52 protein-coding genes and 1 riboswitch (1 of these 53 only partly in view) are annotated in these 57,671 nt (G+C 48.2%); of the genes, 30 read left to right on the forward strand and 22 right to left on the reverse strand.

Annotated features, from left to right (window positions below; all coding sequences use genetic code 11):
• Positions 1-96: 96 nt before the first annotated feature.
• From GIW82_RS12695 to GIW82_RS12705, 4 genes are all read left to right on the forward strand, one after another.
• A complete protein-coding gene (locus GIW82_RS12695) occupies positions 97-1,158 on the forward strand; it encodes a M42 family metallopeptidase (protein WP_154750320.1) in 1,062 nt (353 codons plus the stop codon).
• Between the two features lie 272 nt (positions 1,159-1,430).
• A complete protein-coding gene (locus GIW82_RS12700) occupies positions 1,431-2,780 on the forward strand; it encodes a PQQ-dependent sugar dehydrogenase (RefSeq protein WP_154750321.1) in 1,350 nt (449 codons plus the stop codon).
• A 57-nt stretch (positions 2,781-2,837) separates the two neighbouring features.
• Positions 2,838-3,008, forward strand: coding sequence for a hypothetical protein (locus GIW82_RS14770; RefSeq protein ID WP_195914048.1), 171 nt, complete (start codon positions 2,838-2,840; stop codon positions 3,006-3,008).
• 212 nt (positions 3,009-3,220) lie between these two features.
• On the forward strand, positions 3,221-3,532 hold the full coding sequence (locus tag GIW82_RS12705) for a hypothetical protein (protein WP_154750322.1): 312 nt from the start codon (positions 3,221-3,223) through the stop codon (positions 3,530-3,532).
• A 315-nt stretch (positions 3,533-3,847) separates the two neighbouring features.
• Here GIW82_RS12705 and GIW82_RS12710 read toward each other — a convergent pair whose 3' ends face one another.
• The gene (locus GIW82_RS12710; protein ID WP_154750323.1) at positions 3,848-5,278 is read right to left on the reverse strand and encodes a sodium:solute symporter family protein; all 1,431 of its coding nucleotides are present in this window, start codon (positions 5,276-5,278) and stop codon (positions 3,848-3,850) included.
• A gap of 129 nt (positions 5,279-5,407) precedes the next feature.
• Positions 5,408-5,989: a hypothetical protein gene (locus GIW82_RS12715; RefSeq protein ID WP_154750324.1), complete on the reverse strand. Its 582-nt coding sequence runs from the start codon at positions 5,987-5,989 to the stop codon at positions 5,408-5,410.
• A 174-nt stretch (positions 5,990-6,163) separates the two neighbouring features.
• Here GIW82_RS12715 and GIW82_RS12720 point away from each other — a divergent pair, with 174 nt between their 5' ends.
• The 3 genes from GIW82_RS12720 to GIW82_RS12730 all read left to right on the forward strand — a co-directional run bounded on the left by GIW82_RS12720 (position 6,164) and on the right by GIW82_RS12730 (position 8,241).
• The gene (locus GIW82_RS12720; RefSeq protein ID WP_230309390.1) at positions 6,164-7,237 is read left to right on the forward strand and encodes a right-handed parallel beta-helix repeat-containing protein; all 1,074 of its coding nucleotides are present in this window, start codon (positions 6,164-6,166) and stop codon (positions 7,235-7,237) included.
• 312 nt (positions 7,238-7,549) lie between these two features.
• On the forward strand, positions 7,550-7,903 hold the full coding sequence (locus GIW82_RS12725; RefSeq protein ID WP_154750326.1) for a fluoride efflux transporter FluC: 354 nt from the start codon (positions 7,550-7,552) through the stop codon (positions 7,901-7,903).
• Positions 7,900-8,241, forward strand: a complete 342-nt coding sequence (locus GIW82_RS12730; RefSeq protein ID WP_154750327.1) for a fluoride efflux transporter FluC — start codon at positions 7,900-7,902, stop codon at positions 8,239-8,241. Before GIW82_RS12725 ends, GIW82_RS12730 begins: the two co-directional genes overlap by 4 nt.
• 105 nt (positions 8,242-8,346) lie before the next feature.
• On the opposite strand, the gene GIW82_RS12735 is transcribed toward GIW82_RS12730, so the two are convergent.
• Complete coding sequence (locus GIW82_RS12735) at positions 8,347-9,375, reverse strand: AbrB family transcriptional regulator (RefSeq protein WP_154750328.1); 1,029 nt, start codon at positions 9,373-9,375, stop codon at positions 8,347-8,349.
• 570 nt (positions 9,376-9,945) lie between these two features.
• On the opposite strand from GIW82_RS12735, the gene GIW82_RS12740 reads away from it, so the two are divergent.
• From GIW82_RS12740 to GIW82_RS12780, 9 genes are all read left to right on the forward strand, one after another.
• Positions 9,946-11,205 (forward strand): S8 family peptidase, encoded by a 1,260-nt coding sequence (locus GIW82_RS12740; RefSeq protein WP_154750329.1) that lies wholly within the window; start codon positions 9,946-9,948, stop codon positions 11,203-11,205.
• 89 nt (positions 11,206-11,294) lie between these two features.
• Positions 11,295-12,524 carry a helix-turn-helix domain-containing protein gene (locus GIW82_RS12745; RefSeq protein WP_154750330.1) on the forward strand — a complete coding sequence of 410 codons (1,230 nt, stop codon included), beginning with the start codon at positions 11,295-11,297 and terminating at the stop codon, positions 12,522-12,524.
• A 6-nt stretch (positions 12,525-12,530) separates the two neighbouring features.
• Complete coding sequence (locus tag GIW82_RS12750) at positions 12,531-12,695, forward strand: hypothetical protein (RefSeq protein WP_154750331.1); 165 nt, start codon at positions 12,531-12,533, stop codon at positions 12,693-12,695.
• A gap of 231 nt (positions 12,696-12,926) precedes the next feature.
• On the forward strand, positions 12,927-13,562 hold the full coding sequence (locus GIW82_RS12755) for a DUF4181 domain-containing protein (protein WP_154750332.1): 636 nt from the start codon (positions 12,927-12,929) through the stop codon (positions 13,560-13,562).
• Positions 13,563-13,992: 430 nt separating this feature from the next.
• The gene (locus GIW82_RS12760; protein ID WP_154750333.1) at positions 13,993-14,730 is read left to right on the forward strand and encodes a YqcI/YcgG family protein; all 738 of its coding nucleotides are present in this window, start codon (positions 13,993-13,995) and stop codon (positions 14,728-14,730) included.
• A gap of 243 nt (positions 14,731-14,973) precedes the next feature.
• Positions 14,974-15,747, forward strand: a complete 774-nt coding sequence (locus GIW82_RS12765; protein WP_154750334.1) for an alpha/beta fold hydrolase — start codon at positions 14,974-14,976, stop codon at positions 15,745-15,747.
• Positions 15,748-16,145: 398 nt separating this feature from the next.
• Positions 16,146-17,372 carry a GGDEF domain-containing protein gene (locus GIW82_RS12770; RefSeq protein ID WP_195914049.1) on the forward strand — a complete coding sequence of 409 codons (1,227 nt, stop codon included), beginning with the start codon at positions 16,146-16,148 and terminating at the stop codon, positions 17,370-17,372.
• Between the two features lie 333 nt (positions 17,373-17,705).
• Positions 17,706-18,704 (forward strand): YhdH/YhfP family quinone oxidoreductase, encoded by a 999-nt coding sequence (locus tag GIW82_RS12775; RefSeq protein WP_154750336.1) that lies wholly within the window; start codon positions 17,706-17,708, stop codon positions 18,702-18,704.
• A gap of 33 nt (positions 18,705-18,737) precedes the next feature.
• Entirely contained in the window at positions 18,738-19,007 is a 270-nt protein-coding gene (locus GIW82_RS12780; RefSeq protein ID WP_154750337.1) for a hypothetical protein, read from the forward strand.
• Positions 19,008-19,414: 407 nt separating this feature from the next.
• Here GIW82_RS12780 and GIW82_RS12785 read toward each other — a convergent pair whose 3' ends face one another.
• Entirely contained in the window at positions 19,415-20,464 is a 1,050-nt protein-coding gene (locus GIW82_RS12785) for an aromatic acid exporter family protein (RefSeq protein ID WP_154750338.1), read from the reverse strand.
• Between the two features lie 213 nt (positions 20,465-20,677).
• On the opposite strand from GIW82_RS12785, the gene GIW82_RS12790 reads away from it, so the two are divergent.
• Positions 20,678-22,075: a vWA domain-containing protein gene (locus GIW82_RS12790; protein WP_195914051.1), complete on the forward strand. Its 1,398-nt coding sequence runs from the start codon at positions 20,678-20,680 to the stop codon at positions 22,073-22,075.
• Between the two features lie 122 nt (positions 22,076-22,197).
• Here the strand turns inward: GIW82_RS12790 and ribH are convergent, their stop codons facing one another.
• Genes ribH through ribE form a run of 3 tightly spaced genes read right to left on the reverse strand, consistent with a single transcriptional unit; the run spans position 22,198 to position 23,954 of the window.
• A complete protein-coding gene (ribH, locus tag GIW82_RS12795; protein ID WP_154750340.1) occupies positions 22,198-22,665 on the reverse strand; it encodes a 6,7-dimethyl-8-ribityllumazine synthase in 468 nt (155 codons plus the stop codon).
• A complete protein-coding gene (gene ribB, locus GIW82_RS12800) occupies positions 22,662-23,306 on the reverse strand; it encodes a 3,4-dihydroxy-2-butanone-4-phosphate synthase (RefSeq protein ID WP_154750341.1) in 645 nt (214 codons plus the stop codon). Before ribB ends, ribH begins: the two co-directional genes overlap by 4 nt.
• Before the next feature lie 15 nt (positions 23,307-23,321).
• Positions 23,322-23,954, reverse strand: a complete 633-nt coding sequence (ribE, locus tag GIW82_RS12805) for a riboflavin synthase (protein WP_154750342.1) — start codon at positions 23,952-23,954, stop codon at positions 23,322-23,324.
• A gap of 336 nt (positions 23,955-24,290) precedes the next feature.
• Positions 24,291-24,453: riboswitch (FMN riboswitch) on the reverse strand.
• Positions 24,454-24,591: 138 nt separating this feature from the next.
• Between ribE and GIW82_RS12810 the strand changes: the two genes are divergently transcribed.
• Positions 24,592-25,428: an NAD(P)H-hydrate dehydratase gene (locus GIW82_RS12810; protein WP_154750343.1), complete on the forward strand. Its 837-nt coding sequence runs from the start codon at positions 24,592-24,594 to the stop codon at positions 25,426-25,428.
• A 126-nt stretch (positions 25,429-25,554) separates the two neighbouring features.
• Here the strand turns inward: GIW82_RS12810 and GIW82_RS12815 are convergent, their stop codons facing one another.
• Positions 25,555-26,835: an ammonium transporter gene (locus tag GIW82_RS12815; RefSeq protein ID WP_154750344.1), complete on the reverse strand. Its 1,281-nt coding sequence runs from the start codon at positions 26,833-26,835 to the stop codon at positions 25,555-25,557.
• Between the two features lie 12 nt (positions 26,836-26,847).
• Positions 26,848-27,189, reverse strand: coding sequence for a P-II family nitrogen regulator (locus GIW82_RS12820; RefSeq protein WP_154750345.1), 342 nt, complete (start codon positions 27,187-27,189; stop codon positions 26,848-26,850).
• A 307-nt stretch (positions 27,190-27,496) separates the two neighbouring features.
• Here GIW82_RS12820 and gltB point away from each other — a divergent pair, with 307 nt between their 5' ends.
• The gene (gltB, locus tag GIW82_RS12825) at positions 27,497-32,083 is read left to right on the forward strand and encodes a glutamate synthase large subunit (RefSeq protein ID WP_195914052.1); all 4,587 of its coding nucleotides are present in this window, start codon (positions 27,497-27,499) and stop codon (positions 32,081-32,083) included.
• A 21-nt stretch (positions 32,084-32,104) separates the two neighbouring features.
• Positions 32,105-33,592 (forward strand): glutamate synthase subunit beta, encoded by a 1,488-nt coding sequence (locus tag GIW82_RS12830; RefSeq protein WP_154750347.1) that lies wholly within the window; start codon positions 32,105-32,107, stop codon positions 33,590-33,592.
• A gap of 15 nt (positions 33,593-33,607) precedes the next feature.
• Here GIW82_RS12830 and GIW82_RS12835 read toward each other — a convergent pair whose 3' ends face one another.
• Both GIW82_RS12835 and GIW82_RS12840 read right to left on the reverse strand, forming a co-directional pair.
• A complete protein-coding gene (locus GIW82_RS12835) occupies positions 33,608-33,949 on the reverse strand; it encodes a hypothetical protein (RefSeq protein WP_154750348.1) in 342 nt (113 codons plus the stop codon).
• A 77-nt stretch (positions 33,950-34,026) separates the two neighbouring features.
• A complete protein-coding gene (locus GIW82_RS12840) occupies positions 34,027-35,262 on the reverse strand; it encodes a dicarboxylate/amino acid:cation symporter (RefSeq protein ID WP_154750349.1) in 1,236 nt (411 codons plus the stop codon).
• A 109-nt stretch (positions 35,263-35,371) separates the two neighbouring features.
• On the opposite strand from GIW82_RS12840, the gene GIW82_RS14775 reads away from it, so the two are divergent.
• From GIW82_RS14775 to GIW82_RS12870, 6 genes are all read left to right on the forward strand, one after another.
• On the forward strand, positions 35,372-35,572 hold the full coding sequence (locus tag GIW82_RS14775) for a hypothetical protein (protein WP_195914053.1): 201 nt from the start codon (positions 35,372-35,374) through the stop codon (positions 35,570-35,572).
• 113 nt (positions 35,573-35,685) lie between these two features.
• Positions 35,686-36,678, forward strand: coding sequence for a GNAT family N-acetyltransferase (locus GIW82_RS12845; RefSeq protein WP_154750350.1), 993 nt, complete (start codon positions 35,686-35,688; stop codon positions 36,676-36,678).
• Between the two features lie 104 nt (positions 36,679-36,782).
• Entirely contained in the window at positions 36,783-37,751 is a 969-nt protein-coding gene (locus GIW82_RS12850; RefSeq protein WP_370456230.1) for a glycosyltransferase family 2 protein, read from the forward strand.
• 619 nt (positions 37,752-38,370) lie between these two features.
• Positions 38,371-38,559: a hypothetical protein gene (locus GIW82_RS12860; protein WP_154750353.1), complete on the forward strand. Its 189-nt coding sequence runs from the start codon at positions 38,371-38,373 to the stop codon at positions 38,557-38,559.
• Between the two features lie 86 nt (positions 38,560-38,645).
• A complete protein-coding gene (locus tag GIW82_RS12865; RefSeq protein ID WP_255475172.1) occupies positions 38,646-39,398 on the forward strand; it encodes an AAA family ATPase in 753 nt (250 codons plus the stop codon).
• 404 nt (positions 39,399-39,802) lie between these two features.
• Positions 39,803-40,873 carry an NAD/NADP-dependent octopine/nopaline dehydrogenase family protein gene (locus GIW82_RS12870; RefSeq protein WP_154750355.1) on the forward strand — a complete coding sequence of 357 codons (1,071 nt, stop codon included), beginning with the start codon at positions 39,803-39,805 and terminating at the stop codon, positions 40,871-40,873.
• A 233-nt stretch (positions 40,874-41,106) separates the two neighbouring features.
• Here the strand turns inward: GIW82_RS12870 and dfr are convergent, their stop codons facing one another.
• From dfr to GIW82_RS12925, 11 genes are all read right to left on the reverse strand, one after another.
• The gene (dfr, locus tag GIW82_RS12875; protein ID WP_154750356.1) at positions 41,107-41,601 is read right to left on the reverse strand and encodes a DfrD/DfrG/DfrK family trimethoprim-resistant dihydrofolate reductase; all 495 of its coding nucleotides are present in this window, start codon (positions 41,599-41,601) and stop codon (positions 41,107-41,109) included.
• Positions 41,602-41,748: 147 nt separating this feature from the next.
• On the reverse strand, positions 41,749-42,036 hold the full coding sequence (locus GIW82_RS12880; RefSeq protein ID WP_154750357.1) for a hypothetical protein: 288 nt from the start codon (positions 42,034-42,036) through the stop codon (positions 41,749-41,751).
• A 460-nt stretch (positions 42,037-42,496) separates the two neighbouring features.
• Positions 42,497-43,420: a hypothetical protein gene (locus GIW82_RS12885; protein WP_195914054.1), complete on the reverse strand. Its 924-nt coding sequence runs from the start codon at positions 43,418-43,420 to the stop codon at positions 42,497-42,499.
• Between the two features lie 119 nt (positions 43,421-43,539).
• Complete coding sequence (locus tag GIW82_RS12890; protein WP_154750359.1) at positions 43,540-43,935, reverse strand: DUF6262 family protein; 396 nt, start codon at positions 43,933-43,935, stop codon at positions 43,540-43,542.
• Positions 43,928-46,066, reverse strand: a complete 2,139-nt coding sequence (locus GIW82_RS12895; protein ID WP_154750360.1) for a tyrosine-type recombinase/integrase — start codon at positions 46,064-46,066, stop codon at positions 43,928-43,930. Before GIW82_RS12895 ends, GIW82_RS12890 begins: the two co-directional genes overlap by 8 nt.
• A 31-nt stretch (positions 46,067-46,097) precedes the next feature.
• Positions 46,098-47,276, reverse strand: a complete 1,179-nt coding sequence (locus GIW82_RS12900) for a tyrosine-type recombinase/integrase (RefSeq protein WP_154750361.1) — start codon at positions 47,274-47,276, stop codon at positions 46,098-46,100.
• A gap of 265 nt (positions 47,277-47,541) precedes the next feature.
• Positions 47,542-48,669: a DNA/RNA non-specific endonuclease gene (locus GIW82_RS12905; RefSeq protein WP_154750362.1), complete on the reverse strand. Its 1,128-nt coding sequence runs from the start codon at positions 48,667-48,669 to the stop codon at positions 47,542-47,544.
• 179 nt (positions 48,670-48,848) lie between these two features.
• Entirely contained in the window at positions 48,849-49,238 is a 390-nt protein-coding gene (locus GIW82_RS12910) for a hypothetical protein (RefSeq protein ID WP_154750454.1), read from the reverse strand.
• On the reverse strand, positions 49,238-50,650 hold the full coding sequence (locus GIW82_RS12915; RefSeq protein ID WP_370456231.1) for a sensor histidine kinase: 1,413 nt from the start codon (positions 50,648-50,650) through the stop codon (positions 49,238-49,240). Before GIW82_RS12915 ends, GIW82_RS12910 begins: the two co-directional genes overlap by 1 nt.
• Positions 50,647-51,318 carry a response regulator transcription factor gene (locus GIW82_RS12920; protein WP_154750363.1) on the reverse strand — a complete coding sequence of 224 codons (672 nt, stop codon included), beginning with the start codon at positions 51,316-51,318 and terminating at the stop codon, positions 50,647-50,649. Before GIW82_RS12920 ends, GIW82_RS12915 begins: the two co-directional genes overlap by 4 nt.
• A 76-nt stretch (positions 51,319-51,394) precedes the next feature.
• Positions 51,395-53,494, reverse strand: a complete 2,100-nt coding sequence (locus GIW82_RS12925; RefSeq protein WP_154750364.1) for an MMPL family transporter — start codon at positions 53,492-53,494, stop codon at positions 51,395-51,397.
• 397 nt (positions 53,495-53,891) lie between these two features.
• On the opposite strand from GIW82_RS12925, the gene GIW82_RS12930 reads away from it, so the two are divergent.
• The 4 genes from GIW82_RS12930 to GIW82_RS12945 all read left to right on the forward strand — a co-directional run.
• Complete coding sequence (locus tag GIW82_RS12930; protein ID WP_154750365.1) at positions 53,892-54,701, forward strand: TspO/MBR family protein; 810 nt, start codon at positions 53,892-53,894, stop codon at positions 54,699-54,701.
• 354 nt (positions 54,702-55,055) lie between these two features.
• Entirely contained in the window at positions 55,056-55,742 is a 687-nt protein-coding gene (locus tag GIW82_RS12935) for a hypothetical protein (RefSeq protein ID WP_195914055.1), read from the forward strand.
• Between the two features lie 242 nt (positions 55,743-55,984).
• Positions 55,985-56,662, forward strand: coding sequence for a CaiB/BaiF CoA transferase family protein (locus GIW82_RS12940; RefSeq protein WP_370456232.1), 678 nt, complete (start codon positions 55,985-55,987; stop codon positions 56,660-56,662).
• A 596-nt stretch (positions 56,663-57,258) separates the two neighbouring features.
• Positions 57,259-57,671, forward strand: partial view of a dienelactone hydrolase family protein gene (locus GIW82_RS12945; RefSeq protein ID WP_154750367.1) — the 5' portion only. Its footprint extends 52 nt past the window's final position; only the first 413 of its 465 coding nucleotides appear in the window; it begins with the start codon at positions 57,259-57,261; its stop codon lies beyond the right edge, outside the window.

The following is a 57,671-nucleotide window of genomic DNA, read 5'->3' on the forward strand; positions in this document are numbered from 1 at the left end:
TACAATCTATGTAATGACTTCATCCTCTTGTATGAAGGAATATTTCTGAGAGATTTAGTATCCATCCTTTAAAAAAGATATAGAAGGACGTGCCCCATGAAAGAACTACTAAAAGACCTAACCGAAATAACCGGCCCATGTGGATTCGAAGAGGAAGTGGCGATTTATATTGCGAATCGGCTAAGAGGATCCGTCGACTCGCTGGAAGTGGATCATGCAGGGAATTTGATTGTAGTGAAGAAGGGCAAGAAGCCGGGGCCGCGGATTTTGGTAGCGGCGCATATGGATGAAGTGGGCTTTATCGTGAAGAAGGTTGAGGCCAATGGACTGCTGCGCTTTGAGAAGCTGGGAGGACATGATGATCGGGTGCTGTTGTCGCAGCGCGTGCAGATCCGGACGGCTGCCGGGCTGCGGACCGGGGTGATCGGGACGATTTCGGCTCATATGATAAAGTATGATGATCCGGCAAAAGTGCGGAAGCATCAGGAGTTGTACATAGATGTCGGCGCTGCGTCGGCGCAGGAAGTGAAGGAGCTGGGCATTGGCATCGGCGACCCGGTTTCGTGGTTCCCGCATTTTGATTTCCTGACGGAGACGCGCGTTGCCGGGAAGAGCTTTGATGACCGGGCGGGTTGCGCGGTTTTGGTGAAGGCGATGGAGGAGTTGGGAGCGGAAGATTTCGACGGCGAGTTCGTCGGGATTTTCACGGTCCAGGAAGAAGTCGGGCTGCGGGGAGCGCGTGTGGCCGGCCAGCAGCTGACGGGGGATGTCGCGCTGGCGCTGGATACGACAGCGGTCAGCGATACACCGGAAGGCATGATGGATAACACATTGGCGCTCGGCGTTGGAACAGGGATCAAAGTGATGGATTTCAGTTTGATCGCGAACAAGAAAGTGAGAGAGCATCTGGTGAGTCTTGCGGAGGAGCATGGCATCAACTACCAGCTGGAGATCTTCCCGGGCATCGGGACCGATGCAGGCGAACTCAGCCTGGCGCATTCCGGAGTCCCGAGCGGCGTCTTGTCCATTCCGTCCCGCAACGCGCATTCGTCCAATGAAGTGATCGACCTGAACGATCTGGAGGCGACGAAAGAATTGCTGAAGGTGTTTGTGCAGAATATGCGTTATGCGAAGGATTATAAGTTTAGGATTGGGTGAATAGCGTCGTGCTTCAAATCGAATACTGCTGCCGCAAAAACCTGAAGACGCCGCCCCTATTCAAAGGAGCGGCGTTCTCTTATATTCAAGAACCATAAAGTAAAAGCAAACCATTACTTATTATCTGATAATTGTGATAGCATTGGTTTCAAAGGGTTTTCATATTTTTAATCAAGATCTGAAAGTCTTCACCAATTTTTGATGCTGAGCTTTGGAGGAATGAACTTCCATTTAGATTCAGTAAAATATTTCAGAAATGGGGAGGAAAAAAGATGACGAAGGTTTCGTGGTCAAGGTTCATGCTCTTTGCGATGCTGATGTTGGTATTGGTTCTGGCGGCCTGCAGCAATGATGATGCTTCGGACGACGCAGCAATCGAGCCCCCTGCAACGGAAGAAAGTGCCGGCGATTCGGAGGAAGAATCGACGGATGAGTCGGATGCGGGGACAGAGGAAAGTACTGATGAAGGTGCTGAGGAAAATGAACCTGCAGAGACCGAACCGAAAGTGACGGAGTTCGAGCCGGCATTTGCGGAACAGACGAGAGCGCCTGCAGTCGTGACGGAGACAGAATTGAATGTGGAGGTTGTGGCGGAAGGTCTTGATGTGTCGTGGGGGATGGCGGAGTTTGAGCCGAACCGCTTGCTTGTGACGCAACGGGATACAGCGGAACTTCTCATCGTCAATCTTGATGAGTTCGCTGTGTCAGAACCGATCGCAGGGACGCCTGAAGTGAATAACAGTGGTCAGGGCGGGTTGCTGGATGTCACCATTGCGCCTGATTTTGAAGAGTCAAGGATGGTGTTCCTAACGTTTTCTCAGGATGTTGAAGGAGGAACGGTGACTGCTGTCGGGAAAGGAGCTTTGTCGGAAGATGAGACTTCACTTGAAGGGTTCGAGGTGATTTTCCAGGCGACACCGGCATATGACGGCGACTTGCATTACGGGGGGCGTATCATCTTTGATGAAGAGGGCAATCTGTTCCTGACGACTGGTGAGCGTTCGGACGATCCGATCCGGGAACGTGCGCAGGATTTGGATGCCTACCTCGGCAAAGTGATTCACATCACGCAGGACGGGGAAGCGGTGGAGACGAATCCGTTTATCGATGATGAAGAAGCGCTGGATGGCATTTACAGCTACGGGCACCGGAATATTCAAGGTATAGACTACCACCCTGAAACAGGCGACTTGTGGATTGTTGAATTCGGTCCGCAGGCTGGGGATGAACTGAATATCATTGAACCAGGCAATAACTATGGCTGGCCGGTCGTTTCTTATGGGATCGAGTACACTGGTGAATTGATCAATGATGGGATTTCAGAACACGAAGCGCAGGGCTTTGTGGAACCGAGATATTACTGGGATCCGACAAGTGCGCCGAGCGGCATGTCCTTCTATGACAACGACGCAATTCCTGAATGGGAAAACAATCTGTTCATCGGCGGCTTGGTGTCGAGCTACATCGCGCGTGTCGTGATTGAAGATGACACCATCGTCGGGGAAGAACGCCTGTTGACGGATGAAGGCGAGCGTTTCCGCGATATTCTTGTAACTCAGGACGGCGCGCTTATTGCGATTACAGATGGTGGGAAGGTTTATAAGGTTTCTGCAGCGGAGTAAGACGGGTTTCAGAGGGTATACTCTTTGCGAGAGATAGTTTAAGGAGGGGACGTTTTCATGAGCCAACTTTTTGACACGTTAAAAGAAAAAATCCGCAATGCTGACATGGGGGAAGCGAAGGAAATCATCACTCAGGTCAAGCGGGCATATGACGACGGCAAGATTGACGAAAATGAAAAGAACGAATTGATGGACCTGGCAAAATCCAAACTCGGCGGCTTGTTCTAGGAGCCGGACGGAAATAAGTTTCGGCATCCTTGTGGAAGGGGGCCGAAGCTTTTTTGTTGTTGAGCGATTAAGATAGGCGCGTATAAATTAAATCAGCTCAGCTAGATTGTTGTTTTGGAGCTGAAAATTATACTTTTTTGATCTTTTGGCTGGTAATAGAACGTTTGTTCTGTTATAGTAAAAGCATACCATTATGGAAGAGGTGTATGTAGATGGTGCTTGCGATCAAAGAAGTGAACGGCTATGAAAGAGGAAAAAAATATACGGAAGAGCTTGAGTTTTCGTCCTGCTTTAAAACCGATGAACATCGGATCGTCGCGTTGACTGACACGGCCGGGAATGTTTTCTACTGGACGACGACAGTGGATTCGCCTGAATACCGGAGCTTCCGCAGAAAAGCCACTTATACATTCAAGGTCAGTTATATTTCCACCATATCCGGCCCTTCCAAACCTAAGGTCGTTATAGCGGAATTGAAAAGTACGGCAGCTGAGAACAGTATGTATGCCAATTGGGCAATTTAGCTTAATATATAGATGCAAAAAGAACCTTGAGGTGCTCAAGGTTCTTTTTTGATGCTATGTGAATGGCGGGATTCGATAGTGGGAGCAAAAAGGCGGAATCGCTGATAAACGGTTGAAAATCGCTGATAACTCTCAAAAAACCGCTGATAAACTAGCGAAAACCGCTGATAAACTCTTAAAAATCGCTGATAAACGCCGAAAAATCGCTGATAAACCATCCAGATAAAGAGCAGAGAAGCTGCCGTGCCTTTTTGCGTGAGCTAGAGGGCATGGCTTTTCGTGATGGAGAGAGCCTTTAAGGCGCATAACTCGTTTTTAGTTCATTTCACCGGCAAGTTTTGCATTCGGATCCTTCGGCAAAACCAGCGATATGACAACCGTCAATACAACGGAAGCGAGAACGCCCCACAGAATGCCGAATGCCAATGACACGACGGAGCCGGAGATGATGCCGATGCGGCCGCCCCAGACGGAGACGCGGCTGTTTCTTGTGCCCATTTCAAACGAAGCGCTGCGCTTTTCTTTCCAGAGCAATCCGACGATCAATACCGGGATGACGCCGCCGCCTGTCATCGAATAGGCGAGGGAGAACAGGCCGATGATCGAATCGGACAGGAGTGCTGCGGCGATGGAGAAGATGCCGACGAGTGCGACGGAGTAACGCGTCAATCTGACGTAGTAGGCGTCTGATTTCTTTTTCATGTTCGGGATGATCAGGTCGTTCACGATGACGACTGATGCGGAATGAAGCAGGGATGATGCGCTCGAGATGGCCGCCATGAAAATTAGAGTGAAGAATGCGAGTGCTGCGACCATTGTCATTTCTTCGAGAATCAGCCAGGAGATGGCGTTGTTCGGATCGAGGTCCGGATTTTTCGTTTTGACGACCATTCCGCTGATTGTCGCCATGATGGTGAAGATGATTGCGATGATGCCACTGTAGAGCATCGCCCGGCTCGCTGTTTTCGGACTGTCAGCCGCAAAACAGCGCTGCCAGTACATTTGGGCCGCAAGTACGCCGAATGTGCCTGTTACGAAAAGCGTGAGCACTTCCATGATGGAGAGGTTGAATTCCATCAGTCCCGATGCGCCGACGTCAGCGAGTCCTGTCTGCAAAGTGGAGAGGCTGAAGTCGATTTCACTGAACACCTGGAAATAAAACCAGATGGCCAATCCGACAAGAAGCACGCCCTGGATGAGATCCGTCCAGACGACTGAATAAATGCCGCCGATTGTCGTGTAGACGATAAATACGAGTGAAAAAATGATGATCATCATTAGCGGGTCAGCCCCGGTGAAAGTGGCAAACAGCGCTCCGAGCCCCATCGCCTGTCCGCTCACCCACGCAAGCATGATAGAGGAGGTCAGAACGGCGATCAATGTTCTTGAAATCCGGTCCCGCAGGATGAGATCGTTCATCAATTCCGCCAGCGTATGATAGGTGAACCGCGCTGCGAAACCTGCGAACACGAGCGCAAACAGCACTTTGGCTCCTTGCTCGCCGATGACGAACGGAATGTTCGCGAAGCCGATCTTATACCCTTCAGCGGAGTGTCCGATGAAATTGCCGACTCCCATGATCGTCGCAATGTCCGTAAATAAGATCAGGAAAAAAGGCAATGTGCCGCCGGCGATGGCATAATGCGTAAAGCTGATGCCCGCTTTTTTTCTGAACTTCAGCGACATGGCGATAAAGAAGAGGCATGCTGTAATCATCACCGTCCACGTCCAAAATGTCAGTCCCATTCAATTCCTCCTTTTTTTCAGAATAGTCTTTTTAATAATAACAAAGAAATCCCTGGATTAAAAATAACGTTTCCTGAACAGTGCATCTGCATTTCTCCAAAATAAAAACGACCCCAAAAGGAGTCGCCCTCAATTATTCTCACTTTTAATCCTCCGCACCGCTTTTATAATGGTCGCCTTCGGAATGTCAGGATATTTCTGTTTGATCTGGTCGATGCAGGTGATCAGATTTTCTTTTTGGAGTAGCGAACTGATTTCGTATTCGATCGTTGCGGGCAAGCTATTGTCGATTGCATTGTCAGCGGCCTGTTCACCGTCTTTGGTTTGCAGGTGGTGGACCAGGAAAATCAATGAAGTATGCAGGAAAACGATCAGGACTTTTGTGGCGAGCGGCAGATTCACGGCCTGGAAGAACGAATCGAGCAGGCTGATGACGATGAAACTGCCTGCCAAGTCGAAAATAGCAGAGATGAAAGGGCTGCTGATTTTGAAGGAACTGAAGTCATCCGCGACTTTCAGCAAGCTTTCGATGACGATATTCAGCAACAGGTCGGCCACATAGAAAACGAAGAGAAACCCGATTAAATAGAGCAATGCAGAATACGACCCGCCAATGAAATAAATGATGAACAGGTCGATCAGGATCATCGGGAGGAGCAGGATGCTGAAAATAAGAAGAATCGGGAATAAAGAAAATAGCTGTTTAACCATGAGGGTCTCCAATCTTACTATGTATTTCATCTTTCTTCGCATTTGCGGAAGGATCTCCGCAAACTTTATATTATGGATTTTACTACAAAACTGGTGGCAGGATAGACGATTTTACAAAACACCCAAATTTTTGTTAGTTCCCGTTTAACGGTACCAATGACGAAGGAGGACATCATGAAAAAAACGGCAGCGATCTTTCTTGCAATCATCGTTATCCTGATTCTTTTATTCATAGGCAGCAATGCTGAACAGCAGCGGCATCTTTACGTGTCCCCGGATGGCAGCGACGGACAGGATGGATCTTTGGGGAATCCGCTGCGGACGTTGCAGGAGGCGGCCTCCAGGGCAGCGGCGGGAACGATCGTCCATGTGCGCGGAGGGGTTTATGAAGAAGGACTGGTTGTGCAGCACAGCGGGACGGAGTCGGAACCGGTCGTTTTCCGGGCGTATGAAGGCGAAGAAGTAGTACTCAGCGGAGCGGATTTTGAAAGCCGGGAAGGCGATACCGCACTCGTTGCGATAGAGGACCAGAATTACGTGGAGATCCGCGGGTTCACGCTGCAGGATTTAACGACCGAGCTGGCGGATGAAACGGTGATGGGAATCTTCGTGAGCGGCTCCAGCAGCCATATCGTTTTGGGAGGAAACAGGGTGCGTCGGATCGGGACGCAGTCGGCTGAAGGGAATGCCCACGGGATTGCGGTTTACGGGACGGGTGCGATGACGGATATTACCGTTATTGACAATGTCATCGAAGACCTCACACTGGGCGCGAGTGAAGCGCTTGTGCTGAACGGGAACATCGACGGCTTCGAAATTACGGATAACGTCGTGCGCCGGTGCGATAATATCGGCATCGACCTGATCGGCCATGAAGGCGTTTCGCCGGAAATGGATTATGTGCGGAACGGCATCGTTTCCGGCAATGAAGTGTATGAGATCTCCTCTTTCGGCAATCCGGCGTACGGGAATGACTACAGTGCCGGCGGGATTTATGTGGATGGCGGCAAGGACATCCGGATTGAAAACAATGAGGTCCACCACAACGATATCGGAATTGAGGCAAGCTCGGAGCATGCAGGGGAGTTTGCGGAGCGGATTGAGATTGTCGGCAATGCCGTTTATGAAAACATTTATACAGGGATCGCGATCGGTGTGAAAAGCGCCCCTGTGACAAACGCAATTCAGATTATTAACTACAATTGCATGTCGATAAATACACAGTCAGTAGAATCAATGGTTTCGTGATTGTGTACCGGAATATTTATCAAGGAAGTTAAGTTTTCATAATTGTCTTGTTCACAGGGACGAACTGGGGACTGCTGGAAGTAAGAAAGCGTGCCAGGGTGAAAAGCGATAGCAAACCGCCCCTATTATGAAAAAATTTGCATGGGAAGCTGGTATGTGTTGAGAGAAGCGATTTCTGCAACGTGAAGTGCGATATGTCACATATTTCACATACTCTCTGTCCGTCTGGAGAGATTTCTTCCGTGCTCTTGAAATTCGCCTTCTTTTCTCCAACTTGTATATACTTAAAAGAAAACATTGCGAGGCGGTTTGATGAGGAAGGTTTTTGCAGTAGGATTTGGAGGCATAATCGGGACGCTGCTGCGGGCCGGGATTTTTGAGCTGGCTTCTTCGAATGGCGGTTTGTGGCTGGTCAATTTGATTGGCAGTTTCATCATTGGTTTTGCGTCCGTGCGTTTTCAAAAGATGCCTTTAGAGGTCCGCTTGTTTTTCTCGACAGGGCTGATCGGTTCGTTCACAACCTTTTCCGCATTTTCTGTTGAGTGGTTTCGGATGTTGGAGCTTGATTTCTTAACGGCCGTTATTTTCGCTGTTTCCATGACATTTTGTTCGGTTCTATGTGCAGCTGCCGGGGGCGGGATCAGCAAAAAGTCGGTGACCCGATGATCGCCATTGCAATTGGCGGTTTCTTTGGCGCTATTGCCCGCTATGGGTTTTATGTATTAGCAGAAAGCCGCTCCAAACACCCGAAATGGGCGACGTGGTTCGTCAATAGTGCAGGGTCGTTCTTAATCGGCTGGCTGATCGGAAGCGGCAATCAGCCAAGTTTTTGGCTGATTGGTTTTCTCGGGGCTTTCACTACTTTTTCCACAATGGCGCTCGATGCAGTGAAAGATTTTGAAGAAGGCAAATGGCTGCAAGGCGCTTCTTACTTAGCCGGTACCTTGATTTGCGGGATTGTGTTGTTCGGTGTTGCGTTCCGATTGTCGTCCGTGTTTTTTTAAAGTGTCGCGTCCCTGGGAAGGAAGGAAGGACCGCAAAAAGACCCCGCAAGTCCAAACCTCAAAACCCCGACTTGCCCTAAATGAGCAAGTCTTTTTTATATCCGCTCAATTGAGCAGAGCTTCCTTCTTCCCTCGCCACCGGTAAAACAGTTTCAACAGCGGCATAACCAGAGTAAAGATGAACAGCAGCCTGAACGTCTGGAACATGGAGACGAACGAAACGTCGGCGTTGATGTCTTCGGCGAGTAGGACCATTTGATCGAGGCCACCTGGCGCGGTGCTCAGGAAGCTGGTCGCGAACGAAGTGTCCATGGCGAACGACATGATGAAGCTTGAGCCGAATGTCAGGATGATGAGTGCGAGTGCGCTTGCGATGCCGGCGATCAGGACGCGCAAAGGAAGCTTGACCATATGCGGTTTGAGCATGAGACCGATATGAGCGCCGATCAAGAGTTGTGCCGTAATCATGAAGATGCCGGGCACTTCTGGCATTGCAAGCGGTGTGGTCAGCTGCAAGGTAATCAGCAAGATGATAGGCGCGATGAAAAACGCCACAGGCATGCGAATGCGTTTGGCCGCGTAGCCACACACCCAGGCTGCCCCCGTCAGCAAGACAAGGCTGACGGTCAAGTTCGCGTCGCTCGGCGCACTGCCCATCGTTTGGCCCGCCACAATAAATGGGACCAATACGACGACGAGCAGGAGGCGAATCACTTGCAAGTAGGTGATAATCCCGATTTCTTTGATGTTCTCTTCTTCGGCAAAGATGAGGATTTGGCCGAGGCCACCCGGAATCGAACCGAGGAGGGCAGCTTTCATCGGGATTTTCGCCCATTTGTTCGCGCAGAAGGCGATGCCGATCGAGCCACCGATCAAAATGAGGTTCAGTGTGAGCATGTAAAATAACAGGGAGCCGAGCATGCCGAACAATTCGATGTTGAACTGCACACCGATCATCGTGGCGACCATGACGATGCCGATGTCACGCAGTTTGCCGGACCATCTAAGCGGCCCTTTGTAGACGAACTGGACCAGCATCACGAAGACGATGGGTCCGAGCATCCACGGAATCGAGATGTGCAGTCGGCTGAACAAGAAGCCGCCGATCAACGACAGCACCAGCACTTTTAACATGGCTTTCAACTCCAACACCCCGTTCGTTCAAACTGTCTGTATGAATCGCATGTCCAGGACATCCGATTCCTTCGTTTCTTTACTATAACACTACCTGCTATTTTCGGTGCCCACTGCAAGTTGCGGTGCTCGAATGAGGAGGTGAAGTGGAGGAATCGCTGATAAAAATCCACAACCCTCTCGCATTCCACTATGATTGCGGCCCTGCATAAAAACGATTCCGACAATCCACGACAATTCATCTCCCATCCACACCATGCTCACTGCAAGAATAACCAGAAGCATGGCTTTTTATTCATTCCTGTAATTGTGTGCGAGATATATTCAACACAGGAAAAGTCTAAGGATTCAATTTCGTTTTTCTTCTTAAAAATATTTCACTCAAGTAAGCACTTAGACCTGCTACGAAGTCCTGGACTCAATAAACTTCTCGAATTCGACAAGTTTTTTTCCCAATTACAGAAATGTTGAAGGTCTGTTACGTTTAATACATGGCAGGGGCAGAGCGGGACGCCGCGGGGCCAAACGTATTGTCATAAAAAAAACTATGAGTAGAAGGAGTTTGATTGAATGAAGAAATCAGGAAAGATTTTCACGACCGCCATGCTGGCGATCACACTGATGATTCCAGCTATGGGAGTAAGCGCTGATAACGGCGACTCAGCAAGTGCCAACGAAAAATTCCGGGTACTGGTTGACTCAGCCAATCAGAATAGCCTGAGCAATGTAAAGCAGCAATACGATGTACAGTGGGACTTCAAAGATGAAGGATTCACGACTGAGATGAACGAGAAACAATTCAATGCGCTGCAAAAGAACAAAAATATAAAGGTCGAGAAGGTGCCGGAACTGTCTATCGAGACGACATCGGCGAAACCGGAAGCGACTTACAGCACAATGGCAGCTTCCCAGTCCACTCCATGGGGAATCAAAGCAATTTATAATAATTCAAACCTTACCCGCACGAGCGGCGGCGCAGGCATCAACATTGCCGTGCTTGATACGGGCGTCAACATCAACCACCCGGATCTGCGGGGCAATGTCGAGCAATGTAAAGACTTCACAATCGGCACAACATTTACGAACAATAGCTGTACAGACCGTCAAGGCCACGGGACACACGTCGCTGGCTCAGCGTTAGCTAATGGCGGTTCGGGCAACGGCGTTTACGGTGTCGCACCGGATGCGGATCTGTGGGCGTATAAAGTGCTTGGCGACAATGGCAGGGGCTACGCGGATGATATTGCAGCAGCAATCCGCCACGCAGCTGACCAGGCGACAGCTCTCAGAACAAAAGTGGTCATTAACATGTCCCTCGGTTCTTCAGGGGAAAGCAGCCTGATCACAAATGCGGTGAACTATGCTTACAATAAAGGCGTACTTGTCATTGCAGCTGCAGGCAACGAAGGTCCATACGAAGGGTCGATCGGCTACCCGGGTGCTTTGGTCAATGCGGTAGCAGTAGCAGCGCTTGAGAACCGTGTGCAAAACGGCACGTTGCGTGTTGCGGATTTCTCATCGCGTGGATATAGCCGCACAGATGGTGATTACGCGATTCAAAAAGGAGATGTAGAAATTTCAGCTCCTGGCGCATCGATTTACTCCACATGGTACAACGGTGGCTACTCGACAATCAGCGGCACATCGATGGCATCACCACACGCTGCAGGGTTAGCGGCGAAAATCTGGGCACAGTATCCAAGCGCGTCGAACGTTGATGTGCGCGGCGAATTGCAATACCGTGCTTACCAAAATGATATCTTGGGCGGTTCAGGAGCAGGCTACGGCGACGACTATGCTTCAGGCTTCGGATTCGCGACAGTACAGTAAGTAGAATCGCACAACAACAGCTCCGGCAATGCGCCGGAGCTGTTTTTCTATGGTATTATTCAATTACTAAACGAAAAAAGGGTGAGACGATGAATATCGGTTCTGTTATCAAGTATTACCGGTCCAAAAATAAGTTGACGCAATCCCAGCTGGCCGATGGTATCTGTTCCATTTCTCATCTCAGCAAAATCGAGTCCAATACATATACACCGCATGAGTCGACCATTGAAGCGCTGCTTTTGAAGATGGGGGTCCAGTGGAAAAAAGAAGTTGCGAAAAGAAATCAGCTGGAACAGAAATTGAACGATTTTATTGCCTGCGCACTCCACTACGATCTGGAACAAATGAAAGAACGTTATCAGGAGCTCGAGTTGGACGACGGATACATTCAGTCGACAGATCTGGTGAACCAGTATGAACTGTATAAATTCCGCTATTATTTGCACGTAGATGACCAAAGCCTTGCGGAGCGGCAAAAAGAGATGCTGCAACGCCTGAAGAATTCCTTTTCTGAAGCGGAATCCTGGATGCATCATCTTTTTCTTTCCCAGTATTATGCAAAAGGCGACAACAAGGAACGTGCCATGGAATATGCCGACCTGCTCGAAAGTGGCATCCGCAGCATTCCACAAAAGTTCGAAGGGGAGCTGTACTACCAGAAAGCGCGGCTGCTGGTCATGCACGAGCAGTACGAACTATCTGCCCATTACACGGAACGCGCCGTGCAATATTTCCGGCTCAATTACAATTACATCCGGCTGCTCCATGCCCAGTTGCTGCTGGCGATCAATTACACGCGGCGCAACCTGCTCATGCAGGCAACAGGCATTTTTGAAGTGCTGAAGCGCAATTCGAGGCTGACGGATCAAAAAGATTTATACAATCAAACCTTGTATAATTTCGCCGAATTATTAATAATGCGCGAGGAACATCACCAGGCATACAGCTTTCTGACGGAGTTGCACGGCACGTTGCCGAAAGACACCTACTTCTACAAGGCAGTGCTTGTCAGCCTCATTGAAACAGCTGTCGAAATCGGAGCGGACGCTTGGAGCTATGTGCAGGAATTGCGGGAGTTGTCCGCAGACAGCCAGGACGAATACTTCCTTTTGTATTTGAATTATTTCGAAAAACAAAATTTTTCCCAACCGGACCTTTTGGCTTATTCTGAAGATAAAATGTTCCCATTCTTCAGAAAAAATGGTTACATAAGAGAAAGTAAGAAAATTGCTTTGGAACTTTCCCGGCATTTCCAGCAAGAAAAGCAATGGGAGAAAGCGATGTACTACCAATCCTATTACGATAGAAATGGAGGATGAGACACGATGAAAAAAGGCAAATTGATGGTGATTGCAGCACTCACTGCAATCCTGATAGGAGCTGGGGCTTGGTCTCCGGTGACCGGACAGGCAGATGTTTCAGATACAGTCGTCGCAAAAGGCGATATGAAGAAAATCTTATTTCCGCCTACCATCTTACCTCCAGTTTAAACAGCGGGGCCTACTTAGCTTAAGTTTAACGGTTACAAGCGCCTATCATTTGATCGGTGCTTTTTTAATGTCAACCGTTAATAAACTAATAGAACTCCTAGTGAATATGAGTGTATAATAGAAGAAATACAACTTTTAAAAAGACGGAATATTCATTTTAATAATGTAGTGAGTAAGCCCTTTTTTAGAGTAGCAGTCCGAAAGATCAAATCGAGAGAGGAGGTCAGCAAAATGTGGTTCAAGCTGTTGCTATTCTGGCTTATTGTATTCTCGGTGAACGCCACTCTAAAATTCGTGCTCAAGAAGTGGTTGAAGGTTGAGCCGAGGAAGAAGGAATTATTTTCTTCTAATCACCTAAATGAAACGCACCGGAAAGTGGATTGGTTCGTGCGGGGGGCTTCACTAATTACAGGACTCGCAACGACGTATCTCGTCATCCTAGAAGATTATGCGATCACGTACTTCGTCATCTGGGGGATTTTCTTTGTGATAGTGGATTATTCAGTCCGGGCGTATTTCGAGTGGAAAGCTTCAGCGTACCCGAAGCATTCCATTTTCACATTGAGTGAGATGGTCGTTTGGCTTGGTGCGATTGCGCTGCTCATCCAATCGAGTTCGTTCTTTTTTGGAATCATTGAAGGCGTCGTGACGGAAAAAGCTGAGACCAGTTTCACGGTGGAAGTGACGTCAAATAGACTCTGGAGCGGTTCGTCTGTCGAAGAAGTGCATTTAACAGACGCCACGATTTTCAAAGGGAACGTGACGACATACGAAGAGCTGGAGGAAGGGGACATGGTGAGTGTTATGCCGTTCGATCTGCCAGCGGAATTTTCGTATTCCCTTGCTTCGGAAGTGACTGTGGAATGAAGCAAGAAAGGAAAATCGCATGGAGAAATTTACACGTAGTATAAAGTGAATTCCTAGAAAGCCCGATTCAGCTGGAATCTTCCAACTGAATCGGGCTTTCTTGGTTAAACAGTAATTTTCGATTTTCGCACAGTGAAATCGGTTTCAGGGTAAATTGCATCCCGGGGAAAGAAGCAATTCTAAACGATTTTGATAATACACGACAATTTATACTTTATACATGACCGCATATGCTGCATCAAGGGTTCGGATGTGGTTTATCCTTTTTATTCATTGGTATAAATTGTTTGGGAGTGGTGCCGTTCCCTGGGAAGTAGAAGTAGCTGGCTCATCCTCGCGGGTGTTTTTTTCGGTTCTTTTCGAATGTGTTTAGAATTGCCCATTCAAGGAAATAAGAGGAAGGGGTTACTAACGCATCGGAGGGAACATAATGAAAACAGCCTATAAAGCTTTATTGACGAAAGAAGATTTTGAAACACGTACAGACTTGCCGGAATGGTTGGTGAATGAGTACCAGACGTTCCATGAGACCGTGACCGATAAAACATTTCCGTGCTATTTCGGGATGAGCGGGGAATTGAAAGGCGAATTAAGATATGCATACATAAGCCGGGACGACTGGTCTTCCTTGCCTGCCGCAGTGGAAGAGTTCCTGTCCTTGTTCAATAATCCAAAACATAAGCGGCACGGACTTTTCGTTTTCGTGGAACCGTTCGAAATGGAAGGCAGCCTCGAGCAGTACCGTGATGAGTTTTGGGCGATCCTGCAATATCTGCATCAGATGGATGATACGGAATGGCCGGCTGACAAACCGAAAGATCCGGACCATTACTTGTGGGATTTCGTGTTCAAAGGCGAGCCGATTTTCATTTTCGGGAACGCCCCGGCCTACAAACAACGCAAGACGCGTGATCTTGGCAATGCCATGGTCCTTGGTTTTCAGCCGCGCCGTATTTTCGAAGGCTTGACCGGGACTGAAAAAGGCGGCATCATGTCACGTGAAAAAGTGCGCCAACGTGTGGAGAAATGGGACCAGCTCCCGACGCATCCGGATATTAGCCATTTCGGCGATCCGGATCATAACGAATGGAAGCAATTCTTCATCGGCGACGACAGCGAACCTATTCAAGGGAAGTGCCCGTTCTCGCATAAGACGACACAATCATAAAGAAGGAACTTTAATTCGTCGTATGAATTGATGGACTTACATGGGAAGTGCACGCAATGGTTCTTTAAGTATGCGGCGCTCGAATCTCTCCCTTTGCGGACAACTCTCTTCTTCACCGCAGAGAAATGTGAAAAGCCATGCCTTCTAACATTAAAGAATAACCCGCGTATACCTGCGGGTTATTTATTTTCCGGTAAAGTCGGGTATAGGGTGTTATCAAGACGTAATCAAAGGAGAATCGGTATGCCATTCTATGATAATGAAGGAGTTCGATTGTTTTACGAAGAGATCGGCGAGGGCAGGCCGCTCCTGCTCTTGCATGGATTGACCAGCAATCACCAGATGTTTTACCGGGAGATCGGCTATTTCCAGGACAAGTTCCGGGTCATCGCTTTGGATTCGCGCGGCCACGGCGAATCCGACCGGCCGGATGAATTCACTTTGGACGATCATATCGCCGATGCGATCGCTTTATTGGATCACCTCAAACTGAGTTCCGTCTATGTGTTGGGCATTTCAATGGGAAGTTATATCGCCCAGGGCCTTGCCATCAGACAACCCGAACGAGTGGAAAAACTGATCCTTGCAGCTACCAAATCATTTGGCGAGCAATCGTCAATGGCTGAGATGTTCGACCGTTACGAAGAACAGCTTGAAGGAATGAGCATTGCAGAGAAATTGGCGATCTCTTCCCAATTGATTTTCCATGACCAGAAATCTGTCAATGACTGGCAGAAGTGGATTGCGAATAACAGCCGCATGTTGAACGCCGATGAACAGGCTGCGGCTTCTGCAGCGTTGCGGGATTTCGATTTCCGGGATAAGTTGAAGCGGATTACAGCGGAAACGCTTGTCATCAGCGGCAAGCATGATAGATTGAATCCGCCGGAAAAGGGTCGGGAAACAGCGGTCCTGATTCCGGATGCCGATTATATGGAATTTCAGGATTCCGGCCATGCCCCGAATGTCGAGCAGGACCGCCTGTTTCTCGGAGTGGTCGAAAAGTTTCTCGGATAGCTAAAAAGCGCACTGGCGTAAAAAAACGAACGATACTGACAACACACGACAGTTTAGATGAATGTACCGTTCGCGAGGACATGAAACTTTAATTCTCAATTCATCTATGGCCACACCAAATGGATCGGCAGTTGATCTCGGGGTCTGGCACTTTAAATAAACACGTACTCACTGCAATCAGCAGGTACGTGTTTGTTTTGATTTACTTTACACCCTCGAAAGAGTCTCTCTTTTCAAGGATGGGACGCACGAAGCTCAGCAGGGAAAGACGAAAGATAATCCCCCATGGCCATCCTGAATTCATATATAATGGGATTATTCGTAAATTTCGATGTATGATAACAAGCAATGAGATGCGCCGCTCGTATGCCTGCATGGAAGAAAGGAAGGGATGCTCAATGAACAGACAGAACGTAATGATGATGCTTCTCTTTCTTATTGCAACATCCATCGCTGTATTTTCACAAAGACCGGACATTCCGATAATGCATTTTCTGATGACTGTTGCGGTGTTCGTCTTTTTTTCCGTCATCTATTCCCAGCTGCGATTGAAAATAAAATATGGCGACACCGAGCTGGATTACGCAATCAATTACGGGATTGCCATCGCCTTATTTGCCGGGCCGCTCGGAGCTGTGATTTACGAGATCTTCTACAATGTATCGGTCCATCTCATCAATAAATGGAGAAAACCGGATTACCGGAAACCTTTCCTGTATGTCTTTTATAATATCTCGATCTTCAGCTTCGCCAATATCTTCTGCTTCTACTTGTATGGCTTGCTGTCGCCGCTTGTTGAGGATATTCCGTTCGGCTTCTGGTTGTTGTTCGCCATTCTTGTGTTCATCACGAATTTGTTGACGGATACGTTTATCCTCATCCACTTCATTTTTATCAAAAAAATCAACTCGTTCAGAGAAGCGCTGAATTTCTATGACAACTGGAATGGATTGGATCTCGGAAAAACGGCACTGATCAACGGCTTTCTGTTCATTTTCCTAATAGAAGGCAGTTGGGATTTGCTGATCGGGGTTTTCCTTTTGAATTACTTTGTCAGCCAGTCAATTTTCCCAATCTTACAAAATCTGAAAGATAAAGACGACCGGGACAAGTTCATGAAGATGGCGTACCGGGACGCTTTGACTGGAGCCAACAACCGGGCATTCATGGACTTGAAAATGCGGGAACTGAGCGATTCCGGTGAAACGTTTGGCATTGTCGTTGCCGATATCGACCGCTTCAAGACCGTCAATGATTCGTATAACCATGCGGTAGGGGATGAAGTGCTGAAGCATTTCGCAGCGTTTCTGAAAAGCTATTTGCGGGAAGGGGATTTGCTGTTCCGGAGCGGTGGAGAAGAATTCACCTTATTTTTCCGCAACAGCACCTTTGAAGAAATCCAGGAGCGGCTCGAAAACTTGAGAAGCAACCTTGCAGACAGTGTGACCACTGCCGATTTCAACGATGAACCTGTGGAGATTTCTTACACGGCATCGTTCGGGCTGTATTACAAGAAATTCGAAGATCACCCATCGATTGAAAAAGGCTATATTTTCGCCGACAACTTGCTGTTCGAATCAAAGCGTGCTGGCCGCAACCGCATTACGGCTGAAAACGGCTTATAGCCGGGTGTCTGGGAAGAGCGATTTCCACCCTTGTTAAGGTGAAAAAAAGAACGAATTACTTATTGAATTCCAGAAAGACAAGAGGCAGCTCATGTAAGAGAAAAACTGGGGGCTGAATGAAGCGAAAGGTGTAAAAGAAGTGATAAATCGGGAAAAGTAAATCTGAAAATCGACACAGATTTGAACATGCTCCGAAAACTTAATGTCCATACATGACACACTTCTTGCGGTACAACAGGGAGTGTGTATTTATATTTTTTACAGGATTTTGAAATAAAACTGTTTCGCCGGTCAGCAGATATGGGAAGAGATAAGGAAAGGAGTGGATAATGGATGGAGAAGTTTAACGCGATTGTCATCAAAGAACAAGAGGAAGAACTGGAGTACGGTGTGGAACAAATCGATGATAGCGAGCTGTCAGGGGGCGAGGTCTTCATCAACGTCGCCTATTCTTCCCTGAATTACAAAGACATGCTGGCAGTCCAAAAAAATGGCGGCGTGATCCGCAAGTATCCGATGATTCCGGGGATTGATCTGAGCGGCACTGTGGTCGAGTCAGCCGATCCTCGTTTTCAGGAAGGGCAGGAAGTGGTCGTCACCGGATTTGAAATGGGGATGAGCCATACTGGCGGATTTGCTGAATTTGCGCGGGTGCCGGCGGATTGGGTAGTGCCGCTGCCGGAAAAATTGAGTCTGCGTGACGCGATGGTATTCGGGACAGCTGGATTCACGGCCGCATTGTCGGTCATGGCATTGGAGAAAAATGGTATGAAGCCGGAAAATGATCCTGAAATTCTGGTGACCGGTTCTACCGGAGGTGTCGGCAGTGTCGCGTTGCAGATCCTTTCGAAAAACGGGTATCAGAAAATCACGGCACTTGTCCGCAAAGACCATCAAGTGGAAGTGGCAAAATCACTCGGTGCAACGAACGTTATTTTCCCGGATAATCTCGGAGATGTGAAAAAGCCGTTGAACCGCGAAAAATATGACTTCGCCTTGGATACAGTAGGCGGGGACGTGGCTTCTGCCATCATTCGGCAGCTTTCCTACGGCGGCAGCATGAGCACATGCGGCATGGCAGGCGGTATCCAGCTGACGGCAACGGTTCTGCCGTTCATCTTAAGAGGCATCAATCTGCTTGGCATCGATTCGGTGAATGTGCCGATCGAAAAACGGCCGGAGATCTGGAAGAATATCGCCAACGACTGGAACATTTCCGCAACGGCTCTGGTGAACGAAATTTCACTCGACGACGTGCCGGCTGTAATCGATGCCATCAAAAATGGCAAGCATCTCGGACGGACAATTGTGAAATGCCGAATAGGCCCGTGAAAATAAAATGACAAGATGGAAGGATATATGCGTATGTATGAAAACACGCTGAAGAAAGCGAAATTATTTGCGATAGTGAATCTGGTCCTGTTTTTAGCGACGCTTGGAGTGAATTACCTTGGATCTTCCGGATTCTTTAATGGACAGAGCCAAGCGGACATCTCCGACCAGTACTTGACGCTGATTTCTCCGGCACCTTTTACGTTTTCGATTTGGGGCGTCATTTACAGTCTGGTGCTGATTCCCCTGGTCTACTTATTGATTAAGCGAAAAAACAGAATATCAGCGAGCAGGTCCTGCTGATCTCGCCGTAGTTTATCCTGCTGTCGTTTTGTAATATGGGCTGGATCATTGCGTTCTCTTATGAACGACTCGGCATTTCCACGATTTTAATTATCGGCATGCTGTTTTCACTGTTTCTTATCATCGGGAAAATCTACACTCACCGCTTTCATTTTCTTTCAATACTGGCAGGAATCAGTTTCACGCTATACTGTGGGTGACCATCGCGACGGTCGTTAATACGGCGCTTCTGTTGGTGCAGTTGGAATGGGACGGTTACTGAGGGGAAATATCCCCTTATGGTCCCGGAAAGTTGTCCGGAGAAATTCGACTTTCCGTTCAATGACTACCGGGCGATTGCTGCATGCCCGCTGGAACAGCATTTAAGTTCGACTAGCCTGTCATCCCCGGGCCATGGGTCGTACATTTTATTCTTTGGCAGTTCCATCAACACGCACGCTATCCGGATCGAAGAACTTATCCACCAGATCGTAAATCGTGATCAGCTCATAGAGAATCGTGAACTCCGGCGGGAACTCGGCAGGGCGCGCGGTATTGCTTGTTGTGATACTCCTGGTATTTTTCCAGAACAGATCTGTGATGCGCTCCAATTGGCGCTGATGTTTGTCGTGATTATAAGGAGTTGCGTATTGCAGATCATCGGCAAGGCCGGTGACGGCGTCCATGATGATTTCCCGCTCTGCCGCTGTCCACTTGATCTCATGCCGGGGCACGCGCAACAGTGCGTCCACGTGGAATTCCAGGTTGTGCAGGAACAGCAATTGCTTCTCGGCCATGAGAAGTACGGTTTCCCTTTCACGGACCCACGGGTAAAGGGTGGCATCGTCGCGCTGGAAGCGGATCAATGTTTCCGTCTTGCGAATGTCTGTGATGAGCTCTTTTACTACCAGTTGCTCACCTTTTCGGCTCGCATCCCCGTCAAAGAGCGTTTCGCGGAATGTCTGCTCGAGCATGGTTCCTGCCCGGTCGCTGATCTGCTGGATGTTCTTTAAGATATCCCTGCGGTAGTCCGGCGGGAGGACGAGCATGTTGACAGCAGTGGAGACGAGCAGCCCGACGGTCGTTGTCCCGAGGCGGATGAAGAAGGAGATCACGACATGGTCGTGGATGACTTCAACCATCGCGACGGATGTCAAGGTGGCGACGAGCAGTCCGGCGTGCAAGTTGAGTCTGTAGCAGACTGCTATTGTAGCGACGGCTGCGAGTGCGTACGTGATCGGGGCGTTCCCGAAGAGTGTAATGAAGAAGACAGCGAACGCTGAACCGATGGCAGAAGCTGGAAAGCGGACAAGTCCTTTCTTGATCGAATCGCTGACTGTAGGCTCGATCGTGACGATTGCCGTAATGACGGCGAAGACGGGCGGCCAGCCGAACCATTCGCAGATGATTGCGGTTAAAAAGACTGCGAGTCCTGTTTTGATGATTCTCCTGCCGTTAAATTGAAAGAACCGTTTCATATCATGATCACCATTTCCATTTCATGTCGTTTTTTTCTGTAGTTCAGTATACACCTATTTTTCTGCACAGAAAACATTCATCAATTTCGTCAGATCTCCAGCGAAGGATAAAATTTACGCCAGTCCGAAAGCACCTAAATTCCGCAGAAGTGAAACCGGGGGATGCGGAGCCCGTATACATATGCGAAAGTAAACGCAGAGAGGAGAGGCAATATGAAAAACATAAAAATGAACTGGCTTATCATCATGCTATTGTTTCTCGCAATTCTTGCAGGCTGTTCGAACGAAGAAGCGGCAGCGCCCGAAGAACAAGCGGACGATACCGTGCAGGAACAGCCGGAAGCGGAGACAGCAATCGAAAACAGAGGCGATGAAGAAGAGGAGGAACCGGCAGAGAACGATATGCCGGAAGCGGCCGTCCATAATGTCGAGGAAATGGTGAAGGAAAAAGGCAAATACATCCCCAATGAAATAACGGAGCAGCAAAGAGAAGAGCTGCAACGGGAACTGGAGGTGGCTCCTGATGGCATGACCGGAGAAGAAGCCTACTCACTCGCGGTTTCTTTATTCGCTGCGAATATAGAGGAAGCAGCAACGATCATCAATGAAACCGATCCGGTCATCAAAATCGATTCTGCCACTCCGGAAGATGAAATCGATATCCCCGAATCGGAAACCGTGAATGTCGCGATTTTGCTTGACGCGAGCGGCAGTATGGCAGGTGAAGTGAGCGGCGGGCAGAAGATGGAGCTCGCGAAGTCTGCTATCCAGAAATACGCAGCCGATCTGCCGGAAGGCTCGAACATCATGCTGCGCGTCTATGGCCATGAAGGGACCGGGACAGATGCTGACAAAGCGATGTCCTGTGCCAGCAATGAAGTGGTCTACGATCTGAGCGGTTACAACGAGCAGAAATTTAGAGCATCGCTCGATCAATTCGCACCGGCCGGATGGACACCGCTCGCAGGTGCCATCGAAGCGGCTGAAGCGGATTTGAATGAACAGAAAGGTGAAAACGTGCGCAATGTCGTCTACGTCGTGAGTGACGGCATCGAGACGTGCGACGGCGATCCGGTTGCGGCTGCTGCCTCGTTGAGTGGGTCTGACATCCAGGCGGAAGTGAACATCATCGGCTTCGACGTGGACAACGAAGGCCAGAAGCAGTTGGAGGAAGTGGCGAAAGCGGGCAACGGGCAATACAAATCGGTGTACTCCGAAAGCGAATTGAATGAATATCTGAAACAGGAATACAGCCGTCTTTACTGGGAATGGCTGGCCTGGAGCAACGATCGCATATTCGATATTCTTGCACAGAGCAATGATATCCACTTCGATATGCTCGCAGCCAACAATGACGTCAGTTTCCTGTCGCTTGCTTCCAAGAACGAAATGCACGCGCTCCATTATGATTTAAAAGAGCTGGAAAAATTCAAAGATGAAGAAGCGGTGGATGTCTACCTTGATTTGATCGATACAAGATACGAAACAGTAAGGAACCATTTCAGGCAGGAAGTCGACCGGAAAGACACAATCCGGAAAGAAATAAAGGAAAAGCTTGAAACGGAAGTGCGGGAGACGAGGGAGGAAAAAGGAGAAGAATACAGTCCTTGATCGAATTCACGTCTTCGGGGAGTGCTCTCTGTGGGTCAAAACCATCATTCCAAAATAAAAATCCATTCCCGGCAGTTTAGATTGCCGGGAATGGATTTTTTCTTTTAGCGCTAATTTCAGACTCAGTCCAGTTTCTTCAGTAGATTCGCCATCTCAATCGCGGATGCCGCGGATTCCCAGCCTTTATTTCCTGCCTTCGTGCCTGCCCGTTCAATGGCCTGCTCGATGGAGTCGGTCGTCAGGACGCCAAAAATCACCGGGATTCCGGAATGGTCGCTGACACGTGAAACGCCTTTCGCCACTTCGCTGCATACATAGTCGAAATGCGGAGTCGCTCCGCGGATGACGGTCCCCAGTGTGATGACCGCGTCATACTTTCCGCTGCCGGCCATCTTCTTGGCGATCAATGGGATTTCGAATGCGCCGGGCACCCAGGCAATCGAGACATCGTCACTTTTTACACCATGTCTTTTCAATGCATCTTCGGCTCCGCTCAGCAATTTGCTTGTGATAAATTCGTTGAAGCGGCCGACAACGATGCCGATCCGCAACCCTTCGCCGTTCAAATAACCTTCATAATGTATAGTCATACTCGCTCTGCTCCTTTAGCGGGAATCCAATCCCGGGATGTTTTTCTTTGTTGCCAGGCGACGAGCTGTTTGATCGTCAAAATACCGAGGCCGAGGCGTTCAGCCACCTTCACGAGATCGGGCATGCGGGCCATCGAACCGTCCGTGTTCATGATTTCGCAGATGACGCCGGCAGGGGCTGAGCCTGCAAGCCCGGCCAGATTCACGGCAGCCTCTGTATGGCCTGTGCGTTCAAGAACGCCGCCGTCCCTTGCGATAAGCGGGAAAATATGGCCCGGGCGCTTGAAGTCGGACGGTTCGGCGTCTTCGTCAATCATGCTCAGGATTGTATGTGATCGTTCAAATGCGCTGATTCCCGTAGTTGTGCTTTTATGGTCGATGCTGATGGTGAAGGCGGTTCCGTAATGGTCCGTATTATCGTCAGTCATCAAGCCGACGCCGAGTTTCGTTGCCAGGGCATTGCTGATGGGAACACAAATCAATCCCCGGCCTTCGGATGCCATCAAATTGATGATTTCTGGAGTCGCATGCTCAGCCAAGGCGACGAAATCACCCTCATTTTCACGGTCTTCGTCATCTGTGACGATGATGGCTTTGCCTTTTTTCAGTTGGTTCAGTGCTTCTTCTACTGTGAAAAACAATGGGGTGCCTCCTTTTTAAAATCCTTGTTCTGCCAGCCAGTTCCTGGACATGCCGGGCTTATCAGTCTGTTGGATTCTTTCCGTGTATTTTGCCAGCAGGTCGCATTCGATATTGACGCGCTGGCCAGTCCCTTTTTCACCGAGCAAGGAATCTTCCCGGGTCGTGGGAATGAGTGAAATTGTGACGGTATTGGTGCCGACCGAAAAAACCGTGAGAGACGTACCGTCTACGGCTATAGATCCTTTTTTCATCATGTACTTCATCAGCGAGGAATCGAGTTCGATTGTTTTTGTTACAGCGTTGGCTTCTTTTTTGACGGAACGAATGATTCCGACACCGTCAGCATGGCCGCTGATGAAATGGCCGCCGAAACGGCCATTTACGGGCATTGCCCGTTCCAAATTGACGCGGGAGCCTGCACGCAGCTCCGACATGGTCGATGAACGGACGGTTTCCGGAATGACATCGGCCGTAAAAGTTTTGTGGTCATGGGTAGCCACTGTCAGACAGACGCCGTTGATCGAGATGCTGTCGCCTCTTTTGACATCGTCCAAAATGAAGGAACAGGAAATCGTCAATTCCATCGCCTGCGGTTTCTGGCGCAGCGCTGTGACGGTTCCGACTTCTTCAATGATTCCTGTAAACATTCAGGCACCTCCTTCCGGGGGCGGGATGTTTCTTTCCGAACAGATCTTTCAAGGTTTGGGTAAATTCCACCATGGGGCGAATGGGTGGTGGGGGTGGGCATGCTGGGCAGCATGAAGATGATGATACGGTTGCCGATGTGCCGGTCTTCTTTTCGGGAAATGTGAACAGACAGTTTCTGGCCATGTTTAAAAAGCCCTCGCGGTTGAGGGGGAATGCAAGCTGTATGACCTGAAAAATGCAATGCTGAAAAAACATGTCGCGCGGACAAGTCGTCTCATATGAATTCCTCCTTTCGATTCGGTGATCGAAAAGAAGCGGCACATAACAAATAAAATTGAATTCTTCTCCCATCCAGACTATAACTGTCGGTGCCGGATTCTCACCAGCTCCACCGGTTCAACGGAAAACGATCTCTTTTCCGTCCAACGCGGGTCACGGACTTGCAGCAGGGAGCTGCTCACCGCCGGTAGGGAATTCCACCCTGCCCCGAAGAATTCAATTCGATTATTTGTCTTTCCCATCTTAACACATGGAAGAAGAGGGTAAAGCGATTATATTTCAGACAAGCTCGTTTTTACGATGGTTTAGATGGATGGGTCACCGGCTATCCCTATTGTATGGAGAGGGGGAGTAACGATGGATGAAATCCTGGTTTGGTCCAGACGAGATGTACGAGAGTATTTGCCGCACCGTTCGGCAGACAGCCATAAAGGCAGCTACGGAACCGCATTGCTGGTGGCAGGGAGCCCTGGTATGCCAGGTGCTGCGGTGTTGGCTGCCCTGAGTGCGATGAGGAGCGGCCCCGGGAAGCTGGTGGTGGCGACTTCGAAGGAATCGATGGTGCCAATCAGCACATTTGTGCCGGAAGCGACGTTTGAATTCGACTTGCTTGACCGCCTGGAGGAATCCGGCTTTCCGTTCGATGATTACCGGGCGGTCGCAATGGGGCCGGGAATGCTGCCGGATGAGCGGACGGAACGGGCAGTCGAGCGTCTGTTCGGGATCGGCAAACCGCTCGTGCTGGATGCAGGTGCGTTATCGGAGCGGAGTTATGCAAAAGCAAAAGCGCCTGTCATTTTGACGCCGCATCCGGGTGAGTTTACGCGGATCACCGGAATACCGGTTGCGGAACTGCAGGAAAACCGGGCGTTCTATGCCGCTGAATGGGCCCGCAAGCTCGGGGTCACCATCGTATTGAAAGGCCAAGGGACCATCATCGCTTTTCCGGATGGTCAGGTTTTCAAAAATTCAACGGGCAACGCGGCGCTTGCCAAAGGCGGAACAGGTGACACGCTCACTGGCATGATACTCGGCATGCTGTGCTGTCACGATAACTGGCAGCATGCAGTCCTGAATGCCGTCCATCTGCACGGAGCCTGCGCGGACGAGTGGGTCAAGACCCGCTCTGCACATAGTTTGCTTGCGCATGAGCTGTCGGATCTGCTTCCGGTGGTTATGAAGTCTTATGAATGAGGGGTGCATCGAGAGGGTATCAGACTCACTCGTATCGGGCGCAGAAAAAAATAGACCGGTTTTATGCCATTTATACATCCAAAAAATCCGTCCCATATCAGCCGGGACGGATTTTTCATTCCTTTTTCACGGGACGCGAGGGGGAGAAGCGTCACCCAATTGGTTCAGGCGCTCAGCGAATGATTCGCTTGCGGGCACTGCGCCAGTCAGTACGTTTTGCATCTCGTATGCCTGAGAACCGTGTTCCGAGAAGTCGAGGCCGTTCTCTTCATCTTCCGCCGTAACGCGGAGCGGGATTACAGCATTGACTGCAACCAGCGTAATCGCAGCGGCGACAAGCGTCCAGGTGATGACTGCGGCCACGCCAAGCGCTTGGATACCGAGCAGCCCGATGCCGCCTCCGTATATCAGACCGCTTGCGGTATCGAAAAAGCCGAGTGCGACAGTGCCCCAAATGCCAGCAACACCGTGGACTGCGATGGCGCCGACCGGATCATCCACGCGGATTTTGGAATCAAGCAGGCGGACGGCTTCGGTCATGATGAGACCCGCCAACAGGCCGATGACGATGGCGCTGCCGGAAGAAACGTTTGCAGCTCCTGCCGTGATTCCGACGAGTCCTGCAAGCGCACCGTTCAGCGTCAGGGAAGGATCAATGCGGCCGTAGCGGAAGCGTGTGTAGGCGGCGGTGGCAAGCACTGCTGCTGATGCGGCGAGCAGGGTGTTCAGGATGACGGATGGCACGAGCGCCGGGTCCGCTGCCAGGGTGCTGCCGCCGTTGAAACCAAACCAGCCGAGCCATAGGATGAAAACGCCCAGAGCACCGAGCGGCAAATTATGGCCGGGAATCGAGTTGATCGTCCTGCCGCTGTATTTGCCGAGGCGCGGTCCGAGCTTCCAGGCAGTGATGAATGCAGCTGTCGCACCGGTCAAATGGACGACAGTCGAGCCGGCGAAATCAATGAAGCCGAGTTCTGCGAGCCAGCCGCCACCCCACACCCAGTGGCCAACAACCGGATAGATGACTGCGGTCATCGCAATGGTCAACAGGATATAGGCGCCGAGCCGCATGCGTTCTGCGACAGCTCCCGAAATGATCGTGGCACATGTCGCTGCAAAAACAGCCTGGAAGACGAAGAAGCCGATGTCTTCGCGACCTGCAAGCAGGAAACCGTCCGTTCCGATCAAGCCGGCCGCGCTTGTGCCGAACATGAGGGCAAACCCGACAAGGAAATAAAGGATGGCGCCGAGAGAAATCGTGATGAAGTTTTTCATGAGGATATTCAATGTGTTTTTGGAGCGGGTGAATCCGGTTTCGAGCATGGCGAATCCTGCGTGCATGAAAAAGACGAGAAACGTACCGAGCATGACCCACATCATATCAACTGAACTTTGCAATATTTCCATTTGTTTTCCTCCTTATCCGATCGCGACAACGCCGCGTTCTTTCGTTCTGATCCGGATTGCTTCTTCGACAGGGTAAATGAAAATCTTCCCGTCGCCGACTTCACCGGTCGATGCCCATTCGAGCAGCACTTCGATGATTCCTTCGACTTTTGCATCGTCGACAACCATTTCCAGCTTCAGCTTCGGCGAGAATTCCATCGTATACGCATTTCCCCGGAACAGACCGGTCCGCCCTTCCTGTTTGCCGATGCCGGCGACTTCGGTGATGCTCAAGCCGTCAATTCCTTCGAGCGCAAGTGCCTGGCGGACGTCCTTGAAGACGGTGGGACGGATGATCGTTTCAATCTTTTTCATGATTTTTCCCTCCTTTTATTTCCGTGACAATTTTTTCATGTCAGGTTTCTTAACATAATAAAACATGTTTTCTGAAAATACAATGCATTTTTAAAGATTATGTAAGGAAAACTGACATTAAAAATAAATACTTCATTTAATGGCGATAAAACTTTTTTTTGTAAAAATGAGATGCTTAATGCCCACATATGAAAACGCTTTCAATAATTTTCATCCTTTTTTACTAAGTTTTATTTTGCGACAATTCCATTTTGTGTTAAAATGTTTAACTATTACGACACTTCAAACTATTAAGGGGGCGGTTTTATTGACGAACACATCTTATCCGGGTCCACAGGGCCTGTATCATCCTGACTTTGAACACGAGGCATGCGGCATCGGGATGATTGCGAACATCAACGGAGAGAAATCGCATGCGATTGTGCAAAATGCCATCAATATTTTATGCAACCTGGAACATCGCGGCGGCCAGTCTTCTGATACGAGTTCCGGAGACGGGGCCGGTATCCTGACGCAGATTCCGCACCGGTTTTTCCTGAAACAATGCGCGAAAGAAAACATTCATCTTCCGGAAGAAGGGAAATACGGGATCGGGATGCTGTTTATGCCGCAGGACCAGGAGCTGCGGATGAAAGTGAAAGCGATCATGACGCGGATTGTTGAAGAGGAAGGGCAAGTCTGCCTCGGCTGGCGCCCGGTACCGATCAACGATTCGTTCGTCGGAAAATTTGCATCCAAGTCGAAGCCGGTGATCCGCCAACTGTTCATCGCGGCGGCAGAAAATCTCGGCGAACAGATCGCTTTTGAGCGGAAGCTGTATCTCATCCGCAAGCGCATCGAGCGGGAGATGCTGAAGGATGCGGCATTCAGCTCCGTCTATTTCTGCAGTTTGTCCTCTAGCACGATCGTCTACAAAGGGATGCTCATTCCGGAGCAACTGGATTCGTTCTACATCGACCTCAACCATCCCGAATTCAAATCCGCTTTGGCGCTCGTCCATTCGCGCTTCAGCACGAACACATTCCCGAGCTGGGAACGAGCGCATCCGAACCGTTACTCCGCGCACAACGGAGAATTCAATACGCTCCGCGGCAATGTCAATTGGATGCGGGCCCGTGAAGCTTTGTGCACCTCGCCTTATTTTGATGAAGATGCTCTGTCAAATATATTACCGGTCATCGACGAAAGCGGCAGCGACTCCTCGATGTTCGATAATTGTTTTGAATTTCTGCATCTGTCGGGACGTTCACTTGCCCATACGGCAATGATGATGGTTCCCGAGCCTTGGGTGAATGACCCGAGCATCAGCCGTGAAAAACGGGATTTCTACGAATACCACAGCACACTGATGGAGCCGTGGGATGGACCGGCAGCGCTCATTTTCACGGACGGCCGGCAGATTGCGGCCTGTCTGGACCGCAACGGGCTGCGTCCCGCGCGTTATTACGTGACGAAGAGCGGCATGATCGTCCTCGGCTCTGAAGTGGGGGCGCTCGATATTTTCGCGGACGACATCGTCGTGAAAGAGCGGCTGCATCCGGGGAAAATGCTGCTGGTTGATCTGGAGCGCGGCATCATCATTCCGGATGAAGACATCAAATCGCAGATTTCATCGGAATTGCCTTACCAGGACTGGATCGGCGAGCATATGAAGAATCTGGACGAGCTGCCGGAACCGAAGCGCGCTGCAGCATTGCCGCCTGAAGGGGAATTGATCGAGCAGCAATTGGCATTCGGCTACACGACGGAAGAAGTTGGGAAAATCATCAAGCCGCTTGCGGAAGGCGGCAAGGATCCGATCGGTTCGATGGGCTATGACTCGCCGCTTGCTGTGCTGTCCAAAAGGCCGCAGCTCCTCTATAACTATTTCAAACAATTATTCGCACAAGTGACGAACCCGCCGATCGATGCAATACGGGAACACATCATTACCTCTGCCAGAACGACAATCGGCGCAGAAGGAAATCTCGTGCAGCCGGAACCGGAAAGCTGCCGGCAGATCCGGCTTGAGACGCCGATTTTGACGAATGCCGAGATGGCAAAGCTGCGCGGACAGAGCTCGGGCGTGTTCCAGGCAGTGACGCTGCCGATCCTGTTCCAGGCAGAAGGCGGAGCGGAATCGATGGAACGGAGCCTTGAACAATTATTTGCGAAAGCGGACGAGGCAGTGGAGAACGGAGCGACACTTCTCGTGCTGACGGACCGGGGTGCTGGCCGCGAACATGCAGCCATCCCGGCCCTGCTCGCCGTATCTGGCCTGCACCACCACTTGATCCGCAGCGGTGCACGCACCCGGACGAGCATCCTGCTCGAGTCGGCGGAGCCGCGTGAAGTCCATCATTTTGCCGTACTGCTCGGCTACGGGGCAGAAGGAATCAATCCGTACCTTGCTTTCCGCACAATCGGTGAACTGACGGCGTCCGGAGATATCCCGGCTGTGAGCGCGGAAGAAGCGGGTGCGAATTACATCAAAGCCGTAACAGACGGCATCATCAAAGTGCTTTCAAAAATGGGGATTTCCACAATCCAGAGCTACCGCGGCGCGCAGATTTTCGAAGCGGTCGGTATCCATTCCGACGTGATCGACCGGTATTTCACCCGCACGGCATCACGCCTCGGCGGAATCGGCCTCGAGATTATTGCGAAAGAAGTGCTCATGCGCCATAAGCAGGCATACCCGAAGCGTTCAGGCGGCGACCGTGCGATGGAAGCGGGGGATGAATTCCAGTACCGGGCGAACGGGGAGACTCATCAGTACAATCCGGTGACTATCCATACGCTGCAGCAGGCGTGCCGCACGGGGAATTATGATACTTTCAAAAAATACAGCCGTCTGCTGTCGGGGGAGACGGCAGACGTGCATTCGCTGCGCGGCATGCTTGCATTTCAAAAGCGCGAACCGATCCCGGTCGAAGAAGTTGAATCGGTCGAATCCATCAGTGCGCGTTTCAAGACAGGTGCGATGTCCTTCGGTTCAATCAGCGCCGAAGCGCATGAAGCGTTGGCGATCGCGATGAACCGGATCGGCGGACGGAGCAATTCGGGGGAAGGCGGGGAGCAGACGGAGCGCTTCCAGCCGGATGCCAACGGAGACAGTCGCCGGAGTGCCATCAAGCAAGTCGCATCCGGACGCTTCGGTGTGACAAGCCATTACCTGGTTAATGCCGATGAAATCCAGATCAAAGTCGCACAAGGGGCGAAACCTGGGGAAGGCGGCCATTTGCCGGGACAGAAAGTCTATCCGTGGGTAGCGGAAGTGCGTGGTTCAACGCCAGGCGTGGAATTGATTTCGCCGCCGCCGCACCATGATATTTATTCTATCGAGGATTTGGCGGAATTGATTTTCAACTTGAAAAACGCCAATCCGCAGGCGCGGATCTCAGTCAAGCTCGTGTCGGCAGTCGGTGTCGGCACAATCGCGGCAGGCGTTGCGAAAGGGCGTGCGGATCTCGTACTCATCAGCGGCTACGACGGCGGCACGGGCGCTGCGCCGAAGACCAGTCTGAAGCATACGGGGCTGCCATGGGAAATCGGTTTGGCGGAAACGCACCAGACGCTGATGCTGAACGGCCTGCGGGACCGGATCGTCGTCGAGACGGACGGCAAGATGATGACCGGCAGGGATGTCGTCATTGCAGCACTCCTCGGAGCGGAGGAATACGGATTTTCGACTGCGCCGCTTGTCGTGCTCGGCTGCGTCATGATGCGCGTCTGCCATCTCGACACGTGTCCGGTCGGCATTGCCACGCAAAATCCCGAGCTGCGCAAGAAATACGCCGGAGATCCGGAGCATGTCGTCAATTTCATGCACTTTGTAGCGCGCGAGGCACGTGAACTCATGGCGGAACTCGGTTTCCGCACCATCAACGAAATGATCGGCCGGACCGATGTCCTGGAAGCAAAAGCTGCAGTTGACCATTGGAAAGCGGACGGCCTTGACCTGTCAGCGCTTCTGTATCGTCCGGACCTGCCGGAGAAAGTCGGCACTTATGCCCGGATGGAACAGAACCACGGACTCCAGAAGACACTTGATCACCAGGAATTACTGCCACGATGCGAAGGCGCCATTGAACGAGGGGAGCGTGTGGAAATCCATACGGCGATCCGCAATATCCACCGTGCGACCGGCACAATGGTCGGCAGTGCCATCTCGAAACGCCACGGGGCTGAGGGGCTGCCGGAAGATACGATTCAAATGAATTTCAGTGGATCTGCAGGCCAGAGTTTCGGTGCGTTCATTCCGCGGGGCATGACGATGAAGCTGGTCGGGGACGCCAATGATTTTGTCGGCAAAGGCTTGTCCGGCGGCAAGATCATCGCCTATCCGGCGGAAGAATCGACGTTTATTCCGGAAGACAATATCATCATCGGCAACGTCGCATTTTACGGGGCATCAGCCGGTGAGGCATACATCTACGGGCTGGCGGGCGAGCGGTTCGCTGTCCGCAACAGCGGCGCCGATATTGTCGTGGAAGGAATCGGGGATCACGGCTGTGAATATATGACGGGAGGCCGTGTCGTCATACTCGGCAAGACCGGCAAAAACTTCGCGGCAGGGATGTCAGGCGGAGTGGCTTATGTGCTTGATGAAGACAGTTCATTCGGGAAGCGCTGCAACACGGAGCTCGTCTTCGTCCAGCCACTGGCAGAGCTCACGGAAATAGAAGAATTGAAGGAAATGATCCAAAAATACGTGGACTATACAGGCAGCCGCAACGGCCAGCGGATTTTGGCGCATTGGGAAATTTTCTCCGGGAAATTCGTGCGGGTCATTCCGAAAGCCTATTTGCAGATCAACAGCCGCATCAATGCATTGCAGGAAGGCGGCATGGCGAAGGCGGCAGCTGAAATGGCCGCTTTTGAGGAAAGCAAAATGGCGAATGCCGGAAAATAAACGATAGCAGGGGGCGAAACGATGGGAAAAGCAACCGGATTTATGGAATATGAACGGCAAGCAGTCAAGGAGCGTACACCAGACAAACGGGTGAAGGATTGGACCGATTACACGATTCCGCTGTCGACGGAGGAAGCGGAGAGGCAAGGTGCACGCTGCATGGACTGCGGGGTGCCGACATGCCAGACAGGAATGGAGATGACGGGCGGCACGAGCGGCTGTCCGGTGTATCACCTCATTCCGGAATGGAACGATCTTGTATACCGGGGACAGTGGAAGGAAGCGCTGCGCCGGGAGCATCTGATGAACAACTTCCCGGAATTCACGGGAACAGCCTGCCCAGCGCCTTGTGAAGGAGCATGTGTGCTCGGGATCAATGAGCAGCCGGTCGCCATCCGCTCGGTCGAACGCTCAATCATCGAGCGTGGTTTTGCCGAAGGATGGGTTGTACCGGAACCGCCGAAAACGCGCACCGGCAAGAAAGTGGCCGTTATCGGCTCCGGTCCGGCAGGTCTCGCTGCAGCTGCCCAATTGAACAAGGCGGGCCATTCCGTGGTTGTTTTTGAGCGGAGTGACCGGCCAGGCGGCTTGTTGACATATGGCATTCCAGAGATGAAATTGCCGTATGAGATGGTGGAACGGCGGATCCGCATCCTTGAACAGGAAGGCATCGAGTTCCGCACGAACACGGAAGTCGGCAAGGATTATCCCGCATCTGCACTTCAGGCGGATTTCGCTGCGGTGATTATGTGCACCGGCGCCGCTGTCCACCGCGATGTCGAAGTGGAAGGCCGCCAACTTGGGGGCGTCCATTATGCGATGGATTTTCTGCACAGCAGCACGAAAAGCCTGCTCGATTCGAATCTGGAAGACGGCAAGTTCATCTCGGCGAAAGGGAAGGATGTCATCGTGATCGGCGGAGGAGACACGGGAACGGATTGCCTCGCGACTGCGGTGCGCCACGATTGCCGTTCGCTCGTCCAGTTTGATGTGTATGAGCAGAAAGACGGCGTACGCGACGAAGTGAGTAATCCGTGGCCGCAATATCCGCGAATCCACCGCGTCGAATACGGCCATAAAGAAGCTGCTTCCGTGTTCGGGAGCGACCCGCGTGCATATGCGGTGATGACGAAGAAGTTTGTCGGCGACGAGGCCGGCAATGTCAAAGAAGTGCATACGGTAGGAGTGAAAGTACGAATTGATGAGCACGGCAACCGGATCCGCGAAGAAATCCTGGGAACGGAGAGAGTGTGGAAAGCGGACCTGGTGCTGTTGGCGATCGGTTTCAGCGGACCGGAACAGGAACTGCCGCAGCAGCTGGAGATCGAAGTGGAAGCGAATACGCGAGTGAAAGCGGAGCACGGCCGTTTTACGACTAACCGTGAAGGATTCTTTGCAGCGGGGGATATGCGCAGAGGGCAAAGCCTGATCGTCTGGGCGATCAACGAAGGACGCGGTGCCGCGCGGGAATGCGACCGTTTCCTCATGGGAGAGACGGTTCTCCCGTAAACAGAAGATACTTTATCATCCAGTATGAGAAATCCGCCCCATCACCGAATGGGGCGGATTTTTATTTCCTGGTCCGACATCATCCCCCTTGTAGAAGAGGTGGTGGTCTCGGGGAAAGTCACTTGTATTTTCTGTTTGATTCATCCATATAAAATCGGGTAGCGGGAGGAGTTCATTGATAATCGCTGATAAACTATCGAAAACCGCTGATAAACTCAAAATAATCGCTGATAAACCCACGAAAATCGCTGATAAACTATAAGAAGGCTCCTGCTGCCCCAGTTTCAGCTTTTCGGCGACGGCACCGTGATCGCTGGCCCGTTCAGCAGCAAAGCAGCGCGATCTGGATTCCACCATCTAAAAACACCCCAAAAGTTAGATTTGAACTCTAACTTTTGAGGTGCACCACCGGGCTCGGTGGTTTCCTTGTACTCTTAAGCTTTTTTCATTGCTCTCTTTTTCTCGGTTTCCGCCACATACAATGCACATGCCGCGTCGCCGGAGATGTTGACGGCTGTACGGGACATATCGAGCAAGCGGTCGATGCCGATGACAAGGCCGATTCCTTCGACTGGCAGGCCGACGCTCGTTAGGACCATGGCAAGCATGATCAGGCCGACGCCAGGGACACCTGCCGTGCCGATACTTGCAAGGACGGCTGTCAGGACGACAGTCGCAAGTTCGCCGATCGTCAGGTCAAGACCGTAAGCCTGGGCGATGAAAAGAGTTGCGACCCCTTGCATGATCGCCGTGCCATCCATGTTGATCGTCGCGCCAAGTGGCTGCACGAACGAAGAGATGGATTTCGGGATTTTCAATTTCGTTTGTGCAACTTCCATTGAGACCGGAAGTGTGCCGGTACTGCTGGACGTACTGAATGCCACGGTCATGGCAGGGAAGAACTCTTTGAAAAACCAGACGGGACTTTTCTTCGCAAGGAATAGGACCGTGCCGCCGTAAGTGAATGCCGAGTGGATCAGAAGTGCGCCAAGGATGACGAGCATATAGGCGCCCATGGCTTGCATGGCAGACAACCCTTGTGAGCCGACTGCCGTTGCGATCAAGCCGAACGTGCCATATGGAGCGAACTTCATGACGATACCGACAAGGTACATCATGACTTCATTCCCTTGCTCGATCAAGTTCGTCAAGCTACGCGTCTTTTCGCCGAGCGCTATCAGAGCGAGACCGACAAATACAGCGAAGACGATGATCTGCAGCATGTTGCCTTCTGTCATGGCGGCGAGCGGATTATCGGGGATGATGTCCAGTAACGTCTCAGAAATCGGCGGTGCATCTTCCGTCTCGAACGACGCGCCTTCCAAGTCGAAATCACCAGCAAGACCAGGCTGGATGACTGCTGCGAGTGCCATCCCGATCGTAATGGCGATGGTCGTCGTCACGATGAAGTAGGTGATGGTTTTGACACCGATCCTTCCGAGTTTTGCAGGGTCCCCGAGTCCGGCTACACCGAGGACGAGTGACAAGAAGACAAGGGGGACAACGAGCATACTGATCAATGCTAAGAAGATTTGACCGAGTGGCACGAACACGTACGGATTGACTATGTCAAAAACGCCAGGTGCAAATAAATTCAGCAAAAGACCGACAATAGCACCTAAAATGAGTGCGCTGATTACTTTGAATGTTAATCCTTTTTTCTTCTTCATGTGGTTTATTCCCTTCTCTCTATCTATCGATGCTAAAAAAGTGGGCAAATTACAGTGTAACCGATGCCAAAAAACAAGGAAAGTGTAAATAAACCTGTTTCGCACCATAATGAATGAAAAAAATTATTCAGAAAAAAACGGTTTATTGCTTGATGTAGCAAGGTTTCGAGAAAAAATGCTCCATCCGGTGGAATTGTCGGGTCTCTCGGTCTATATCTCGCGTGCAATTTTCTCGGGAAGAAAAGGAAGAAGGATTACATATTTTAATATAAAGATTAATTTTTCAGAAAATACTATCATTATTCGGTAATATGGCCTATAATGAGCGGGAGATACAGTTTTTTTGGATGGAACAAACGAGTTATCTGGGTATTAAGGCTTTCTTTGGTAAGAGACTAAATCAAAAAGCTAGGAGGATGACGAATGGAAGTATATCCTGATATTTATTTTTTGCCGGAATGGGGACAAGCTTATCAATCGAAGGAACACGGCGGAGAGCTCAGAACTTTTGAGGTGAAGAATGATTGTGGGCATGTGTATTATCAATTCATCATTCGGGAAACCCCGGTCCAGACGGAAGGCCAGAAATATTACGACATTATTACGCCATTCGGCTTTAGCGGGCCAGTTCTCCTGGCGTGTGTACCGAATAAAGAGAGCGACATGATTCAAGCATTTAATGACGCGTTCCAGGACTACTGCATGCAGCACCGGATCGTGAGCGAATACGTCCGATTCAATGGCTGGATCAATAATGGCAAAGACTTCGAAGGAATCTACGACAAACGGAACCACGGCACGACCGTGTTCATCGATTTGACGGTTCCGGATTTCTTTCGGGACGAATTCTCTTCGAATGCTCGGAGATTAGTGAAGAGATCACGGGAAAATAATGTGGAAATCGAGTTCGACTTTAGCGGCGCCAGTTCGCATGAGTTTGCGCGATTGTATGGATTGATGGTTGAAAAGAATGCAGTGACCAATGAGTACTATCAATTCACAGAAGAATTCATCCGGACCTCGTTTAATTATTTGAGCGGCAAGCAATTTATCGTGAATGCTAAACACGAAGGGAAATATATTGCATCCGCTTTGTTTCTCCATCACGGAGACTATCTCCATTCCCATTTGGCTGCAAACGATCCAGCGTATTTCCGCCTGGCAGCAAGTAGCTTGATTACATATGAAGCATGCCGCTGGGGAGTGGACAACGGGAAGAAAGTTTTTCACTTGGGCGGAGCCAGCAATGATCGGAACTTGCACCGCTTCAAGATGGGATTCACAAGGACGGAACCGCTGGACCTGCTGATCGGCATGAAAATCAGGGACCATGAAGTATACAACCAATTGGCGAGTATAAAAGAAAAGATGGCGGGTTCTCTGGATGAGGATTATTTTCCTTTATACCGCGGTTGATCGCGAATGTGTGCGAAAAAAGGAGTCCCTCTGGCTGTCTTGCTTTTCCATGAACCAAGGAAAACAGCTGAGAGCATGAAAACGTGTAAAGGGGGTTGAGCGATGTGGAAAAGGAAGTGATCACCGTCAGCATCTGCTGCTTGAGCTATAACCATGAGCCATACCTTGCAGATGCGATCGAAAGTTTCTTAAGTCAAAAAACAGATTTTTCATTTGAAGTCCTGATTCATGATGATGCTTCGACGGACCGTTCAGCTGCGATCATCAAGGAGTATGAAGAGAAATATCCCTATATCATCAAAGCTATGTACCAAACGGAAAATCAGTACTCGCAAGGAGTCTTGGTGGATCTAGTGAATCAGGCGCGTGCGCGGGGCAAATATCTCGCGTATTGCGAAGGGGACGACTACTGGACGGATCCGACGAAACTGCAACGGCAAGTCGATTATATGGAAGCACATCCGGAGTGCAGTATGAGTGTGCATGCTGCATCGACCGTATCCGCGCTGAAGAAGAAAGTCCTTTCTGATGTAAGGCCGAGTGTCGGAGATAGAGATCTCACTGTCGAAGAACTCATCGAAGGGGGCGGGGAGTTCGTCGCAACCAATTCGATCTTATTGGCAAAAGAGAAGATCGAGCCGCTCCCGGAATTTTTCCACCGGGCGGTCGTGGGGGATTATCCTTTAGTGATTTATGGAGGGCTTCAAGGAGCCGTTCATTATATGGACCGCAACATGTCGGCGTATCGCGTCGGGGTGAGTGGATCGTGGACACAGCGGGAACTCGCGACGGTGGAGAAAAAGGGCGCGCATATGCAGGAAATCGCCAGGATGTTGGATGAAATCAACGAATATACGGATTACCGATATGACAGGTCGATCCGTGTGACGAAAGAAAGAAATGAGCTGCATCTCCTGCTTGAGCAAGGGCGTGTAGCAGAAGCGAAAAAAGGAAAATACCGTGAACAATACAACCAGTTAAGCCTTAAGAAAATCATCCTCTTCCGTATTAAACATTCCTTTCCGAACGTGGCAAGATTATTGAAGGCGATCAGGTGGGGCGTGTCGGCGTGATGCGAAGATGAGACTGAAATGAAAGTGCATCTGCTTTAGGTGCGCTTTTTTCGTGCTGAGAATCTAGGGATGAGATTCTTTACGCACCTGCTCGCTCGTTCATATATAATGGGGAAAAGCCCTTCGGAAGGAGCGGATCTTCTATGGAGACGATTCTTGCAATCTGTGATGGCAGTTGCGATCCCGAAGGTAATATTGGTGATGCTGAGCCAGCTCATTTGACGGTCTTCACGCGGAACTTTATCCAACGAATAGTCTTTTTTCACTTCCACTTCATGTCCTGCATCACTACTTGTGCTCAATTTGCCCCCTTCTTTCTTTGTGGGAATTTTATTCTAATATTAAGATAATTATTGGTGATTGAGTTTCTATACCCGTTGGCAAGGAATTTTAGGCCTGATTTTCGGGGGGATTCCATTATCTCTTGATTGCGCTACGGACAGGGAAGAATTCCGCTAAGTTCTTTGCTGCATCAGAACCAAGCGTGCTTAGTCATCTGAGCCTTATCGCTGCCACTGGTTTTCATTGATTATAACTGGCGGAAACAGCGGCAGGAAAATCGTAGTAGGATGTAGAATAAGTTATCAGAGGAAATCAAAAGTGGAAAGGTCGTGCTGGTATGAGTAAGATTTCTATTTTGATAGTTGGTATTTGTTTGTTATTGATTCCCTTCTTTGCGTATCAACTCATTTATGGATCGGGATTCGGCTCATTCGTTTACTCAGGTTCGATGATCGCGCTGCTGTTTGTTTCAATTGGGCTTGTCATCAGCCATTGGAAAGCGAAAGGTGAGAAAGTAAGTGGATGATTGTATCAGGCCATGTGCTTTGTTGAACGAAATACTTTTATATTAGCCGAAGAGGGTGGCTTATAATCCATCTGAAATCTGTCCAATTGCAAATCAGCCAGAAGGATTCAGGGAATTACCCATACAACCTACCGATTTTGACAAATCTGGAGAAACTCGAATTCACCAAACCGGTTACGATATTGGTGGGGGAGAATGGAACGGGGAAATCGACGTTATTGGAAGGGATCGCCGCCAGCAGCGGAAGCATCTTGATTGGTGGAACAGCGTATGAGGAGTCCGAGCTCTCGAGGGAATTGAAAACGAAATTAAAATTGGTCTGGTCGATCAAGACGAAGAAAGGGTTTTACTTCCGGGCAAATGATTTCACCAATTTCATCAGTAGGTTGAAGGAAGTGAAACGAGATTCCAGGAAAATGATTGAGGAAATTAAGGAAAGTGGCAGAAATAGGCGCGAAGTAATGCCATATGCCCGAACTCTTTACGACTTGGAACGGTTGTACGGGGAAGGCTTGGAAGTCCGGTCACATGGTGAGAGCTTTCTTGATTTGTTCCAGGCGAGGTTGCAGCCGAACGGCCTGTATTTACTGGATGAGCCGGAAGCGCCGCTGTCTCCGATCAAGCAATTGACGCTCATCTCGATCATGAAAGAAATGGTGGACGAGAACTGTCAATTCATCATCGCGACTCACTCGCCGATCTTGATGGCTTTTCCGGAAGCTGAAATCCTTTTGATCGAGGATGGAGTGATCCGGAAAGCCGATTACGATGAATTGGAGCATGTGAAGATCACGAAAGATTTCCTGAACGAACCGGAACGATTCCTGAAGCATTTGTAGCTGGGAATCGCTTCAAAGGACACAAGAGAAAACACCACCACTCCAAAATTTTGGGGCGGGGGTGTTTTTTTCACTTTTTAACCTCGCGGACAGTATTTTGCATCTGCGGACAGTATTTGGTCTGTTCCGGACAGTATTTCGCAAATGCGGACAGTATTCCAATCATTCCGGACAGTATCTCCAAATAATGGAAGTCGAATGGAGTAGAAAAACCCCCAAACACAATTTCATCATTCATATTCCAAATGACGCAAATGCTAACAATAAATGGATACAAAACGGTTAACAGTGGTAAAATAAAAACGAGGGGTGAAAGCGCTCCCATCAAAATAGGGGCGGAATCAGCCGCAACACCTTTTTGCAACTTTTTAGCGTCAACACTATGAAGTCAGGGAGACTGGAATATGAAAATTGCAGTAGTAGGAGCAGGGAATGGCGGTTGCGCAGTAGCAGCAGATTTATCGATGAAGGGGCATGAAGTAACGTTGATTAAGACGTCCGCTTCGATGCATAATGAAAATTTTCAGTATTTGCTGGATCACGACGGGGCAGTCCGGATCGATGAAAAAGGGCAAGTCCGGACAACGAACATCGCCCACGTGACAAAAGAGCTTTCAGCCATCACGGAAGCGAAAATCATCATCGTTTACATTCAAACAAACTACCATGAAGAATTGATGAAGCGGATGGCGGAGTATCTTGCAGATGGCCAGATCGTCTTGATCAATCCGGGGTATTTATCAACAGCGTACTTGCTGAAGTACAGTGCAGGGCGGGACATTACGATTGTGGAAGCCGAGAGCTCGTTCCTGGATTGTCGCATTCTTGAGCCTGGGTACATCAAAGTCGGCTTCCGGAACGTGCGGAATCCACTCGGCGTCTACCCGGTGAAGAATCTCCCGCTCGTGCAAGCGGATCTAGAGGCACTCGGGTTCCCATTCGTTTACTTGTCTTCGGTCGTTGAAGCCGCGCTCCACAATCCGAACTTGATCGTTCACACAGTCGGCGCCATCATGAGCATGCCGCGGATTGAAAAGACCAATGGCGATTACATCATGTACCACGAAGTGTTTACGCCAAGCGTCTGGAAGGTTCTCGAAAAGCTCGACAGCGAAAAAATGGACGTTCTCGAAAAGCTGGGATTCCCAAGGCTTTCATACGTAGAAGCCTGCAAATACCGGAACACGTTGGATGAGACGCAAGATGCGAAAGAAGTGTTCTTCTGGTACGCGGCGATGCCGACACGCGCGAAGGGGCCGGTGAAGGTGAATTCTCGCTATATCACGGAAGACGTGCCGGAAGGACTTGTCATGCTGGAGGCCCTCGGAAAACAGCTGGGAGTAGCGACACCGGTCTGCAGTTCGCTGATCGAGATCGCTTCGGCAGCTTTGGAGCGTGACATGCGTGAGCAAGGGCGCACACCCGAACGCCTCGGGGTAGATAACTTGAAGAAAATATTGGCTGATAAAATATAAGAAAAACGCCGCCTTTCCGGAATCATGGGATTCCGGAGAGGCGGCGTTTTATTTATGGGATGCGCAAGTTATTCCCCGACCATCCCGTCATTATCGCGGTCATCCATGTATGGATACAGCCAGTGTTATATTTAGGTTAGGAAAGCGAAACTGTTGACACTAAAAGGACCACACATATTAGACATGTCTAATGTGTGGTCCATCTTTATTACATTATTCAACTAAAGCCTTCGTTAGCTTAACAATTTTCTTTCATAGACATGAAAATAGTAGTTATAAGGATTTTCTCCATCCATAACACCTTTTTCAACGGATACTTCATCCCATTCATTGAAATTTACTTCTGGAAAAAATGTATCCCCTTCGAATTCATGATGAATTTTTGTAATATACATCTTCTCGACGTAAGGTAAGAACATTTTATAAATTTGTTCTCCCCCAAAAATAAAAATCTCTTTTTCATTTTTACAAATCTTAAACACATCTTCGATTGAATGGACAATTTCACAACCCTCAAATTTATAATTCTTATCTCTCGTTAAGACAATATTCCTTCTTTGAGGTAAAGCTCTTCCAATTGATTCAAGGTTTTTTCTACCTAATATAATCGGATGTCTCTTTGTAGTATTTTTAACATACTCCCAATCCTTTGGAATTCTCCAAGGGATGTCATTCTCTTTGCCAATCACTCTATTCTTACCCATCGCAACAATTAAAGAAACTTTCATATTTAACACAGCCTTTTTTAACTATTTTACCATGTAATTTCTTATTTCAATTGAAATTCCTTGTTCCACTATCCTGCCCCGTTAATTGAATATCAATGTTTTATTCCGATACCTGTTATGATTAACCTTGCACCCTTATAACATCGGCTAAAAATATAATGTCTTTTTCACTTTTGATTTTGGCACTGTGATTAATTTCGCCTTTGCAGTGCCTTTTTTGAACTTTACATTATTTAACCATTCTATAATTGCATCTGAATCATAATTTGGACAATACTTTTCTCCGTTTTCAAACGCCCAATACTTTTTATTCTTGTTCTCATCAAAGATCCAATTTTCAAAGTCTCTTCTAATTTTGTTAATCTTTCTACCCACTTTAGTTGCACAAGAGATGTATTGTATATGTTCATTACCAAAATTTAATTTAATAATCAAAAAGAGTTCCTCCCATTCTACAATTATCCTGACCCGTTACTTCAAAAAAGCGACCCCTCATTATTGAAGAATCGCACTTTAGTTAAAGAGGGAACTAACGATTTTTGTAATATTCCTCTGGATTTGTTATTCCATTTTCAATAAAAAATTCGGCTTCGTTTTTAATTATTTCAATGTAGTTTCTCTTTTTAAAAGGTTTGGTTATTTTGGTAATGCCTCAAATACTTCCTTTTACTCTTAAATGATCTTGGTATAGAGGCAATCCCCTTTTCTTCTCAATACTAACCATCAATTTGGTATCTTTCTTGTCCATAAAATGCAGTCTAAAATGGAAGAAGTGGTCTTTTTCCCCCAGGGATAGGTTTTGATTTCTAACGTACAATCATCGGGAATCTTTTTAGGAGTTAATACAGTGAAATCTAATTTGTCCATTTAATCCGAAAATATCAAATGATAAAAGCTATTTCAAGTTATTTTCAAAGACGAAACCGTTTGACCATGTACCTACGAGTAAATATTTATCATTTTTGCTAAATTCTGCGAAACAAGCATCTGGAATCTCTTCTACAAAGATTGGAGATAAATCATCAAACCTTAAGATCAAAACCCTTTGACTAAATGTTATTACAATAAAATTCCCATCATTCGATACATGAATATGATAAAAGATTTCCATCACATTTAATTTTTCTTTATCTATAAATTTTTCTTTCCTCAGAATAGTTTTTAAGTCGGACTCAAAAAATATGAGCTCATATCTATTAACCATAATATAAACATTATGAACTGGGTCGTAGATAATTGAGTCCCATAGTAATATATCAGGAAGTTTCCAAATTGAGATTAACGGGTTCGTTAAAGGATTACTTACGAAAAGTATACTTTGTTCTACATTATCATTCTCATCTAGATTTGATACCGTAAATAAATAAGAATTTTTATTTTGAATAAACTGATGATAGGTTATATGTGTACTATCTAGATCAGTCAATACATGATATTCACCAGTTTCAATATTAAAAATCGCAATCTGTTTAGAATTATTAATATTAATCGTATCAAGAATTATTAAAGGATTTTCCATTATCTCAAAGTTTACCTCAACAGTTTGGAAGGATTTTCTTGATTGTATGGTTCTATATAGTTGAAAATCACTGGTATTATACGCACAAATAGTTCCAGTTGTATTTTTAATGTAGAACCATTGACCATCTTGCGAGAATTTTATATAACCAGGATGTTTAGGTTTAGGAAGTTCTATCACCTTTTCCCAAGAATATGTATCATAAACAATAGTCTTACTGCCCATTGTGTGACATAAATAACGATTATCATTTGACATCACTATTTCATATGATGTCTTTAATTTTTTGATAAGCTTCATTTGAAACATGTTGCCCGCTCCGTTCGATAATGCCAATTAGTAATCATTTATAAATGTATTGTCCTGTTATTATGTACATATTCTTAAGATACTAGCCTGCTCGGTTAGTTGAATAAGAATTATATCTTCATAAAGTAATCAGTAAGCTTCTCATTTTCTTTTTCGCGTAATCGTTTATTTTCTTGTTCAAGTTCTTTATTCTTTTTTTCCAACTTTTCAATCTTTCTCTTTAGAGAAGCGATTACTGCATTTTGATTGTTCTCGTCACGTTTAATCCTCGAATCCACAAAAGCATTTTGTTGTTGATTTCGTAAGAAATCGATACGTTCTTTGAGCTCAGTATGATTGTAAAGGGTTGCTTTACTCACTCCAGCTTCTTCTGCTACACTATTAAAGTTAATAGCCTTAGAACTCTTTGTAAGGCGTTTAATAGCTTCTTCAACCTTTTCTTTAGTTTCTTGCTTTCTCTTTTCATGTAGCCGCCTTAATTGTTCCTCACGATCAAAACTAGCCATGTTTAACACCTTTCTTTTTCTCACGTTCTAATTGTCTCTTCATGCGGTCAAATCGACCAAAAATAACATTTCCATCTTTGATTGTTTCGTAAATATTTTGGTACCTTTCCAAGTTCTTTTCGTTTGCTTTAACCATATCTTCACGACCATATTCTTTCGACGCTTCAATCCACTTTGTAGTTGTTTCTATGAGAAGCTCGTACTTCTTAACGTCAAAACTTGACATACCTACTGCTAAATCAAAACAAGGTTTTCCATCGTTTGCAGTAAGACAAGGGGGTTCTGCTGCTAATGGGCAATTCCCGTTGACTCTTGCACGACAGGTCCCATAAGGGTTATCTAAGGCGTTTAACTTCTCGTCTTTCCACAACATATCAAGAATGTCTTTAGGGACATCTTCACTTTCTGAGAGTTGGTTAATTTCCCCATTTATGTCAAAGATAAACACACCTTGTTTCACAACCTTCTCGAACTCTTTACGTTTCGTATCATCTAATAGACGAGCATATTGCAACGTCATTTCGGGTGATGCATGGGCTAATAACTCCTGCACCGTTAAAATATCAGCTCCACCATTTATCATTTTTACTCCAAAAGTATGTCGAAACTGGTGAGGTCTGAAGTGAAACAAATTGCCTGATTCATCAGTAATATTTTTTTCTAACGCTAATTTGTTTAGTTCTTCTCGAACAAAATTCTGACTAAAGGGTCTTCCCTTACGGGAACCTCGGTAACGAACAAAAAGGTATCTTTCAGGATTGTTATCATCATTGCTGTTTTGCTTAGAACGGTCAATTAAAACTGCAATTATATCTGCTAGATGATCATCAATGGGTATTTTGTGACCTATTACATACGTCTTTTCAATATCTGTTGTAAGATTTGATTTTCCGTTTATTTTACCTAAACAATCCTGCGTCAATTCCAATGTATCGCTTAAGCGAAGCCCTGTTTTGAAAGAGATCCAGACAATTGGCTGTACATCTGGATGAAGGTCATTTAGATTATTAAACAGTTGTTCCAATACATAGTCAGGTATGTAATCAATTTCATCCGATGATTTTTTAGGGAGATTAGGAAAGTCTTCAGGATATATTAAACGAAACACCATTTCTTCAGGTGCAAAATCTTCGAACTTCTCTAAAATTTGAAGATCTCTTATAAAAGCACGAACACACTTTAATGCTTGACGAACATATTTTTTAGGGTTTGAATTTTTCTTATTTAATTTGGTTTTAGTATGCTCCTTTAACTCTTCTATGTACGTTTCTATATGCTTTCTTTCAAGTTTTTTAAAATCGTTCCATTTAGGATTTTGTTTTGCAATTGAGTTTAAAAAACGAATAGTGTATGTTCCATAACTTAGAGCTGTACCCCAGGTGAAGTTTTTGCCGCTGATTAGACGACCTTTTATATATTCTTTAAATATTTTACTAAAATTTTTATTCTCTATATTTGAAAAATCAATACGATGACAACTAGTTGATTCATTGAAATCTATCCCGTATTTTTTGTTCAGTACCCGTACATCCCATCGATCCTTCTCCCATTCATCACGGGTATCGGTTAATTGAAAAAGTGTATTATAAATCCTTGCTAAAAAGCCATCTATTTCCGTACGGGCAACGATTTCTTCCCCTCTCATCTTCTTGATGTAACTTGTCTTTTCTCCTTTACCATTCAACCAAAAGGTCCAAAGCTTTTGCTCTCTCTTGATGTCTAAATCAAGAAGGGAAGTGAGATTTGGATGCCTTTCGTTTAAATATTCAGCCAGTTTTCTTAGCGAGCCTGATATACTTTTAAATATAGACAATATTCCCCAACGGTCTGAAAAAATTTGATTGTAGTAAACAAACTTAATCTCCATGTTGACGTTTGGATTTACACAGTTGAAGTAAATGTTATTTACTATTCCTTTTCTCTTGTTATATTGCTCTTCAAAATTAGGGATTTTACCAATCTCATGTATATTCCAAACATCATTGACTAAAAAGTAATCATCATTCACAACTCTTCTTGTTACTTTTCCATCGTTGGAAATATCTTTAACCTCGTAAGTGGATAGGGTGGAAGTGATTAAGTCCCAATATTCACTTTTGGGGATTGAATTATTTGGTATGATTTTATCCAATGTTTGTCCTCCTAAAATACTAATCTACCTCTTAAAAAGGAACTACCTCGTCAGGAATACCTGATTGAAAAATTTCCTCTTTGTTCTCTATGCCTCGCCCAATTTCAAAGGCAAGAGAGGCTTTCTCCCAATCCTTACGAATATCATCTTCAGAAGGGTGAACATATAGGTCAATGGTTGTTTGTATTTGTGCATGACCTAGACGTTCTTGTACTGCCTTTATATTCTTTGTTTGAAGATAAAATATGGTTCCATGTGTATGACGAAATAGGTGAGGAGTAATATATATGCCTGTTTTCCTTTCTATCTCTTTAAGAGTTGCATAAACATCAGAATATGTTAGAGGTTCTCCAGCGTTCTTACCCCAAACCTTTACAAATACAAAGTTATGGTCAGGATTATATTCATCTAGCACTTCGAACAAATAATCATCATACAAGTCCATTAGCCCTTGAGAGATGTCAATCTTTCGTTCTCCAGTCTTCAACTTCCCCCCGTTTGGTAACTCCCCTCTATCTGTTAGTTGGATTTTGTGCTTCCTTTGTATTGCGTCAAATTGAAAGTCTTCAAGAAACAAGGAGAGAACCTCACCTATACGAAAGCCACTTTCAAAAAGTAACCTTACTAAAAATCTATCCCTAATATTAGTAGTAGATTTATAGATTTCATTAACTTGCTCCTTTGTAAATATCTTTACTCTTACTCTAGGTTCGTCTAATTTAAGCACATTTTTGAAACGTGGCTTGTCTTTATTTACATGATATAAAAAATCCTTATATCCATTTCCACCTGCACCTTGAAACATCTTCTTCATCAACTTTTCAACAACATTTGATTCAACAAATTCTTCTCTGTATAGATAATCATAAAATGATGTCACTACCGTAAGGTAAGTGTTTACTGTTCTTTCACTACGTTTAGCCTTAACTTCCTTTTGGGGTACTACTTTATTGCTTTCATATGGATTTCTGAGCCAAGCAACGAAGTCAGATATTATTTGAAAGCTAACTTGCTGATAATCAATTCCTCTTTGTTCTAAGTATGTAAAGTAATATTTCAAAGCCGTACAGTAAGTCTGTAAAGTATTGCTACTACTCTCCTTGTTATAGTGAAACTTCATATACTTCGCAACGGGTTCAATGGGCGATCCATTTGAATCCATAAGCAGAAATACTTTTCTATTACCAATCAATATTTGTTCTACCTTCATAAAAGCATCTCCAACCAATTGTAATTTACGATAGTGCTGCTACTTGTAATGTTTACCGTAATTGTTGTTTCATTAAGGTCCTCGAAACTATCGTTTCTGCGGAGTGCTGTCCTCGCACCGAGGCTACGTCCTCCTTAAAACAAACAAACGTTCGTTGTCTATATTATCCATATTAAACCTTCTAAACTATATTTTCAACCATTATTTAATTAATCTATTATGTTAAAAAAAAAGGATAGTTAGTCCCCATATTAGACTAACTATCCTATGAATTATCACCTATATTTAACCAGTGGTCACGTGTGATCGGCATGCGGAAGCCTGCATCTTTCGCCTCTTTGATCGTCACTTGTCCGTTGCCGTTCGTATCGACAGTGGAAACGTCGTTCGCCGGAGTAGATGATCCGGCCGGTTCACTCACAATTTCCGCTTCAGCGGGCTCGCTGCTCGTCAAACCGAGTGAGGCGTTGACATCATCAGGGTTGCCGTTGTCGAATTTATCCACGACTTCGTGGCCTTTTACCGTGTACGTATATTGGTAGCTGGAAGGGATTTGCGTTTCCGCATTCGGATAGGTGATGATCGCTTCGAAATTCGTCGCGCCACCTGCATCGCGGATCACTTTTTCCATATACGCCTGGTCACCGTGGCGGTTGAGCGTACTTTCCTGCGGCGTGATGTTGTAGGCATTCGCGACACCACCGAGTGAATCGGCGATGACGTGGCCTTCGTCTAACTTATCGCTTTCGACACCAGGCACTTTCGCTTCGTCCGAATAATACCTGCCGGAAGAGAGGACGGGTTCGTTGTCCTCGTCTTGCAGCGTGATTTCTTCGGCAACGACCCGCACGAGCTGGCCGTGTTCATTCGTGAAGGCCCAATATTCGCGGTCGCCGAACCCGATGTTCACGACGACATTCGGCTCGCGGTGGCCCGACAAATTCCCGCCATCAACATCGATCCGTTCGTAACCGGCGAACAGTTCATTGTTGCGCTGTTCTTCGGCTTTTTGCTGAGCAAGGCGTTCTTGCTCTTGTTTTTCTTTCTCCGCCTTCTCTTTTGCTAGCTTCTCAGCCGCCGCTTTTTCCTCGTCTTCTTTTTTCGCTGCGGCACGCGCTTCTTCTTGTTTTTTCTCTTCGGCCGCAAGCTCTTCAGCCAGGCGCTGTTCTTCGATTTCCGCCTCTTCGTTCTCGGTGGCATTCGCGGTTTCTACGTCCTCGCCTGAGAAGCCGAGAATGGAGCCGATGATCACGGCGAATGAAACCCCTGCCGCGATTCCGGCCTGCTTCACGCTCAGCCCTTTTTTGAACAAAGCACCAACCAACAACAACACAATGCTCGCTGCGAAAGCCAATAAGGCAACCAGCATCAATAAAATAAACATTACATCCATCTGAACATCCTCCTGATGACTATCGATCTAGAACTATCCTTCTTTTTTCCAAAGATGACTATAACACGAATCGAAAGTTAAGCACAGGAGTCACGTTTTTTAATAAGACGTTATCCGGTAAAAAGACTCCAGGAAGCCTTGTTTAAGCTTCCTGGAGTCTTCCCTGCTTGCAGCTCCTGTTATTCTTTTTCCGTGAAGAACGTGATGACCGCGAACAGGAAGAAGGCGAGCAGCAGTAGCGAGCCGCCAACGATGAACAAGATCATGACGAGCGTTTCACCTAAGTTGAACGGGTTCAAGTTGTACATCCACATGCCGCCGGTCAAGCCGATGGCGCCGATGATGGCGAGGATGCTGTGCGCTGTGACGAGCTTTTTGTATTTGATCGTGTACGTGTGGTAGAAGATACCCCAAGCGAACACCGACAGCCAGCCGACGAGCAGGATGTGCGCGTGGATCGGGCGCAGTGAATAGTCCATTTGTCCGGCCATTTGCGACCCTATGAATGTGCCGATAAAGCCGAAGATGGCCGAGATCTGAATCAGGCGCAAGCCCCATTTCTTTTCCATCATTGAGTTCCTCCGTTCTGGATGTCGTTCGTTTTTGTAGAAGGGAAGTGGATGGTGAATTCGCTTCCTTCGCCGAGCAGGCTTGAGACCAGGATTTCCCCGCCGTGCAGCGCGGTGATCTGCTGCGCGATGGACAGGCCGAGCCCGGTGCCGTCTTTCTGGCGGGCGGCATCCCCGCGGTAAAAGCGGTCGAAAAGCTGCGGGATCGCATCTTCCGTGATGCCGCTGCCGCTGTCTTTGAATGTGACGACAATTTCATCTCCCATGGAGCGCAGACTTATTTCGATGCTGCCGCCAGGCTTGTTGTATTTGATCGCATTGGTGAGTAAGTTATCCCAAACATTCTGCAGCAATTCCTCGTCTCCGCGGAACGTGATCGGTGCAAGCTGATAAGAGATGGTGATGTCTTCTTCCTCCAGCCGCCAGCGGTATTTCTGGATAATGCTCTTCAAGCTTTCGTCCAGGCGCAGGGACCCCGTTTTCATCGGATAGGCGCCCTGGTCGAGCGAGGTGAGCAGGAGCAGTTGGCGTGTCAGGCTCGACAACCGCTTCGCTTCCTGGTCGATGATGGCCGAATAAGTGAGCCGGTCAGCATCAGGCAAGTCCGGCGACTTCAACAGATCCGCATAGCCCTGGATGTTCATGAGTGGCGACTGGAAATCATGCGAAACGTTCGAGATGAACGATTTCCGGACAACATCGTTATGCTGCAGCTGCTTCTGCATCAGGTTGAAGCTCTCGGACAACTGCCCGATTTCGTCGTTGCGCTGGATGTTCAGCGGGTAATTGTAATTTTCCCGTGCGATATGTTTTGTCGCTTCGGTGAGCTGCACGATCGGGCGTGTCAATTGCCGTGACATGAAGACCATGCCGATGATGCTGACGAGCGTCACCGCTAATATGAAGCCGATCAGCACGGAATGGATATCCGTCGATACGAGCTTCATATCCGGCCGGATAAAGAGGCCGTACTGCTCGTCTTCGAGTTCGAGGGGGACGCCCACGGTATTATGCAATTCGTTCGTAAAGTGGCCGATCATAAAGAGTTGATCAGTCAGGCGGTTAAGGCCGGTATACGTTTCGCCGTCTGTCAGCACACGCTGGGCTTGTTCAGGAAGTGTGGTGTCGTCGAAAGAATCGCCGTAAAATACTTTTTCGCCGTCCTTGTCGACCAAGGCCACTTGGTAGCCGAGTTTTGCGACTGCCTGCAAATACGGACCGGCGCCTTCTTTTGAATAGGGCACTTCATGCAACGTTCCGACGATTTCCTCCGCGATCGCGACATTTTGTTCGGTCGCTTCTTCTTTTGTCACGGCAAGGTAGAAAAAATTCGCGAGCACAAATCCAACAATAAGGCTGACAGCCAGGATCGACAGGATGGCGGCGGTGAATTGGCGGTATAACGTTTTCACTTCTTGGCCTCGAGCTTATAGCCGATGCCGCGCAATGTATGGATTTCGACATCGGCGCCGTGCCGTTTCAGCCGCTCACGGATGCGGTTGATGTGGGTGTTCAGTGTCATTTCGCTCACGTCTTTGTCTTCGCCCCAGACGTGTTCCATAAGCAGGAGACGGGGAGTGGCGATGTTCATCCGCGACACCAAAAGGGACAGGAGTTCGAATTCCTTCAAAGGAAGGATCAGTGTTTCGTCACCTATTGCCACTTCGAAGTTCTTGCGGTTGATCGCGATGTTGCCGGCATGGAGATTTTCCTGGACGGCACGTTCGGAACGCCGGAGCACGACCGCCACACGGAACAGCAATTCCTTCGGTTCGAATGGTTTGACCATGTAATCTTCCGTTCCGGAAAGGAAGCCCTTCTCTTTGTCTTCCAGCTGGCCTTTGGCGGTCAGGAGGATGACGGGGACTTCCATTTCCTGCGTCAGATGGCGTGTCAAATCGAAGCCGTCCATCCCTGGCATCATGACGTCGACCACTGCCAAGTCGACGGTTTCTTCTTCAAGGAACATCAATGCTTCTTCCGCGTTGTTCGCGCGGTATACAGTATAGCCCTCTTTGGCCAGATGGATCGAGACCAATTGCTGGATATGGAGATCGTCATCGACGACGAGAATTTTCATCACGGATTCCTCCCCGATTCTTTAAAGGAAGCTGGCAAACGGATTTGCCAGCTTCGTCTTTTCCAGTATGCTGTTTTTACTTGTCTTTTTCAAAGAATAGGATAAGCGCCGGTAGAAGCATCCCGCGGACAAGGAATGTATCGATCAGGATTCCGATGGCAACCATGAAACCGAAGACGAACAAGTCGGCGATCGGCATGGTCGTCAGCGCAGCGAATGTTGCTGCAAGGATGATCCCGGCAGACGAAATGACGCCGCCTGTGTTGCGGATGGCGACTTCGAGCGCGTCTTTCACTTTCTTGCCTTTCCGCTCTTCGATAAAGCGTGATACGAGAATGATGTTGTAATCGATTCCGAGCGCCACAAGGAAGATGAACGCATAGACCGGTACACGCGTGCTGATGGCTTCATAGCCGAACAGGACATCCACGAGGAAGATCCCCAGGCCGAGTGCCGACACGTAAGAGAAGAGGATCGTCGCCATCATGTAGATCGGCATTTTCCACGAACGTGTCATGACGAATAGAAGCACGAGAATGAGCAACGTTTCCAAAATCACGATTTTGTAAATGTCGCTGTTGTTGACATTGCGTTCATCGACCAGTTTTGGTGTAATCCCGCTGAAATGGATTTCGCCATCGATGGAGGCTGCTTCCATTAGCTCATCACTGTCCAGACGCAGTTGTTCGACGAAATCAAGCGCCTCGACCGAATACGGGTTCAGTGAAAGGGCGATGCTGTATTTCAATGCTTCGCCGTCTTCCGTTTGTCCCGACAAGCGGGCTGATGCCACTTCATCGTAGGCCATAAGCTGTTCGGAAAGAGCGGTGGTTTGCTGTTCTGTCAGCGGTTCATTGCCGATCACGAGTAGGGAGGTCGGAGCAAGTTCCCCTTTGTCGAATTTTTCTTCGACGATTTCGTAACCTTGACGGGACGGCAAGTTTTCCGGGAATGATTTCACGGTATCGAATTCAAATTCCAGGTTCAGCACGTTGAGGGATGTGATGACCATCAAGAGAGCTACAATCCCGCCCGACAACCAAGGTTTGTTGACGACGAACTTGGCAATCGGTCCCCACAGGCCGTGTTTCACTGCTTTTGCTTCACCATATTTCGGAACTTTCGGCCAGAATGCTTTTCGGCCGAACAACGTGAAGAGTGCCGGGACAAGTGTCAGTGATGCGATCATAATGATGAAAATCGCCGTTCCGAAAATCGGTGCGAAGTTCGCGTAATCCCGGAAGTCTGCGAAGAATAGGATCAACATTGCTGCCAGTACGGTACCGCCAGCGAAAAATACCGGTTCGCCGGTTGCATGCATGGCATGCTTCATGGCGTCATGTTTGCTTTCATAATGATTCAGCTCTTCCCTGAAACGGGAGAAGACGAACAGAGAATAATCGATGACCGCTGCAAATAGCAGGATGCTCATGATCGACGTTGTCTGGCTTGTCAACTCAAGTCCTGCTTTGCCCATGAAGGCAAGCGTTTGGTTGACGACTTGGTAAACGATCCCCGTCGCGACGAGCGGAATGATCGCAAGAAGCGGCGAGCGGTAAATGGCCACAAGTAGCGCCAAGATAATCAAGACCGTTGCGATCAAAAGCACAAAGTCGGCTTCTTCGAAAAGTTTGACTGTATCGCCGGCGATTCCTGCTGGTCCGGTGATGTAGAATTCCAGGTTTTCGAAGCTGGCGGCGATGTCATTCCCGATCGCGCTCGCTTCATCGTTAATGGCCGCGAAGTCCGCACTGCCGAGTCCAGCAGCAAGTGTCATCGGCACGATGAAAGTCGTGCGGTCTTCGGAGTAGAATCCTGCAAGTGCTGGCGGTGGCAACTGGCTGATGTCGACGATTTCATCGATTCCTTCAACTTCAGCGGCTTTGATGCCATCCAAAATTTCCTGGATGCCTGCAAGGTCGACTTCGCTCTCCGGGTTCTGGAAAACGAGGATGCCCGGTGTGCCTTGGTCGTTCGGGAAGTATTCGTTCATTTTCTTGTCTGCGATGATGGCTTCTGCATCGTCTGGAAGTGACTGGAAGTTCGCCACTTTGTAATCGTTCAAGCTCGGACCGAATGTCAGGACGGCCGCAAGAAGCAGCCACGTGATGATCGTGATCCACATCCCGCGTTTCGTGGAGACCCAGTCCGTGATCGGGCTCAGGAATTTGTTCATAATGAATACGCCTCTTTCCAATAATATAATCTGTCTTATATATCATAGCCGACGAATATAAATTGAAGATGAATTTTCGATGGCGAAGTTTTGACGATTGAACAGAGGAGAATTTGTTGAACAGGTGATAATCGCTGCGGACAGTATGTAGGCCGAATCGGAAGGCAAGTCCAAATAACGGGAATGGATCTGGCCGGATCACTTCCAGTTCATGCAGAAAATAACGTGGAACGGAGCTCCGATACAAATAATCGTATGCCTTTTGAAAAGTGCGTGCTGCAGCGTGTACAGTGGACGGGTTTAGGGAAGACAAGGAAAGAGAGAGCTGATAATACGTTCACCGCCCGGAAAACCCTCAGCTCGAAACGGAAAAATCGAACGGAAGGATGAAGAATTGATGGATAAAAGTACGCTGAAGAAAACGAAGATCTTTACGATTGTTAACCTTGTTGTTTATTTTATGACACTCGGTGTGAATTACCTAGGCTCTTCCGGTTTCTTTAATGGACAGAGTCAAGGCGACATATCGGATAAGTACTTGACGCTCATTTCCCCGGCACCGTTCACATTCTCCATTTGGAGTGTCATCTACAGTCTGTTGCTGATTACGCTGATCTATTTATTCGCCAAACGGAAAGACCGGAAAGTCAGCAGGCTGACATTACTGATTTCGCCATTATTCATCGCGAGTTCGGTCTTTAATATGGCATGGATTGTAGCATTCTCATATGAACGGCTCGGCATCTCGACACTGCTCATTTTCGGCATGTTGCTATCGTTGCTTCTGATCGTAGAGCGGATCTACAAGAAACGTTTTGAAATTCCTTCGACGCTGGCAGGGTTGACGTTCACCATCTACGGCGGGTGGGTGTTTATCGCGACCATCGTCAACATTTCCTTGACCCTCGTGCAACTTGAATGGGATGGCTTCGGCATTTCGGACTCTGTCTGGACGCTGGTGATCTTAAGCGTCGCAATCGCCTTTGTACTTTTTTACTTGAAGCTCTCCAAAAACGCGGCGTTTCCGATCCCGTTGGCGTGGGCATTCTTCGGCATCTATAGTTCCTACGCGGATGGTCGCTTCGATCCGGCGCTGACGACGGTGATTCAAGGATTCCTGCTCGCCGGAATCGGAATCTTCCTGATTGCAGCAATATGGAGATTTATCAAGAACGGCAATGCCTTGTTTTTGAAAAGGGCTGCTTGAAGGAACTGAAAACCCACATCCACTGCTTGCGCACTGGGTGTGGGTTTTCTTGTGGGAAGCAACATGATGGTCAATGCCACCACTTTATAAGAAAGCAAATGAAAAATGCACATGAGAACAGCTAAATCCGCACCGAAACATTGTCACCTCCGAAAAAATGTAAAGCGCAGTTGAATCCTTTTGGCGGTAGGACCGTATTAATAAAGCACTCCGCTATCCGAGAGCTTTGGCGGAGCGAGTTGTTTCAAGAAAGGTATGATGAATGTAATGGGTACGGTTGCACTCGTTCTCTTAATCTTTTTTATCCCATACGCTTGGTTTTTATGGTCAGTAATCAAAAAGCCGCGCTGGAAGATGCCGCTGGTAGTGCTCGCAGCATTGGTGTTTGTCACTTTCCTTGTAAACGGGTATTTGTCGAATACATATGAGCTCGCGTTTTTCCAGAATGGATTCGAGAGCATCGTGGCATTGATTGTCGCGGGAGCGTTCTTGCTGATCCTCTCCATCATTAACGTGACGGTCGGCGTGCTGTTCAAAAATGCGCCGACGTCTCTTCATAACCCGAAAGCCGTCTGGATGTTCACCGCTGTGTTTTGTACGAGCATCCTGTTCTTCACAGTATGGGTTTATCCATTCGCAGAAAAAGCGTCGTACATCAATCAGTTGGAGAAAGCACTCACTGTAGCGGAAGCGCAACAAGATGACGAGGAAATCACGGTCGTGTTCTTGAGATCCGAGAAGAATTGTTTCCGGACTTCGACATCGAATTGCCATGCAGTGCCGTATAAAAACTCCTTCTTCGTGAAAAATAATTTAACCGTTCCAAAAGAAGTCCAAGTGCGAATCCGCGCAATGGATGCAGAGGGCAGTGAATTGGAAGAAGTGGAATCGGTGATCATGACGCTGGAGCCAGGGGAGTTGCGGCTGGTCGAAACGGACGAAACATCTGAACGGACAAGCATCTGGAGCCGTTCATCATTCGAAACCGAGCGGCGTGTCAGTTCGTACGAATCGATCTACCAATATCGCGATGTTAATTGAAAAAACGCACTCCATTTTATAATGGGGTGTTTTTTTCATTGTACGGACAGCGAGTGGGGGAACGAAAGGTATATTTTCACAATATTTTTTCAACTAACCCTTATGACAATCTATACTTGGCACAAGGGCAATTGAGAGTGAACAGCCATCAGCAGATGTTGGGAAACAAAGATGCGCAGCAACTGAGGATTGAGTGAATGGTTCAAACGCACACGTGCACGAAATCACAAGGGTGATACAAAGTGGGCATTTTAGAGGGATTGAAGATATTGGACTTCACGACATTGTTGCCGGGACCGTTCGCAACAATGATGCTGGTGGATATGGGAGCGGACGTCGTGAAAGTGGAATCGCCGCACCGGGAGGATTTGACGAAATATATGCCGTCGATGCATGACGGGATTTCGGCGTTGTACGCACAGCTCAACCGCTCGAAGAAATCGGTTGCACTCGATTTAAAAAAGGCGGAAGCGCAAGACATCATTTTCAAACTTATCGAAGAATACGATATCGTCATCGAGCAGTTCCGGCCGGGTGTCATGGACCGGCTTGGGATCAGCTACGAAGCGCTGAAACGAGTGAATCCAGGCATCATCTACTGTTCAGCGACAGACTACGGGCAGACAAGTCCGCTCCGCGACAAAGCGGGACACGACATCAACCATTTGGCGCTGTCCGGAAGTGCAAGTTACTCCACGCGAAAAAATGAGCGGCCAGTACCAGCAGGAATTCAAATCGCGGATATCGCCGGAGGTTCGCAGCCGGCGGTCATCAGTATACTGGCAGCTGTTTACCACCGCTCCCAAACAGGTAATGGCCAGTACATCGATGTCAGCATCACCGACAACATTTATGCATTCAACGCGATGTATGGCTCGGCCTATTCAGCGGGTGGCGAAACGCCTCGGACAGCCACATGAGTTCGCAGGGATGGCGTGTTTCTTGATAGAGCACGAATACATGAACGGCGAAGTGGTACGGTTGGACGGCGGAATCCGGATGTCCCCGCGGTGATCTTGGTAGGATCGGGGATTTTCAGAAGGTTGAGTAGAGGGTTTGGTTTTTGGTAACTGAGGGGTTCGGCATAATTTTGAAGATATTTTCGTTTTTAACCTTGTGGACAGTAAAGATACCGCTCCGGATAGTATTTCACGAATGCGGACAGTATTTCACCATTTCCATATAGTATTCCCATAATAATGGAAAATATGATGTCCAATTGAGCCGCACAATTTTCGATCGGACAGTAAAAACGTCGAATCGGACAGTATTCGACCCAAATCGGACGGTATCGCCAAAAAAACGGAAATAAACTTCTCGAATTCTGACTCTCTATCAATGAAAAGGTTCTGATCCTTAATATATTTCAGGAAGATTGGGCTTTTTGACGTCGCGACTCACTGGTTTTAATCGACTCGGGATACATTTTGAGACGGATCAGCGCCTCACGCGTTTTTTCACGAACTTTGCTGAAGGTGCTTGGAATAGAAACGACGAAATTGTCCAGGTGGCTATTATGAACTTCAGTCGCAGGAAAGGAGCGTGGAACGCCTTGGAGTACAAGCAGAACGCGAAGAAATGTGTCATCTTGTTGCACGAAATCTATGGGATCAATCAGCATATCACCGGTTATGCCAAACTATTTTTTCAGGAGGGTTTCGATGTCTATGTCCCGGATTTGTCAGGCAGGTCCGAACCATTTTCATACGAGGAAGAAGAGCTCGCATACGAAAATTTCATGTCGAACGTCGGATTTTCAAAAGCGGCAAAGCAAGTGGAGCAGCTAATACAAGAGATTTCTCCGCAGTATGAAGAAGTCCGCATCGTCGGCTTTAGTGTAGGGGCGACGATCGCGTGGCTTTGCAGCGCGAATCCTTCAGTCCAGAAGGTCATCGGGTTTTACGGATCCCGGATTCGGCAGTATGTCGA

It is taken from the genome of Planomicrobium sp. YIM 101495, from assembly GCF_009707665.1.
Lineage (GTDB): Bacteria > Bacillota > Bacilli > Bacillales_A > Planococcaceae > Planococcus.

Excerpts from the sequence above, each read along its gene's own strand:
- GIW82_RS12785 (WP_154750338.1), bottom strand. The coding sequence starts at position 20,464 with ATGAAACGGTTCTTTCAATTTAACGGCAGGAGAATCATCAAAACAGGA.
- GIW82_RS12720 (WP_230309390.1), top strand. The coding sequence starts at position 6,164 with ATGAAAAAAACGGCAGCGATCTTTCTTGCAATCATCGTTATCCTGATT.
- GIW82_RS12770 (WP_195914049.1), top strand. The coding sequence starts at position 16,146 with ATGAACAGACAGAACGTAATGATGATGCTTCTCTTTCTTATTGCAACA.
- GIW82_RS12715 (WP_154750324.1), bottom strand. The coding sequence starts at position 5,989 with ATGGTTAAACAGCTATTTTCTTTATTCCCGATTCTTCTTATTTTCAGC.
- GIW82_RS12935 (WP_195914055.1), top strand. The coding sequence starts at position 55,056 with ATGCCGCTGGTAGTGCTCGCAGCATTGGTGTTTGTCACTTTCCTTGTA.
- GIW82_RS12730 (WP_154750327.1), top strand. The coding sequence starts at position 7,900 with ATGATCGCCATTGCAATTGGCGGTTTCTTTGGCGCTATTGCCCGCTAT.
- GIW82_RS12775 (WP_154750336.1), top strand. The coding sequence starts at position 17,706 with ATGGAGAAGTTTAACGCGATTGTCATCAAAGAACAAGAGGAAGAACTG.
- GIW82_RS12740 (WP_154750329.1), top strand. The coding sequence starts at position 9,946 with ATGAAGAAATCAGGAAAGATTTTCACGACCGCCATGCTGGCGATCACA.
- GIW82_RS12900 (WP_154750361.1), bottom strand. The coding sequence starts at position 47,276 with ATGAAGGTAGAACAAATATTGATTGGTAATAGAAAAGTATTTCTGCTT.
- GIW82_RS12920 (WP_154750363.1), bottom strand. The coding sequence starts at position 51,318 with ATGAAAATTCTCGTCGTCGATGACGATCTCCATATCCAGCAATTGGTC.
- GIW82_RS12745 (WP_154750330.1), top strand. The coding sequence starts at position 11,295 with ATGAATATCGGTTCTGTTATCAAGTATTACCGGTCCAAAAATAAGTTG.
- GIW82_RS12760 (WP_154750333.1), top strand. The coding sequence starts at position 13,993 with ATGAAAACAGCCTATAAAGCTTTATTGACGAAAGAAGATTTTGAAACA.
- GIW82_RS12700 (WP_154750321.1), top strand. The coding sequence starts at position 1,431 with ATGACGAAGGTTTCGTGGTCAAGGTTCATGCTCTTTGCGATGCTGATG.
- GIW82_RS12925 (WP_154750364.1), bottom strand. The coding sequence starts at position 53,494 with ATGAACAAATTCCTGAGCCCGATCACGGACTGGGTCTCCACGAAACGC.
- GIW82_RS12735 (WP_154750328.1), bottom strand. The coding sequence starts at position 9,375 with ATGTTAAAAGTGCTGGTGCTGTCGTTGATCGGCGGCTTCTTGTTCAGC.
- GIW82_RS14775 (WP_195914053.1), top strand. The coding sequence starts at position 35,372 with ATGAATGAAAAAAATTATTCAGAAAAAAACGGTTTATTGCTTGATGTA.
- dfr (WP_154750356.1), bottom strand. The coding sequence starts at position 41,601 with ATGAAAGTTTCTTTAATTGTTGCGATGGGTAAGAATAGAGTGATTGGC.
- GIW82_RS12815 (WP_154750344.1), bottom strand. The coding sequence starts at position 26,835 with ATGGAAATATTGCAAAGTTCAGTTGATATGATGTGGGTCATGCTCGGT.
- GIW82_RS12790 (WP_195914051.1), top strand. The coding sequence starts at position 20,678 with ATGAAAAACATAAAAATGAACTGGCTTATCATCATGCTATTGTTTCTC.
- GIW82_RS12905 (WP_154750362.1), bottom strand. The coding sequence starts at position 48,669 with ATGGATGTAATGTTTATTTTATTGATGCTGGTTGCCTTATTGGCTTTC.
- GIW82_RS12780 (WP_154750337.1), top strand. The coding sequence starts at position 18,738 with ATGTATGAAAACACGCTGAAGAAAGCGAAATTATTTGCGATAGTGAAT.
- ribH (WP_154750340.1), bottom strand. The coding sequence starts at position 22,665 with ATGACTATACATTATGAAGGTTATTTGAACGGCGAAGGGTTGCGGATC.
- GIW82_RS12860 (WP_154750353.1), top strand. The coding sequence starts at position 38,371 with ATGAGTAAGATTTCTATTTTGATAGTTGGTATTTGTTTGTTATTGATT.
- GIW82_RS12820 (WP_154750345.1), bottom strand. The coding sequence starts at position 27,189 with ATGAAAAAGATTGAAACGATCATCCGTCCCACCGTCTTCAAGGACGTC.
- GIW82_RS12835 (WP_154750348.1), bottom strand. The coding sequence starts at position 33,949 with ATGGTGGAATCCAGATCGCGCTGCTTTGCTGCTGAACGGGCCAGCGAT.
- GIW82_RS12840 (WP_154750349.1), bottom strand. The coding sequence starts at position 35,262 with ATGAAGAAGAAAAAAGGATTAACATTCAAAGTAATCAGCGCACTCATT.
- GIW82_RS12695 (WP_154750320.1), top strand. The coding sequence starts at position 97 with ATGAAAGAACTACTAAAAGACCTAACCGAAATAACCGGCCCATGTGGA.
- ribE (WP_154750342.1), bottom strand. The coding sequence starts at position 23,954 with ATGTTTACAGGAATCATTGAAGAAGTCGGAACCGTCACAGCGCTGCGC.
- GIW82_RS12710 (WP_154750323.1), bottom strand. The coding sequence starts at position 5,278 with ATGGGACTGACATTTTGGACGTGGACGGTGATGATTACAGCATGCCTC.
- GIW82_RS12765 (WP_154750334.1), top strand. The coding sequence starts at position 14,974 with ATGCCATTCTATGATAATGAAGGAGTTCGATTGTTTTACGAAGAGATC.
- GIW82_RS12755 (WP_154750332.1), top strand. The coding sequence starts at position 12,927 with ATGTGGTTCAAGCTGTTGCTATTCTGGCTTATTGTATTCTCGGTGAAC.
- GIW82_RS12930 (WP_154750365.1), top strand. The coding sequence starts at position 53,892 with ATGGATAAAAGTACGCTGAAGAAAACGAAGATCTTTACGATTGTTAAC.
- GIW82_RS12810 (WP_154750343.1), top strand. The coding sequence starts at position 24,592 with ATGGATGAAATCCTGGTTTGGTCCAGACGAGATGTACGAGAGTATTTG.
- GIW82_RS12885 (WP_195914054.1), bottom strand. The coding sequence starts at position 43,420 with ATGAAGCTTATCAAAAAATTAAAGACATCATATGAAATAGTGATGTCA.
- GIW82_RS12830 (WP_154750347.1), top strand. The coding sequence starts at position 32,105 with ATGGGAAAAGCAACCGGATTTATGGAATATGAACGGCAAGCAGTCAAG.
- GIW82_RS12705 (WP_154750322.1), top strand. The coding sequence starts at position 3,221 with ATGGTGCTTGCGATCAAAGAAGTGAACGGCTATGAAAGAGGAAAAAAA.
- GIW82_RS12910 (WP_154750454.1), bottom strand. The coding sequence starts at position 49,238 with ATGGAAAAGAAATGGGGCTTGCGCCTGATTCAGATCTCGGCCATCTTC.
- GIW82_RS12890 (WP_154750359.1), bottom strand. The coding sequence starts at position 43,935 with ATGGCTAGTTTTGATCGTGAGGAACAATTAAGGCGGCTACATGAAAAG.
- GIW82_RS12870 (WP_154750355.1), top strand. The coding sequence starts at position 39,803 with ATGAAAATTGCAGTAGTAGGAGCAGGGAATGGCGGTTGCGCAGTAGCA.
- GIW82_RS12725 (WP_154750326.1), top strand. The coding sequence starts at position 7,550 with ATGAGGAAGGTTTTTGCAGTAGGATTTGGAGGCATAATCGGGACGCTG.
- GIW82_RS14770 (WP_195914048.1), top strand. The coding sequence starts at position 2,838 with ATGAGCCAACTTTTTGACACGTTAAAAGAAAAAATCCGCAATGCTGAC.
- GIW82_RS12750 (WP_154750331.1), top strand. The coding sequence starts at position 12,531 with ATGAAAAAAGGCAAATTGATGGTGATTGCAGCACTCACTGCAATCCTG.
- GIW82_RS12845 (WP_154750350.1), top strand. The coding sequence starts at position 35,686 with ATGGAAGTATATCCTGATATTTATTTTTTGCCGGAATGGGGACAAGCT.